Origin of the sequence: Neisseria animalis, assembly GCF_900636515.1 — a bacterium.
In the GTDB taxonomy this organism is placed as follows: Bacteria; Pseudomonadota; Gammaproteobacteria; order Burkholderiales; family Neisseriaceae; genus Neisseria; species Neisseria animalis.
Genome location: NZ_LR134287.1, coordinates 1,152,439 through 1,210,109 on the forward strand (window position 1 = coordinate 1,152,439; position 57,671 = coordinate 1,210,109).

Sequence of the window (57,671 nt, forward strand, 5' to 3'; positions counted from 1 at the left end):
GTCGAGATGGCGGGCGATGACTTTGTTGCTGTGCCCGGCGGCGAGGTAGCCTAAGATTTCCAATTCGCGCGGGGTCAGGGCGGAGAGCGCGCGGTCGGTACGCGGTGCGGCGGGCGAAATCAGCGATTGCACGAGGCGTGAGGTCATTTCGGGGGAAAAGACGTTGTCTCCGTCTACGGCTTTGCGGATGCTGTCGAGCAGGAAGTCGGCATTGATGTTTTTCAGCAAAAAGCCGCGCGCGCCCAAACGCATACATTCGGTCAGATCGTCGCTGTCTTCCGATACGGTCAGCATGACGACGTTTTGTTGCGGATTGGTGTTGAGGATTTGTGCCAGCGCTTCCCGCCCGTTCATGGCGGGCATATCGAGGTCGAGCAGGACGATGTCGGGTTGGAGCTGTTCGGTCAGTTTGACGCCGGAAAAGCCGTCTGCGGCTTCGCCGATGACTTCAAAGTCGTCTTGGCGCGAAAGCAGGGCTTTGATGCCGCTGCGGAAAAGGGTATGGTCGTCGATTAAGATGATTTTGATGCTCATGCTGCGTTTCTTTCGGATTGCGGCAAACGTAGGGTAACGGTTGTGCCTTGTTGCGGTCGGGATTCTACGGTCAGGGTGGCGCGGATTCGGCGTGCGCGCTCCTGCATAATGCCCAGTCCGACATGCTCGCCGGATAAAATATTCAGACGGCTTGTGTCGAAACCGATGCCGTCGTCGCGTATGGTCAGGACAAAATCCCGTTCGTTGGTAATGCTGATGTGTACATGGCTTGCGTGGGCGTGTTTGCGGATGTTGGACAGGCTTTCCTGCAGGATAAAGACTGCTTGGAGCTGCTCGTCGTTGTTGAGCGCGACAGTGTCGTCCGTCCATGAGGTTTCAACGGCAATCTGGGTTTGCTGTTTGAAACGTGCCAGCAGTGCGGCCACGGCTTCGGGAAAGTCTTTATTGCTGATTTTGGTACGGAAGTTTAACAGAAGCTCGCGGACATCGTCATAGCATTCTTGTACGCCGTCTTTGATAAAACGGATATTTTCTTCAACCTGTTCTTTTTGGCCGGCACGAAACGCACTCTCCAGCATTTGAACTTGGAGGTTGAGAAAGGTCAGCGTTTGCGCGATGCTGTCGTGCAGACCTTGGGCAATCAGGTTGCGTTCCTGCAATACGGCAAGCAGACGGCTTTCTTGGGAGAAGCGGTGGTTGGCAACGGATACGCCGAGCTGGCTGCTTAAGGCGTGCAGCAATTTCCGGTCGTCATCGGTAAGGGTTATGCCGTCTGCAAAATACAGGGTAAGTTCTCCTAATTGTTCTTCTTGGTAAACAATCGGGAAAGTATCGCTGCAGGGGAAATCGGGAGCGGCGTTTTCAGGCAAATTGAATGAGGCGGTCAAGCCGGTACGGCCGCGTTCGGCGTGCAGCAGGCGGACGCAGCCGGCGGAAGCGGAAACGGCAGGAACGGTGCGGGCCAAAAACTCTTCGGCGGCTTGTTTGGGCTGGCGGATTTGGTGCAGGTCGCGCGTGGTTTGGTAAAGCAGGGCCAAGTCCCGGTTTTGACGCGCCAGATCGGCGGTTTGGCGGGCAACTTGTCCTTCCAAGTCGGTGTAGAGTGTTTTCAGGCGGCTGCTCATTTGGTTAAACCCGTGGCTGACTTGGGCAAATTCGCGAATATGGTCGGTTGGGATAGCCACGCCGAAGCCACCGCGTCTGATGGTTTGTACGCCTTCGCGCAGTGTTTCGAGCGGACGGATAATCCACGCATAGTGCAGCATAATCATCGAGCCTGCCGCCAACAATATCATGAAAACCAATGCCATTTGGAAACGCCGCAGCCACAGTGAGTTTTTCTCGCTGGCGTGCTCGAGGGCTTGGATAAACAATTCCAAATTGCCGGTAAAGCGGTACAGGTCGATTTGGCTGGGCAATTCGCGGTTCAACAGCGAGGGGCGGATGTTGTTTTGCCAATCGATAAGCAGCATGGATTGGATTAAATCGTAGGAGAGCGGCGTATGCGAGGGAATCAGCGGGTGAACCAAATCGCTTTTGTTGATGGCGGCCAGTGTCTGCTCGAATTCTAAAATCTGGCGGTTGATTTGCGGGCCGGAAGCATCGTGGCTGACCGTATAGGTCAGCCGGTAGGTTTGTGTCCGCAGGCTGCCGGCATCATTGATGGCAGCGGCTGCATTTTCCAAACGCCAAGACAAAAGCAGCGTCAAGACCACGGAAAACAGGGCGGAGCCGACCCACAGCAGGGTCAGCAGCTTGAGCCGGGCGGAAAGGCTGAGGGATTGGCGGTTTTGGATCATGCGTTGTCTTTCTGGCAGACGCTTCGGTTTGGAAACGGTAAAAGCCGTCTGCAAACAGACGGAAAAATAGGGAAATACGGGAATTGTAAAAGCCGAGGCGGAGAGCTGTAAACATGGCGTGCAGATTTTATCGCAACGATGGGAGAACGGTGCAGCAAGAGTATTCGGGTTTGCGCTCCGGAGGGGTGGTTGCCGTCTTCGGAATAATTCGGGCTGTGTAAAAAAATGTGTTTTTGTTGTGGAAAGCGGGCGGAATTAGTGTAAAATCTCGTTAGATAAAATTCATTTTAAATGAAACTTAAATTGGATTTTGCAGACGGCATGAATGGCGGAAAAGATGGGCAACGCTGCCGGTTGAGCGCATCAGGCCGTCTGCAAAAAGGCGGTAAGATATGGAACAGAATGCAATGAAAATTTACGCCTTGATACTTTCGGGCGGGCAGGGCAAGCGGGTTGGCGGTACGGATAAAGGACTGCTGCCCCTGCGCGGCAAACCCTTAATCGATCATGTTATCGGGCGTATCAGGCAGCAGGTAGACCACATTGCCATCAGCGCAAACCGTAATTTGGAAGCCTATGCCGAGCGCAGCCCGCATGTTTTCGCCGATGCGCGGCAATGGCAGCACTTGGGGCCGCTGGCGGCGTTGTGTACCGCTGCCAATGATTTGCAACTGGCTAAGGCGGATTGGCTGCTGATTGTATCGTGCGATATGCCGGAACTGCCGCCCGATTTGGTGGCACGTTTTTTGGAAATGGCACGCCGCACGCCGCTGTGTAATGCGTTTTATGTGGAAACGCCCGTGCGCCCGCAATACAGCATCATGTTTATCCGTCCGCAGATTTTGCAGAGTGCCATTCCCTATCTCTATTCGGGTATGCGGACTTTGCGCGGCTGGTTGCAGCAGCAGCGCGCCCGCGTGGTACATTTCGATTCGGACGGAGATTTTGTCAACTACAATACGCCGGAAGAATTGCAACAAAGCGAATAGGGCGTACTTTTTAACCGCACAACTCGTCGAGCGCCGGCATACCGATGTCAACCACACCGCCTCCACCGTCTGCCGTAAATTCATCATAAGGGGTGAAGTGTTTGATGGTTTGGGTGCAGGGTAAAAGAGGCATTTTTAGGCGAAAAGGCCGTCTGCAAAATGCGGGATATTGATATGTTGACGATTTCCCGCAACGGGTTTATCGTTAGCAAAAAAGCCGTCTGAATATGCAGACGGCTTTTTCTTGCGTTTAAGGCGGGAATACACAGTTTACAACCGCATCAAGGTAAGAAATAACCAAACCAACAGCTTTCATCGGTTTCAAATCAAAAAAAGTACGGCAGATTCCCTATTCCGATTTCTCATGAATCCGCTATGCTTGGGAAACGGCATGGCTGTCAGATTGACGAATGAATCAGGCGGTTTCTCAGCCAGCGGGCGGCCGGAGCAATTTCACCGGCCAACATACCGGCTTCACCGATGCCGTTGTCGCGCAGGAGGTCCGCCGCCGCGCCGTGCAGCCATACGCCGGCTTGTGCGGCTTGCAGAAGGGGTATGCCTTGTGCCAGCAGGCTGCCGATTATGCCGCTTAACACGTCTCCGCTGCCAGCCGTTGCCAAGCCTGCATTGCCGCTGGTGTTGGTGTAAAGGGGCTGCTCGGGCGCGGCAACCAAGCTGCGGCTGCCTTTGAGTACGGTTACGGCATTGAAGGTATGGCTGATGGTTTGAACGGCGTGTTCGCGGCCGGATTGCACTGCTTCGGTGGAAATGCCCAACAAACGTGCGGCTTCGGACGGATGGGGGGTTAAGATCAGTTTGCCGTGTTCCGCTGCCTGTTGTCGGATTGCAGACGGCTTGGCCAGCAAAGTAAGCGCGTCGGCATCCAGCAGCAGCGGTTTGCCTCGGGCAGCGGTCAATAGGGCAGACAGTAAATGTTCGGTCTGAGTGTCCAAACCCAAGCCGCAGCCGACGACATAGGCATCAATGTCGTTGCGCCGTATCAAGGTTTCGGCGGTGGCCAGCATTACTTCGGGGCGTTCGGGAATCACGGCAAACGGCAATTGCGGCTGGTTGAATGCCGCCCATGTTTTGCCGCAGCCGGTGTACATTGCCGCCGTAGCAGCCAATACGACGGCTCCGCTCATGCCTGATGTGCCGCCGATAACTGCCAGTGTGCCGAATGTTCCTTTGTGGCTTTCTTCTTGGCGCGGTTTGAACACGTCGGGAAACTGTAAGGCCGTCTGCAAATGGCGGCTTTCGCTGTTTGGACAATAAGATGGAGAAAAGAAGGTCATGGCGCGGCCGGAAAATTTGTTAGAATATGTCTGATTTCAAACATATTATAAGAAAGTACGCGATAATGAAACAGAAAATCAAGGTGTGGGATTTGCCTACGCGGCTTTTCCATTGGCTGTTGGCGGTTGCGGTGGTGTTTATGTGGTACAGCGCGCAGGCGGGCGGCAATCTGCTGGTGTGGCACTTGCGGTGCGGAGTGTTGGTGCTGGCCTTGCTGGTGTTCCGTATTTGCTGGGGTGTGTGGGGCAGCGATACGGCAAGGTTTGCGAATTTTGTACGCGGGCCGAAACAAATGCTGCGTTATCTCAAAGGCGGGCTTTCGGAAAACGAGCAGCCCGGACACAATCCTGTCGGCGCATTGATGGTGTTGGCATTATTGGTGGCGGTGGCGGTGCAGGTAACGACCGGCCTGTTTGCGTCCGATGAGAATACTTTTACCAATAACGGCTATTTGAACGGCTGGGTCAGCGCAGATACGGGTTCGGCATTGCGTACAATCCATATCGGTTTTTTCAATCTGTTGGCGGCATTGGCGGCGGTACACGTTGTAACGATTCTGATTTATAAGTTTGTGAAAAAACACAATCTGATTACGCCGATGCTGACCGGTTATAAAGAATTGGAAGGCAAGCTGCCGGTATTGCGTTTTGCCGGAGCAGGGAAGTTTGCGCTGGCGTTTACATTGGCTGCCGCGGCCGCATGGTTGGTGGCAAATGCGGCATGATGATGTAGGATAACGGAATAAGGCCGTCTGCAAAATTGAATTTGCAGACGGCCTTTTGCGATGGAATGGATGCGGAAGGCAGATGTTTTGAGCGGATTAGAGTTTGATTATAGTCGAATAAAATAAGAATGAGACAAGGCAGCGAAGCCGCAGACAGTACACATAGTACGGCAAGGCAAAGCAACGCTGTATCATTCTTATTTTAAATGACTATAAAGTTTTATAGTCATTTCATGCAACAAAATACGGCATTGCTGCTTGGCCGTATGGCGCATGTTCCGGTTACTTGTCGTACTGCAGGCCGAAGTGGGCGTAGGCGCGTTCGGTAGCCGTTCTGCCGCGCGGGGTGCGTTGCAGGAATCCTTGTTGGATCAGATACGGCTCGATAACGTCTTCAATCGTATCGGTCGATTCGCCGATGGCGGCGGCAATGTTTTCCAAACCTACCGGCCCGCCGCTGAATTTATATAAAACCGCTTCTAAAAATTTTCTGTCCATCACGTCCAAGCCCTGATGATCGACATCCAGCATACTCAGGGCGGCATCGGCGGTTGGGGCATCAATCATGCCGCCGTTTTTGACTTCGGCATAATCGCGCACCCGACGCAGCAGGCGGTTGGCGATACGGGGCGTACCGCGGCTGCGTTTGGCCACTTCCATTGCGCCTTCTTCACCCATTTCCAACTGCAAAAGTTGTGCGGAGCGGCTGACAATGGTGGCCAAATCGCGGTTTTCGTAAAACTCCAAGCGGGAAACGATGCCGAAACGGTCGCGTAAGGGGTTGGTCAGCATACCGGCGCGGGTGGTAGCGCCGATAAGGGTAAACGGCGGCAGATCGATTTTAACCGAACGGGCGGCAGGACCTTCGCCGATCATGATGTCGAGCTGGTAGTCTTCCATTGCCGGATAGAGGATTTCTTCGACAACGGGGCTTAGGCGGTGGATTTCATCGATAAATAACACATCGTGCGGTTCGAGATTGGTCAGCAATGCCGCCAAATCGCCGGCGCGTTCCAATACAGGACCGCTGGTTTGGCGCAGGTTGACACCCAGCTCGCGCGAGATGATGTGCGCCAGCGTGGTTTTACCTAAACCGGGCGGGCCGAAAAGCAGGGTGTGGTCGAGTGCTTCGCCCCGCTTTTTGGCGGCTTGGATAAAAATGGCCAATTGTTCTTTGGCTTTGCGCTGCCCGATATAGTCTTCCAGCGTTTTCGGACGTAGGGCGCGCTCTAAAAGTTCTTCTTGGCTGGAGATGTTTTGTGCGCTGATGATGCGTTGCGGTTGCGGTGCAGTCAGGTTGTCGGTTTGTAACATGGTTCGCGGTTTCTCTGAAAATGCAGACGGCTTTCGGGCGGATAAATCAGCTCAGCTTCTCTGTTCGCGCCATTGCAGATAATCGCGCAGCGGCGGCATGGGAGGATTGATGCAGTGCGGGCAGACGCCGGTTACGTCTTCATCGTCGCTGTCGATATGGAAAGCATCGGGATCGAAGCGCGCCTGCTGTAAAACGGTTTGGGCGAGGGCTTGTTCCTGAACAACGTCAAATCCGAAGCGTTGCAGGATTTCTTCCAACAGCCGGATTTCTCCGCTGCTGAAATCTTTGCTGTGGCGGATAATCATGTCGCGATAGTCGGAATGGCTGATTTTTTGCTGTAACAGTGCGGTCAGGTTGCTCATGAGTCAGGATATGCCGTCTGAAAAACGCTATTATAGCGGAAAGCAGCGTAATATCGGAGAGCGATAGGCCGAAAACAGGATAGACAATTTCTGTATAGTCGGCTATCGTTATATTATTTATATCGTAACAACCGACAGGGGAAAACATGACGTTCCGTATTGAACACGACCTGCTGGGCGAGCGTAAAATTCCTGCAGACGTTTACTGGGGAATCCATACCTTGCGAGCAGTGGAAAATTTTAATATTTCTACACAAAAAATTGCCGATGTGCCGCTGTTTGTCCGCAGCATGGTAATGGTTAAGAAAGCGACCGCGCAAGCCAATGCGGAATTGGGTGCAGTGCCGTCTGCAATTGCCGCCGCCATCGAACAAGCCTGCGACGAGGTATTGCTCAAAGGCCGCTGTTTGGATCAGTTTCCTTCTGATGTTTATCAGGGCGGCGCCGGTACATCGGTAAATATGAACACTAATGAAGTGATTGCAAACTTGGCCTTGGAAATTCTGGGTCATGAGAAAGGGCGTTACGACATCGTAAACCCGATGGATCATGTCAATGCCAGCCAGTCTACCAATGACGCTTATCCTACCGGCTTCCGTTTGGCGGTATATTACAGCATTGGAGAAATGCTCGACAAACTGCGTGTGCTGCGCGATGCCTTCGCCGCCAAAGCAGAAGAGTTTAAAGATATTTTGAAAATGGGGCGTACCCAGCTTCAGGATGCTGTGCCGATGACGGCAGGGCAGGAGTTTTTATCGTTCCAAGTATTATTGGACGAAGAAATCCTCAATCTCGACCGTACCCGTGCTTTATTGTTGGAAGTCAACTTGGGGGCAACCGCCATCGGTACCGGCGTCAACACGCCGAAAGGTTATGCAGCTTTGGTGGTTGAGAAACTGGCAGCCGTCAGCGGCTTGCCGTGTACGCTCACGCCCAACCTGATTGAAGCCACTTCCGACTGCGGTGCTTATGTGATGGTACATGGTGCATTGAAACGCACCGCCGTCAAACTCTCGAAAATCTGTAACGACTTGCGCTTGCTTTCCTCCGGCCCGCGAGCCGGCTTGAAAGAAATCAACTTGCCGGAAATGCAGGCAGGCTCATCAATCATGCCGGCCAAAGTCAACCCCGTGATTCCCGAAGTTGTCAACCAAGTCTGCTTTAAAGTAATCGGCAATGATACAGCCATTACTTTTGCCGCAGAGGCAGGACAGCTCCAACTGAATGTGATGGAACCCGTTATCGCCCAATGTATGTTTGAGACCATTTCGCTGTTGGGTAACGCCAGCGTTAATTTGGCGGAAAAATGCGTCAGCGGGATTACGGTAAACCGGGAAATCTGCGAGCGTTATGTATTCAACTCCATCGGTTTGGTGACTTATCTCAATCCGTATATCGGCCATCACAATGGCGATGTTGTCGGAAAAATCTGCGCCGAAACCGGAAAAGGCGTGCGGGAAGTGGTCTTGGAGCGCGGTCTGTTGAGCGAAGAAGAGCTGGACCGTATTCTGTCGCCGGAAAATCTGATGAATCCGCACGCTTAAAGTTAAGATAAAGTGAGGTATGGTTATATTTCACTTTATCTTAAAAAAGAACGTGCTGTGGCGAGGGAGCTGCAAAGCGTTTGTTGGGTTTCATTGTCTTTTTTCTGAACTCATCAAAAGCCAAAACAGAATTTCTCTTAAATTGAAGTTATAGTCGAATAAAATAAGAATGAGACAAGGCAGCGAAGCCGCAGACAGTACACATAGTACGGCAAGGCAAAGTAACGCTGTATCATTCTTATTTTAAATGACTATAAAAGACCAAGATAACGCAAAGATATAGGAAGGCCGTCTGTAAAAAGTTAATTTACAGACGGCCTTTTAATGAATAATGCTTACAGTTTTTTGTTGCAAACTGTTATGACATTATTTCTTTTTCTTTTGCGGCGGCAGGTCGGTACATACGCCCAAAGCCACTTCCGCAGCCATACCAATGGATTCACCCAAGGTCGGGTGCGGATGGATGGTGCGGCCGATGTCCTCGGCATCACAACCCATTTCAATCGCCAAACAGATTTCACCGATCATGTCGCCACCATTCGGACCGACGATACCGCCGCCGATGATTCTGCCGCTTTCGGCATCAAAAATCAGCTTGGTAAAGCCGTTGTCGCAGCCATTGGCAATCGCACGGCCGGAAGCTGCCCACGGGAAGGTAGCTTTGGTGATTTTAATGCCGTCTGCTTTTGCAGAGGTTTCGGTTACGCCGACCCATGCTACTTCAGGTGAAGTAAAGGCTACACCCGGAATGACGCGCGCATCGAAGTAGGCTTTGTGGCCTGCACAGTTTTCGGCGGCAACGTGGCCTTCGTGTACGGCTTTGTGCGCCAACATCGGTTGGCCGACGATGTCGCCGATGGCGTAAATGTGCGGCACGTTGGTACGCATTTGCTTGTCGACTTCGATGAAACCGCGTTCGGTAACGGCGACACCGGCTTTTTCTGCACCGATGAGTTTGCCGTTTGGCGCACGTCCGGCAGCCACCAGCACGCAATCATAGCGTTGCGGTTCGGCAGGTGCGTTTTCGCCTTCAAACGTTACATAGATACCGTCTTCGCGTGCTTCTACGGCTACGGTTTTGGTGTTGGTCATGATGCGGTCGAAGCGGTGTTCGTTGGCTTTCTGCCATACTTTCACCAAGTCGCGGTCTGCACCCTGCATCAGGCCGTCCATCATTTCCACTACTTCCAGACGGGTGCCCAAAGTGCTGTAAACCGTACCCATTTCGAGGCCGATGATGCCGCCGCCGATAATCAGCATATTGCCCGGTACTTCTTTCAGTGCCAATGCGCCGGTAGAGTCGATGATGCGCGGGTCTTGCGGGATAAACGGCAGGTTCATCACGCGGCTGCCCGCGGCGATAATGGCGTTTTTAAATTGGATGGTGCGTTTTTCGCCGGTTTCTACCAGCGGTGCATCGTATTCGCCGGTTTCGGTCAGGGCGACTTCGATATGGTGCGCGCCGACAAATTGGCCGTTACCGCGGATGACATCTACTTTGCGTGCTTTGGCCATGCCGTTCAAACCGCCGGTCAGGCGGCCGACAACGTTGTTTTTGTAGGTACGCAACATATCGATGTCCAGTTCCGGCTCTTGGTATTTGATACCGTTGGCGGCAAGATGGCGCACTTCGTCGATTACGTTGGCGTTGTGCAGCAGTGCTTTGGACGGAATGCAGCCTACGTTCAGGCATACGCCGCCCAAGGTGGAGAAGCGTTCCACGATGGCAACTTTCAAACCTTCGTCGGCTGCGGCGAAGGCAGCGGAATAACCGCCCGGTCCGCCGCCCAATACCACTACGTCGTATTCCGCATCGGCGTTACCGCTGAATGCAGCGGCTTGCGGTGCGGCTGCGACTGCTTTCGGGGCTTCTTGTGCCGGAGCGGCGGCAGGCGCGGCTTCGGCTTTTGGCTCCTCTGCGGCAGAGGCGGATTCAACTACCAGAATCACGCCGCCTTCGGAGATTTTGTCGCCGACTTTAACTTTCACTTCTTTCACCACGCCTGCGGCTTCGGCAGGTACGTCCATGGTGGCTTTGTCGGTTTCCAAAGTAATCAGGGTGTCGTCAACGGAGATGGTGTCGCCCGCTTTGACTTCTACGGCGATGATGTCCACATTTTCATGGCCGCCGATGTCGGGCACTTTCAATTCGATTAAGCTCATTTTGCATCTTTCTTTGATTATTCCGTTTCAGACGGCCTGAAGCTCATAAAGGCCGTCTGAAAAATCCGTGTTACCGTATAGGGATTGGTTTTGCAGGGAATGCGGCTCCGTCAGGCTGTTTTGCCGGCAAAATGACGGGATTTTTCACATTGCATCAAACATCCTTCCCGTTTATGTTCAGACGGCCTGAACGGATATTAATATTCAAAGGCCGTCTGAAAACCATTACAGGGTAATACGGCGGAAGTCTTTCAACAGGTTGGCCAAGAACACGGTGAAGCGCATACCTGCCGCACCGTCGATTACGCGGTGGTCGAACGACAGGCTCAGCGGACACATCAGGCGCGGCTCGAACTCTTTGCCGTTCCATACCGGTTTCATTTGTGATTTGCACACGCCCAAAATGGCGACTTCCGGTGCGTTCACAATCGGGGTAAAACCGGTACCGCCGATGCCGCCCAAGCTGGAGATGGTAAAGCATGCGCCTTGCATTTCCTGCGGTTTGAGCTTGCCTTCGCGGGCTTTTTTCGACAATTCGGTCAATTCTTGGCTGATTTGTTTCAGGCCTTTTTGATCCACATCTTTAATCACCGGTACCACCAAACCGTTCGGCGTATCGGCGGCAAAACCGATGTTGAAGTAGTTTTTCAATACCAGATTGTCGCCGTCCAGAGAGGCGTTGAATTCCGGGAAAGCTTTCAGCGCGGAAACCGAGGCTTTGATGATGAATGCCAACGGCGAGAGTTTCACACCTTCGCGCTCCCACTCTTTATTGAGTTGTTTGCGGAATTCTTCCAGCTCGGTCATGTCGGCATCTTCATTGACGGTAACGTGCGGGATGACTACCCAGTTGCGCGACAGGTTTTGGCCGGAAATTTTCTTGATGCGGCTCAGTTCTTTTACTTCTACCGAACCGAATTTGCTGAAGTCCACTTTCGGCCACGGCAGCAGATCCAAGCCGCCGCCGAGGGATGCGGTAGCGGCAGCCGGTGCGGCTTTGCCCGCACCGCCCTGCATGGCGGCTTTGACGAAGGCTTTAATGTCGTCGCCCATAATCCGGCCTTTCAGGCCGGTACCGGTTACCAAGCCCAAATCGACACCCAATTCGCGCGCCAGTTTGCGTGCGGAAGGGCCGGCGTGGGCTTTGACGAAGGAAGCTTCGTTAATAGGGGTGTTGCCGAATGCGGCAGCCGGTGCGGCCGGTGCAGCGGCTTGTGCGGGTGCGGCAGCGGGAGCCGGTGCGGCTGCTTTAGGTGCTTCGGCAGCAGGAGCAGGAGCGGCGGCAGGTGCGCCGGCTGCTTCTACTTCGATAATGGCAGAGCCTTCGGATACTTTGTCGCCGACTTTAATCAAAACGGCTTTCACTACGCCGGCTGCGGTAGAAGGCACGTCCATAGTGGCTTTGTCGGTTTCCAAAGTAATCAGGGTGTCGTCAACGGCGACGGTATCGCCGGCTTTGACTTCTACCGCAATCACGTCCACATCGCTGTGGCCGCCGATGTCGGGTACGGTCACGGTTACGGTACCTGCTGCGGCGGCAGGCGCGGCAGCCGGAGCGGGTGCGCTTTCGACAGGGGCAGGTGCCGGTGAGGCTTCCTGAGCCGGGGCAGCAGGTGCTTCGGCAGCAGCACCGGTTTCCACCAGTAGAATCACGCCGCCTTCGGAAATTTTGTCGCCGACTTTGACTTTGACTTCTTTTACCACACCTGCTGCATCGGCAGGAACGTCCATGGTGGCTTTGTCGGTTTCCAGGGTAATCAGGGTGTCGTCAACCGCAATGGTGTCGCCGGCTTTGACTTCTACGGCGATGATGTCTACATTTTCATGACCGCCGATATCGGGTACTTTGATTTCTACGATACTCATTGAGAGTTTCCTTTTATGCTTCTTGTCTTCGGCTGAAGGTTATCCGATTTTCAGCCGTCGTATTGGTTTCTGCGGCAAAGCTGCCGCGTTCCGCTTAAACAATACACCGTTTCAGACGGCCTCTGTCTGAGAGGCCGTCTGAAAACTGCGGTTAGCGTTTCCAGCTTGGGGCAGTGTCGGTTTGGATGCCGTATTTTTCGATGGCTTGTTTAACGGTTTCTTTGCTGACTTTGCCTTGGTCTGCCAATGCGCTCAGCGCGGCGACGGCTACGCTGTAACGGTCGACTTCGAAGAAGCGGCGCAGGTTGGCGCGGCTGTCGGAACGGCCGAAACCGTCGGTACCCAAAACGTGGTAGTCGTTCGGGATATAGGCGCGGATGCGGTCGGCAAAGCTGCGGATGTAGTCGGTAGCGGCAACAACAGGACCTTCGTGTCCTTGCAGCTGGGCAGTTACAAACGGCAGTTTGTTTTCTTCCAGCGGATGCAGGCGGTTGTAGCGTTCTGCTTCGATTGCATCGCGGTGCAGCAGGTTGAACGACGGGCAAGACCAGATGTCGGCTTCAACACCGAAATCGTTTTTCAGCAACTCCGCACCTTTGATGACTTCGTTCAAAATCACGCCGGAACCCATCAGTTGGACTTTCTTGTCGGATTTGCCGCCTTCTTGCAGCAGGTACATGCCTTTCAGAATTTCCTGTTCGATGCCTTTGCGTTGCGGCATGGCAGGGTGGGCATAGTTTTCGTTCATCAGGGTCAGGTAGTAGAACACGTCTTCATTTTCGACGTACATGCGGCGCAGGCCGTCCTGAATGATGACTGCCAATTCGTATTGGAAAGTCGGATCGTAAGATACGCAGTTCGGAATCAGGTCGGCTTGGATTTGGCTGTGGCCGTCTTCGTGTTGCAGACCTTCGCCGTTCAAGGTTGTACGGCCGGCAGTACCGCCCAGCAGGAAACCGCGTGCGTGCATATCGCCGGCCGCCCATGCCAAGTCGCCCACGCGTTGGAAACCGAACATCGAATAGTAGATGTAGAACGGAATCATGGCGTAGCGGTTGTTGGCGTAAGAAGTGGCCGCTGCAATCCAGTCTGCCATCGCACCCGGTTCGTTAATGCCTTCCTGCAGGATTTGACCGTCAACCGATTCTTTATAGAACATCAGTTGGTCTTTGTCTTGCGGGGTATACTGTTGGCCTTTCGGGTTCCAGATGCCGTATTGGCGGAACATGCCTTCCATGCCGAAGGTACGGCTTTCATCAGGAACAATCGGTACGATGCGTTTGCCGATTTGTTTGTCTTTCAGCAAGGCAGACAAGATGCGCACAAATGCCATGGTGGTGGAAAATTCGCGGTCGCCGCTGGATTGCAGCTGTGCATCGAATGTTTCCAAAGCAGGAACCGGCAAGGCTTCGTTGTTCGGATTGCGCTGCGGCAGATAACCGCCCAATGCGTTGCGGCGTTCGCGCAGGTATTTCATTTCCTCGCTGTCTTCGGGGAAGCGGTAATACGGCAGGTCGCCGCTTTCGATTTGTTCGTCGCTTACCGGAATATCAAAACGGGTGCGGAATTGTTTCAGCGATTTCACGTCCATTTTTTTCGCTTGATGTGCGACGTTTTGACCTTCGCCGGAAGCGCCCATGCCGTAGCCTTTGATGGTTTTCGCCAAGATGACGGTCGGACGGCCGCCGGCATTGTTTACCGCTTCGTAGTATGCCGCATACACTTTGTGCGGATCGTGTCCGCCGCGGTTCAATGCCCATACTTCTTCGTCAGACATATTGGCGATGAGTGCTTTCAATTCGGGCGTATTGAAGAAGTGTTCGCGGACATAAGAACCGTCTTTGGATTTGTAAGTCTGGTAGTCGCCGTCCAATACTTCTTCCATGCGTTTTTTCAGCGCATTGGTCGTGTCGCGTGCCAGCAGGGCATCCCATTTGCTGCCCCAAATCACTTTCAACACGTTCCAGCCGGCACCGCGGAAGTTGCCTTCCAGCTCTTGGATGATTTTGCCGTTGCCGCGCACGGGGCCGTCCAAGCGTTGCAGGTTACAGTTGATGACGAAAATCAGGTTGTCCAAGCCTTCGCGTGCGGCCAGTGCGATTGCGCCTTGGGATTCCGGCTCGTCCATTTCGCCGTCGCCGCAGAATACCCATACTTTGCGGCCTTTGGTTTTGCTCAAGCCGCGCGAATCCAAGTATTTCAGGAAACGGGCTTGGTAAATCGCCATCAGCGGGCCCAAGCCCATGGATACGGTCGGGAATTGCCAAAAATCGGGCAGCAGGTGGGGGTGGGGATAAGAAGGCAGGCCGTTACCTTCCGCTTCTTGGCGGAAGTTGTCCAACTGTTCTTCGGTCAGGCGGCCTTCAACAAACGCGCGCGCATAAATGCCGGGAGCCGCGTGGCCTTGGAAGAATACCATATCGCCCTCTTCGCCTTCGCCTTTGGCTTTCCAGAAATGATTGAAACCGACATCATACAAAGTGGCTGCCGATTGGAAGGAAGCAATGTGTCCGCCCAACTCCAAGTCTTTCTTGCCCGCACGCAGCACCATTGCCGCCGCATTCCAGCGGATTGCGGAACGGATGCGGTGTTCCAGCTCGTGGTTGCCCGGAGATTTTTGCTCTTTGCCTACCGGAATGGTATTGAGATAAGCGGTGGTAGCGTCGAACGGCATGTGAACGCCGCGGCGGCGTGTGTATTTCACCAGTTGTTCCAACAGGAAATGTGCACGGCTTTCGCCTTCAGCTTCCAATACGGAGCTCAGTGCGTCCAGCCATTCCTGTGTTTCAATCGGGTCAACATCGTGCGGTTGTGTGGACATCATTACTATCCTTTATGTTGAGTGTATCAGACTTGGTCTTGCGACCGCTTCGTTTGTTTTCGTTTCTGAGTGAAGTTGAAAAGAAAACGTAAAACTAAAATAATTGAGGAGCTATCTTTGATTTCAAAGATTTGACGTTGTGATGTTTTAACTCGAAACACACGCCAAGCCTAAAATATTTCGCTTTGCTGCAAATCGTATCAGGTATTGGCTTGGCTGGCAAATTGTCTAGATGATTTTCCGTTTTGCAGACGGCCTTGAGGCTGTTTGGTGTCTTGTTATTTATTTTTTCGAAACAAAAGGAATAAAAAAAGAAAATAATAATGTAAATAGTATATTAAAAAGAAAATAGAAGGTTTGAAAATGATTTGATGGTGTAGAAGAGCAAAGAAATGAATGGAAATGTTAAAAGTCCGTACGGCTTTTAGAGCGGTACGGACTTTTGCAGACGGCCTTTTACTTACAAAGCAGCCAATACGGCATCACCCATTTCCGAACAAGAAACAAGTTGCGTGCCTTCTTCATAAATATCGCCGGTGCGGAAGCCTTGTTGCAATACTTTTTGCACAGCCGCTTCAATCTGTTGGGCGCGTGTTTCATCGTTGAGGCTATAGCGCACCAACATAGCCAGCGAAAGAATGGTTGCCAACGGATTAGCCTTGTTCTGGCCGGCGATGTCGGGCGCGGAGCCGTGTGAAGGTTCGTAGAGGCCTTTGCCGTTTTCATCTAAAGAGGCGGAGGGCAGCATACCGATGGAGCCGGTGAGCATGGAAGCCTGATCGCTCAAAATATCGCCGAAGATGTTGCCGGTAGCGATTACGTCGAATTGTTTCGGTGCGCGCACAAGCTGCATGGCGGCGTTATCGACATACATATGGCTCAGTTCCACATCCGGATATTCTTTGGCAATATCATCGAAGATTTCGCGCCACAGTTCGGTGGTTTCCAAAACGTTGGCTTTGCCGACGGAGCAGACTTTTTTATTGCGCTTTTGTGCGGCTTGGAAGGCAACATGGGCAATGCGCTTGATTTCGCTTTCACTGTATTTCATGGTATTGAAGCCTTCGCGCTCGCCGTTTTCCAGCACCCGGATACCGCGCGGCTCGCCGAAATAAATATCTCCGGTCAGCTCGCGCACAATCAGTATGTCTAAGCCGGCCACGACTTCGGGCTTCAGCGTAGAGGCATTGGCCAGCTCTTTATAGAGAATAGCCGGACGCAAATTGGCAAATAAATTCAAATCTTTGCGAATGGCCAGCAAGCCGCGCTCGGGACGCAGCGGGCGCTCGAGATTGTCGTATTGCGGGCCGCCGACCGCACCGAGCAAGACCGCGTCGGCTTTGCGGCAGAGGTTTTGCGTAAATTTGGGGTAGGGGGAGCCGAATTCGTCGTAGGCTTCCCCGCCCAAAGGCGCGTATTCGTATGTGACATCCAAGCCTTGTTCGATCAGTTTGTCCAGCACGCGCACGGCTTCGCGCACGATTTCGGGACCGATGCCGTCTCCGCGCAAAATAGCGATTTGTTGGGTCATTGCGGTTTCCTTAATGATGGGAAAATGGAAAAAGAGAGGAATATTCAGGCAGTTTTTGCAGCAATTATGCCGTCTGCAAATCGGTGTTTTTTTTGCAGACGGCATTACCAATCAGGCATGAAACAGCCAAGGCTGGGCGGCTTTGCGTTTTGCTTCAAACGCTTTGATTTCGTCGGCGTGTTGCAGGGTCAGACCGATTTCGTCAAGGCCGTTTAAGAGGCAGTGTTTGCGGTGTTCGGTAATGTCGAAACGGAACACTTCGCCGCCCGGGGTGGTCAGGTTTTGTTTTTCCAAGTCGATGGAAAGTTGATAGCCTTCGTTGGCTTCGACTTCTTGGAAAAGCTGCCCGACTTGTTCTTCGCTTAATACAATCGGCAGCAGGCCGTTTTTGTAGCAGTTGTTGAAGAAGATGTCGGCAAAACTCGGGGCGATGACGGCGCGGAAGCCGTAGTCGTCGAGTGCCCACGGTGCGTGTTCGCGTGAGGAGCCGCAGCCGAAGTTTTTTCGCGTCAGCAGGATTTGCGCGCCCTGATAGCGGGGCTGGTTGAGTGAGAAATCGGGATTGAGCGGACGTTGGCTGTTGTCCATGCCCGGTTCGCCATGATCCAAATAACGCCATTCGTCGAAGGCGTTGGGGCCGAAGCCGCTGCGTTTGATGGATTTGAGAAACTGTTTGGGAATGATGGCATCGGTGTCGACGTTGGCGCGGTCGAGCGGGGCAACAATGGCGGTAAGTTGGGTAAAGGCTTTCATGTGTATTCCAATAATCGGAAGTCGGAGGCGGGTAATCGGGCTGCTCCTGATTCAGACAGACGATTTTGCAGACGGCTTATTTGCCTGTTACGGCTTCTTTGGTCTTGTCCCAGCCGTGTTTGGTTGCGGCTTTGGTTTTATCCCATGCGTTTTCAGTAGCACTGGTGGTCTTGTCCCACGCATTTTCGGTTGCGTCAGCGGTTTTTTCTGCACCACGTTTGACGGCGTTTTTGGTTTTATCCCATGCGTTTTCGGTGGCGTTGCCGGCTTTTTCCATGCCGCGTTCGGTTGCCTGCAGGGCGTTACGGCTGTCTTGTTTTGCACCGTGCCATGTGTTGCTGCAGGCGGTAATGCTTAAGGTCAATGCAGTGGCGAATAAGAGGGAAGTTATTTTTTTCATCTTCAAACTCCTTGTGTCGGTATGGGACAGGCTGAACTGATACCTGCCTGCTTTGAGTGAGTTTATACAAGGCTGCGCACGTCGGTAAAGCGGCCGGTTACGGCGGCGGCGGCGGCCATTGCGGGGCTGACGAGATGGGTACGCCCGCCGTTGCCTTGGCGGCCTTCGAAGTTGCGGTTGGAGGTGGAGGCGCACCGTTCTTGCGGGGCAAGACGGTCGGCGTTCATGGCGAGGCACATCGAGCAGCCCGGTTCGCGCCATTCGAAACCGGCTTCGATAAAGATTTTGTCCAAACCTTCTTGCTCGGCCTGTTCCTTCACCAAGCCCGAACCGGGTACCACCAATACGCGGTTTACATTGGCGGCTTTCAGACGGCCTTTGGCCACGGCGGCGGCTTCGCGCAAATCTTCGATGCGGCTGTTGGTGCAGGAGCCGATGAACACCACGTCAACGGGGATTTCGTTCAGCGGCGTGCCGGCGGTCAGTCCCATATATTCGAGCGCGCGTTCCATGCCGCCGCGTTTGACCGGATCGGCCTCGTCGGCGGGGTCGGGCACTTTGCCGTCTACGCCGAGCACCATTTCGGGCGAGGTGCCCCACGTTACCTGCGGCTCGATGTCGGCCGCGTCGAATTCGAATGTTTTATCGAAGGCTGCGCCTTCGTCGGAAACCAGCGTGCGCCAGTAAGCCGCGGCTTTTTCCCAATCTTCGCCTTTGGGGGCGAGCGGTTTGCCTTTTACATAATCAATCGTGGTTTGATCCACCGCAACCAGGCCGCTGCGCGCGCCCGCTTCGATGGCCATGTTGCACAAAGTCATGCGGCCTTCCATGGAAAGGCTTCGGATTGCTTCGCCGCCGAACTCGATGGCATAGCCCGTGCCGCCGGCGGTGCCGATTCGGCCGATGATGTACAGTGCCACGTCTTTGGCGGTCACGCCCGTTTTCAGACGGCCGTTCACTTTAATCAGCATGGATTTGGATTTTTTGGCGGTGATGCATTGGGTGGCCATGGTGTGTTCCACTTCGGAAGTGCCGATGCCGTGCGCCAATGCGCCGAATGCGCCGTGGGTGGAAGTGTGCGAGTCGCCGCAAACCACGGTCATGCCGGGCAGGGTGGCACCTTGTTCCGGCCCCATCACATGGACAATGCCTTGGCCTTTGTCTTTAAACGGGAAATACGCCAGCGCGCCGAATGCTTTGATATTGCTGTCTAAAGTGTCCACCTGCAGCTTGGAAATCGGATCTTGGATGCCTTTGTCCCAATCGTTGGTGGGCGTGTTGTGGTCGGCGGTGGAAACCACGCTGTCGATGCGCCACAGCTTGCGGCCTGCCATTTTCAAGCCCTCGAAGGCTTGCGGGCTGGTGACTTCGTGCACCAGATGGCGGTCGATATACAGCAATACGGTGCCGTCTTCTTCTTCGCGGACGATGTGGCTGTTCCAAAGTTTGTCGTAAAGGGTCTGTGCGCTCATGATGGTTCTTTGCATTGGCAGTAGTTGGTTTGATGGCAGAATATTAGACGCATTAAAACTTTCTTGCAACAGATTTTGTCTAATTTTTTTAATTTCTTATATTGTTGACAATATTCTATAAAATTTTAGACATTTTGTATAATTTTTTAAACCTTTCCTTTTTTGCGCCGGTGCAAAAAGAAACTTGCCGACTCTTGAAAAAAGGCACTATTATTCACATATGTCCGAGAATTGCCCAACAAACAGAGGTTAGCAGTATGAAACTACCGGTTATCGCCAGCGAGCATTTGGCGCAGCTCCAATCATTTGAAGCGAAAATCCTAGCCAACCACACCAAAATCGAAAACTGGTTCCGTTTGCAATGGAGCCTGCACCGGCCGCCGTTTTACGGTTCGGTCGATATCCGCAATGCAGGTTATAAAATCTCTTCTATTGATATGAATCTGTTTCCGGGCGGCTTCAACAATCTGAATCCGAACTTTATCCCGCTGGCGGCGGTGGCGGCGCAAGATGCGGTGCAGCGTGCCTGCGAAGCGGCGAAATCAGTGCTGATTATTCCCGAAAACCATACCCGCAATACCTTTTATCTGCAAAACGTCTATGCGCTGGCTGAAATTTTACGCTCTGCAGGTTATGAAGTGCGCTTGGGCAGCTTGAATCCCGAAGTCACCGAGCCGGCCGAATTGCAGACGGCCTTGGGCAATACTATTTTGCTCGAGCCCTTGCTGCGCACCCGTGGGCGCGTCCATCTGGCCGACGGCTTCTCACCTTGCGTAGTCTTGCTGAACAACGACTTGTCGGCAGGTGTTCCGGAAATTTTAAAAGGCATTGAGCAAACCGTATTGCCGCCGCTGCACGGCGGTTGGACATCCCGCCGCAAGACGGCACACTTTGCCGCATACGACCAAGTGGCCGCCGATTTTGCCAAGTTAATCGACATCGACGAATGGGACATCAATCCTTACTTTGAAAAAATCAGCGGCTTGGATTTCCAAGAGCGCGAGGGCGAAGACGCATTGGCGGAAGCCGTAGAGCGCGTATTGGCGAAAATCCGGGCCAAATACGACGAAAAAGGCATCACCGACAAGCCGTTTGTGATTGTCAAGGCTGATGCGGGTACTTACGGCATGGGTGTGATGAGCGTGAAATCCGCCGACGAAGTGCGCGGACTCAACCGCAAAAACCGCAACAAAATGGCCAAAGTCAAAGAAGGCTTGGAAGTGACCGAAGTCATTGTCCAAGAAGGTATTTATACATACGAAACCTTAAACGGCGCAGTGTCCGAACCGGTTGTGTATATGATGGACCGGTTTGTCATCGGAGGCTTTTTCCGCGTACACGAAGGCCGAGGCGCGGATGAAAACCTGAATGCAGGCGGCATGGTGTTTGTGCCGCTTTCCAACAGCATTCCGACCGGCAACGGTGACGATTCGGAAGAGGCTCCCGAAGCCTGCAAACGCGTGTTCGAGCAATGGGATTCGCTCGGTATGCCCCGTTCCGGCAAAGACTGCGACATCGACAACGAACACAACCGGCTGTATGTGTACGGCGTAATGGCGCGCCTGTCGCTCTTGGCGGCGGCAATCGAATTGGAGCAAACCGCGCCGCAATCTTGAAATCAAACCGGTTTTAATCAAAGCCGACCGGCAAGGCCGTCTGAAAATTCCAAACAGATTTTCAGACGGCCTTCGGCGTATGGGGGAGGTAACGCAAATACAACCCGAATGCGCGTATTTATGATAAAATCAGCACAATTTTTTGCTATTCAGAAATACGGAAAATCATGACCGACGCAACTGTCCGAAACGACCATAAATTCGCACTCGAAACCCTGCCCGTCAGCCTTGAAGACGAAATGCGCAAATCCTATCTGGATTATGCGATGAGTGTGATTGTCGGCCGCGCGCTGCCCGATGTGCGCGACGGCCTCAAGCCCGTGCACCGCCGCGTACTGTATGCCATGCACGAGCTGAAAAACAACTGGAATTCCGCCTACAAAAAATCCGCCCGTATCGTCGGCGATGTGATCGGTAAATACCACCCCCACGGCGACTCCGCCGTTTACGACACCATCGTGCGCATGGCGCAGGATTTCTCCATGCGCTATATGCTGGTCGACGGCCAGGGCAACTTCGGTTCGGTTGACGGCGACGGCGCGGCGGCCATGCGTTACACCGAAATCCGGATGGCGAAAATCGCCCATGAAATGCTGGCCGACATTGAAGAAGAAACCGTCAACTTCGGCCCCAACTACGACGGCAGCGAGCATGAGCCGCTGGTATTGCCGACCCGTTTCCCCGCCTTGCTGATCAACGGCTCCTCCGGTATCGCCGTGGGCATGGCGACCAACATCCCGCCGCACAACCTGACCGATACCGTCAATGCCTGCCTTCAGCTTCTGGATGAGCCGGACACCGACATCGATGCGCTGATCAACACCATCAAAGCCCCCGATTTTCCGACCGGAGCCACCATCTATGGTATGAGCGGCGTGCGCGAAGGCTACAAAACCGGCCGCGGCCGCGTGGTGATGCGCGGCAAAACCCATATCGAAACCATCGGTAAAAACGGCGAACGCGAAGCCATCATCATCGACGAAATCCCCTATCAGGTAAACAAAGCCAAACTGGTGGAAAAAATCGGCGAGCTGGTGCGCGAAAAAGTGCTGGAAGGCATTGCCGACTTGCGCGACGAATCCGACAAATCGGGGATGCGCGTGGTCATCGAGCTCAAGCGCAACGAAAACGCCGAAGTGGTGCTCAACCAACTCTATAAAATGACCCAGCTGCAAGACAGCTTCGGCATCAACATGGTGGCACTGGTCGACGGCCAGCCGCGCCTGCTGAACCTCAAGCAGATTTTGGCCGAATTTTTGCGCCACCGCCGCGAAGTCGTCACCCGCCGCACGCTCTACCGCCTGAAAAAAGCACGCCACGAAGGCCATATTGCCGAGGGTAAAGCCGTTGCGTTGTCCAACATCGATGAAATGATCCGGCTTATTAAAGAATCCGCCGACGCGCCGGAAGCCAAAGGAAAGCTGTTGGCACGACCGTGGCAGTCCGGTCTGGTGGGCGAAATGCTCTCGCGCACCGATTTGGATATGCAGATGGCGCGCCCCGAAGGTCTGCCGCAGGGTTTGGGTTTGCAGGGAAGCGGTTATTTCCTGAGCGAAATCCAAGCCGATGCGATTTTACGCATGAGCCTGCGTAACCTGACCGGCCTCGACCAAGATACCATCGTCAACGATTACAAAACCATCATGGCGCAGATTATTGATTTCTTGGACATTCTCGCCAAGCCGGAGCGTATTACCACCATTATCCGCGAGGAATTGGAAGAAACCAAAAGCGCGTTCGGCGACGAACGCCGCAGCGAAATCAACCCGTTTGGCGGCGATATTGCCGATGAAGACCTGATTCCGCAACGCGAGATGGTGGTCACGCTGACGCACGGCGGTTACATCAAAACCCAGCCGACCACCGACTACCAGGCGCAACGTCGCGGCGGGCGCGGCAAACAGGCAGCGGCAACCAAAGACGAAGACTTTATCGAAACACTCTTTGTCGCCAATACCCATGATTATCTGATGTGTTTCACCAACTTCGGCAAATGCCATTGGATTAAGGTTTACAAATTGCCGGAAGGCGGGCGCAACAGCCGCGGTCGTCCGATTAACAACGTTATCCAACTCGAAGAAGGCGAAAAAGTCAGCGCGATTTTAGCGGTGCGCGAGTTCCCGGAAGACCAATATGTCTTCTTTGCCACGGCACACGGCATGGTGAAAAAAGTACAGCTTTCCGCCTTTAAAAACGTACGCGCGCAAGGCATTAAAGCCATCGCACTCAAAGAAGGCGACTATTTGGTCGGCGCGGCGCAAACGGGCGGTGCCGACGACATCATGCTGTTCTCCAACCTCGGCAAAGCCATCCGCTTCAACGAATACTGGGAAAAATCCGGCAGCGACGAAGCCGAAGACGCCGAAACTGAAAATGACGAAGAACTTTCAGACGGCCTGTCTGAAAACGAAGACGACAACAGTGAAGCCGTCGTCATCAGCGGCAAACACGGCGTGCGTCCGAGCGGGCGCGGCAGCGGCGGCCTGCGCGGTATGCGTCTGCCTGCCGACGGTAAAATCGTCAGCCTGATTACCTTTGCACCGGAATGCGAACAAAGCAACCTTCAAGTGCTCACCGCCACCGCCAACGGCTACGGCAAGCGCACTCCGATTGCGGATTACAGCCGTAAAAACAAAGGCGGCCAAGGCAATATCGCCATCAACACAGGCGAACGCAACGGCGATTTGGTCGCGGCAACGCTGGTAAGCGAAAGCGATGATTTGATGCTGATTACCAGCGGCGGCGTATTAATCCGCACCAAAGTCGAACAAATCCGCGAAACCGGCCGCGCCGCCGCAGGTGTGCGCCTGATTAATCTGGACGAAGGCGAAACGCTGGTCAGCTTGGAGCGGGTAGCGGAAGAACCTGACGAAGAAAATGCAGAGGAAAATATGATGGAAAATTCGGAATATACGGAATCTGCAAATAGTTCGGAAAATGTTTTATCCGAAGAAAGCGGTGAGGCGTAAGCTCAATATCCGATGAAAAGGCCGTCTGCAAAATTCATATATGGATTTGCAGACGGCCTTTGTTTATTATGTTGGTCGCGGCAACGCTGGTGAGCGAAAGTGGCGATTTGATGCTGATTACCAGCGGCGGCGTATTAATCCGCACCAAAGTCGAGCAAATCCGCGAAACCGGCCGCGCCGCCGCAGGTGTGCGCCTGATTAATCTGGACGAAGGCGAAACGCTGGTCAGCTTGGAGCGGGTGGCGGAAGAGCCCGACGAAGAAAATGCAGAGGAAAATATGATGGAAAATTCGGAATATACGGAATCTGCAAATAGTTCGGAAAATGTTTTATCCGAAGAAAACGGTGAAGCGTAAGCTCAATATCCGATGAAAAGGCCGTCTGCAAAATTCATATATGGATTTGCAGACGGCCTTTGTTTATTATGATTGTTTGGATTGATGGTCAAATAACCCGGAATGAGACAAGGTGTGGCAACGCCGTGTTATTCCGTGCTAATTAATCATAAACATAGTCTTTTAAAATAAGAATGATACTGCGTTGCTTTGCCTTGTCGTACTATCTGTACTGTCTGCGGCTTCGCTGCCTTGTCTCATTCTCATTTTATTCGACTATAAAAATGAAGCGGACAGGCCGTGCGCGTATGATGGACGTACCGGCCGTTGTATCGAACCAAACAGAACGATGATTTTTATGCAGTGGTATCAGAGTAGAGCGATACGATGGTTTCTGCTGCCTTAACGCAGCTTTCTACATCAGCAACCAATGCAATGCGGACATAGCCTTCTCCCGGGTTGCCGCTTGCGGTCATACGGGCGAGGAAGCGGCCGGGTAAAACTTGAATGGCGGCCTGCTGCCATAATTTTTTGGCAAAGGCCAAATCATCGCCGTCGGGTATTTTTAACCAGATATAGAATGAAGCATCAGGTGTTTTAACGTCAAACTTCTGCCGGAGAATCGGGATAACTTTGTCGAATTTTTCCTGATACAAGTGGCGGTTTTCAATCACATGGGGTTCATCGTTCCAAGCTGCGATGCTGGCGCGTTGCACGGGAATACTCATGGCGCTGCCGTGGTAGGTGCGGTAAAGCAGGAAGTTTTTTAGCAGTTCCGCATCTCCGGCAACAAAGCCGGAGCGCAAACCGGGAACATTGGAGCGCTTCGACAGGCTGGTAAACATCACTAAGCCTTTGTTGCTGCGGCCCAGTTCGGCAGCGGCTTGCAGACAGCCGATGGGTTTGTTGCCGTCGAAATAAATTTCGGAATAGCATTCATCAGAAGCGATCACAAAGCCATAGCGGTCTTGCAGGGCGAAAATCTCCTGCCAGTCTTCCCGTTTCAATACACTACCGCTTGGGTTGTTGGGTGAGCAGAGAATAACGATTTTGGTGCGCTTCCAAATATCTTCGCTGATACTGCGCCAATCGGGGTTGAATGCCGGAGCAGGGCAGTTGGCAAAATGGATTTCACCGCCACCAAGCAAGGTTGCTCCTTCATAGATTTGATAAAACGGATTGGGGCTGATGACAACGGGTTTGCTGCCGTCTGTAACAGGGTCCAGTACGGTTTGGATAAAGGAAAACAGGGCCTCCCGACTGCCTAAAACCGGGAGGATTTCGGTATTCGGGCAGATTTTCAGGCCGTCATACCGACGGCAAATCCAGTCGGCACAGGCTTGGCGCAATTCGGGCAGTCCTGCAGTCAGGGGGTAGGCGGAAAGTTCGGCAAGTGAAGAGGCCAAGGCCTCGGTAACGACTTTCGGCGTAGCGTGTTTGGGTTCGCCGATGTGCAGGGGAACGGGCGTTATGCCTTCAGGTGCATCAAGTCCCTGCATGGCTTCGCGCAGACGTGCAAACGGATAGGGTTGCAGTTGTTCGAGTAAAGAGTTCATAAAGCGGTATCCAAGCGGAAAATCAACGGTATCTTAGCATTTTTTCAGACGGCTTTGTTGGCAAATTATATAAGCATCGAAAATGCAGACGGCATTTTGGAAAAGGCCGTCTGCAAAATAGCGTTTGCGTGAGGTTGTTGCGGCCTCCGTATGCTGTGCAAATCCCGTATCAACGGCATTTTGCTGCTGGATTTTCCAATATTCGGCATGGTATAATTCGGCGTATCTTGCACAAACTGGAAAGCCCGAGCATCATGCGTATCGTAGAAAAAGCCTATACTTTTGACGACGTTTTACTGGTTCCTGCACATTCAACCGTGCTGCCGCGCGACGTCACGCTTCAAACCAAACTCACCCGCGAAATTTCGCTCAACGCCCCTTTACTTTCCGCTGCAATGGATACTGTAACCGAAGCGCGCTTGGCCATTTCCATGGCTCAGGAAGGCGGCATCGGCATCATCCATAAAAACATGCCTCCCGAATTGCAGGCGCGTGCCGTTTCCAAGGTAAAACGCCACGAAAGCGGTGTGGTAAAAGATCCCGTTACCGTTGCGCCGGATGTTTTGATTGGTGATTTGTTGAAGATGCGTGCCGAGCGCAAGCGCAAAATGTCGGGCTTGCCGGTAGTGGAAAACGGTAAGGTGGTGGGCATTGTAACCAACCGTGATTTGCGTTTTGAAAGCCGTCTGGATCTGCCGGTTTCGGCGATTATGACACCCCGCGAGCGTTTGGTTACCGTTGCCGAAGGTACCAGTATCGATGAGGCGCGGGAATTGATGCACCGGCACAAAGTCGAACGTGTATTGGTTTTGAATGCCAAAGACGAGTTGAAAGGCTTGATTACGGTAAAAGATATTATCAAAACCACCGAATTTCCGAATGCCAATAAAGATTCGGAAGGCCGTCTGCGCGTCGGTGCGGCAGTCGGTACCGGCGGCGATACCGAGGAGCGCGTGCGCGCGCTGGTTGAAGCCGGTGTGGATGTCATCGTGGTGGATACTGCACACGGCCACAGCCAAGGCGTACTCGACCGCGTGAAATGGGTCAAACAAAACTTCCCGCAAGTTCAGGTTATCGGCGGTAATATTGCAACCGCCAAAGCAGCCTTGGATTTGGTGGCTGCCGGTGCGGATGCCGTAAAAGTAGGTATCGGTCCGGGTTCGATTTGTACCACCCGTATCGTGGCAGGCGTGGGTGTGCCCCAACTGACTGCGATTCATAATGTTGCCGAAGCCTTGAAAGGTACCGGCGTGCCCCTGATTGCCGACGGCGGCATCCGTTTCTCAGGCGATATTGCCAAAGCCTTGGCCGCCGGCGCATATTGCGTGATGCTGGGCGGAATGTTTGCGGGCACGGAAGAAGCACCGGGCGAAATCGAGCTGTACCAAGGCCGCTCTTATAAATCTTACCGCGGCATGGGTTCGTTGGGTGCGATGAGCCAAGGTTCTGCCGACCGTTATTTCCAAGACAAGACGGACAGTACCGATAAATATGTGCCGGAGGGCATCGAAGGCCGCGTACCGTTTAAAGGTCCGATTATCAACATTATCCATCAGTTGCTTGGCGGCCTGCGTTCCAGCATGGGCTATTTGGGTTGTGCCAGCATTTCGGAAATGCACGAAAAAGCCGAGTTTGTGGAAATTACCTCTGCCGGTATGAGTGAATCCCACGTTCATGATGTGCAGATTACCAAAGAAGCACCTAATTACCACCGTTGATATGAGTAAGGCCGTCTGCAAATCCGGAAAAGGGTTTCAGACGGCCTGCTGATGTACTGAACATTTCAGGTTCGGAATTTATTCAGATGGTCTGAATGAGGCCGGCAAACCGGTTTTTATAGTCATTTGACGCAGAATGATACGGCGTTGCCGCGCCTTTCCGCACCACCTGTATTGCCTGCGGCTTTGCCGCCTTGTTTCATTCTGTGTTATTCGGCTGTATCATAGCCGGTAATTTTATTTTTCCCTTTCTTTGGAGAGTTTTCATGAGCGCAATCGTTGATATTTTTGCCCGCGAAATTTTGGACTCACGCGGTAATCCGACCGTTGAGTGTGACGTATTGTTGGAATCGGGCGTGATGGGGCGTGCAGCCGTGCCGAGCGGTGCATCAACCGGCCAAAAAGAGGCTTTGGAGCTTCGCGACGGCGATAAAGGCCGCTATTTGGGTAAAGGTGTCTTGACTGCGGTGGAACATGTAAACAATGAAATCGCCCAAGCATTAATCGGCGTAGATGCCAGCGAACAGTCTTATATCGACCAAATCATGATTGAATTGGACGGTACCGACAACAAAGGCCGCTTGGGTGCGAATGCGACTCTGGCGGTTTCCATGGCGGTTGCCCGTGCGGCAGCCGAAGATGCGGGTCTGCCGCTCTACCGTTATTTGGGCGGCGCAGGCCCGATGGCATTGCCGGTGCCGATGATGAATGTCATCAATGGCGGCGAACATGCCAACAATACTTTGAATATTCAAGAATTCATGATTATGCCCGTGGACGCGAAATCATTCCGTGAAGCTTTGCGTTGCGGTGCCGAAGTGTTCCACGCGCTGAAAAAACTGTGTGATGCCAAAGGTTTCCCGACTACCGTCGGCGACGAAGGCGGTTTCGCACCTAACCTGAATACCCATAAAGAAGCTTTGGAGCTGATTTCCGAAGCCGTTAAAGCAGCGGGTTACGTTCCGGGCGAAGACGTATTGTTTGCTCTGGACTGTGCTTCCAGCGAATTCTATAAAGACGGCAAATACCACTTGGAAGCCGAAGGTGTGGCTTTGAGCAGTGCCGAGTTTGCCGATTATCTGGCCGGTTTGGTTGCCGAATTCCCGATTATCTCCATCGAAGACGGTATGGACGAAAACGACTGGGAAGGTTGGAAACTGCTGACTGAAAAACTGGGCGGCAAAGTCCAATTGGTCGGCGATGATTTGTTTGTGACCAATCCGAAAATCTTGGCAGAAGGCATTGAAAAAGGCGTGGCCAATGCCTTGCTGGTGAAAGTAAACCAAATTGGTACCTTGAGCGAAACCCTGAAAGCAGTGGAACTGGCCAAACGCAACCGTTATACCAGCGTAATGAGCCACCGTTCGGGCGAAACCGAAGACAGCACCATCGCCGATTTGGCCGTTGCCACCAACTGCATGCAGATTAAAACCGGTTCGTTGAGCCGTTCCGACCGTATGGCGAAATACAACCAACTGCTGCGTATCGAAGAAGAACTCGCCGAAGCCGCATACTACCCGGGTAAAGCCGCGTTTTATCAGTTAGGCAAATAATCAGCCGCAGCCAAGGCGGCAGAAAACAGAGTAAAGGGCGCGGACAAACCGTCCGCGTTCCTTTTTATGGTTTGAAGAGTTGTGCAACTTTCGGAATATTCCACCGGCCAATGCAGAGTAATAAAGTATGAAGTGGGTAACTGTTGTTTTATCGATTGCTATCGTGTATTTCCAATATAGCCTTTGGTTTGGTAAAGGCAGTGTAGGGCATACGAAAGAATTGCAAGAGCAACTCATATTGCAGACCGAAAAAAACCAAACGCTTGTTTTGCGAAATAATTTTCTGGCGGCAGAAGTAAACGACTTGGCAAACGGGCAAGAGGCCATTTCAGAAATTGCCCGGGTGGAATTAGGTTATGTTCAAGAAGGCGAGACGTATTACCGCTTTGTCGAACATAAGCGTTGATGATAAAAAGTCGTCTGCGGCGTATTTGCAGACGGCTTTTTTACCGATTCGGTTTCAAAATGGCAGTATAAAAACGGAAGCCGTTATATTTTAATATGGTCAATACCTTATCTGCCATACAATATATGCAGCAGGTATGAAAACAGGCGGAAATACCGTGTCAGACAAATCACAGCCTTTCGATCTCGATATTTTTCTCCGAAACCTCCCCGCATTGCCGGGCGTGTACCGCATGTTTGATTCGGATAACAATGTGTTATACGTTGGAAAAGCCGTTAATCTCAAGAGACGGGTATCGAGTTATTTTCAGAAAAACGATCTTTCGCCACGTATCCGTTTAATGCTGAAACAGGTGCACCACATCGAAACCACCATTACCCGCAGTGAAGCCGAAGCCTTGATTTTGGAAAATAATTTCATCAAAGCATTGGCTCCGAAATACAATATTCTGTTTCGAGACGATAAAAGCTATCCTTATCTGATGCTTTCAGGGCATGAATTTCCGCAAATGGCCTATTATCGTGGCGCACTTAAAAAACCGAACCAATATTTCGGTCCTTATCCCAATGGCTATGCCGTGCGTGACAGCATTCAGATTCTGCAGAGGGTATTCAAGTTGCGGACCTGTGAAGACAGTGTATTCGAACATCGCGACCGTGCTTGTTTGCTGTATCAGATTAAGCGGTGTTCCGGCCCTTGTGTCGGTCATATTTCCGCCGAGGATTACCGGGCCAATGTTGCTGAAGCCGCAACGTTTCTCAATGGCAAAACCGATGAGCTGATTCAGATTTTGCACCATAAAATGAATCAGGCGGCCGCCGCACTGCAATTTGAAGAAGCGGCGCGTTTCCGGGATCAGATACAGGCTTTGGGTCTGATGCAGAGCCAGCAGTTTATCGACAGTAAAAATCCCAACAATCCCAATGATATAGACTTACTCGCCCTTGCCGTTGCAGACGGCCTTGTCTGCGTTCATTGGGTCAGCATACGCGGTGGGCGGCACGTCGGCGACAAAAGTTTCTTTCCCGATGTCAAAGACGATCCCGAGCCAAACGGGCAGGATTATGCGGAAGCCTTTGTGGCACAACATTATCTCGGCAAAACGAAACCCGATGTCATCATCAGCAATTTCAGCATACCCGAAGCCATTCAGACGGCATTGAACAGCGAACACGGCAAACAGATTCAATTTGTGCATAAAACCATCGGGGAGCGCAAAGTATGGTTGAAAATGGCGGAGCAAAACGCCCGTGTCGCGATTGAGCAGCGGCATCAGCAGCAGAGCAGCCAGCAACACCGCATCAATGAATTGGCACGGATTCTCAATATGGATTCAGACAGCCTCAACCGCTTGGAATGTTTCGACATCAGCCATACCCAAGGCGAGGCCACCATTGCCAGTTGCGTGGTTTATGACGAACAAAATATCCAACCTTCGCAATACCGCCGCTACAATATTACCACTGCCAAAGCAGGGGACGACTATGCCGCCATGCGTGAAGTATTGCGGCGGCGGTACGGTAAAATGCAGGAGGCCGAGGCAAATGGCGAAACAGTAAAATGGCCGGATGTTGTATTGATTGACGGTGGCAAAGGGCAAATCGGAGTAGCCGTCGATGTTTGGGAAGAACTCGGATTGCACATCCCCTTGGTCGGAATTGCCAAAGGTCCCGAGCGCAAGGCAGGATTGGAAGAATTGATTCTTCCGTTTAGCGGAGAGACCTTCCGTCTGCCGCCGCACAGCCCCGCATTGCATCTTTTGCAAACCGTGCGCGATGAGTCCCACCGTTTCGCCATTACCGGACACCGTAAAAAGCGCGATAAATCCCGTGTAACCTCATCTCTTAACGATATTGAAGGCATCGGTCCCAAGCGCAAAAAAGCCCTGTTTACCCGTTTTGGTGGTTTGCGCGGCCTCATGGCGGCAAGTAAAGAAGATTTGGCGCAGGTTGAAGGCATCAGCACGGCATTGGCAGAAAAAATTTATGACTACTTGCATTGATATACCGCTTCAAATACAACCAAGGATATTATAGTCATTTAAAATAAGAATGATACAGCGTTGCTTTGCCTTGCCGTACTATGTGTACTGTCTGCGGCTTCGCTGCCTTGTCTCATTCTTATTTTATTCGACTATAAAGTAAGCAAAAGGCCGTCTGCAAATTAAAATGCAGACGGCCTTAAGCGTATTGGGTTATATGATTTTTACAGAAAATCCTGCCATGCGGCCAAGCCGAGACAAACAGACAAGGTTCATCACAACGCAGGCAGAAAAGATTGATGATGACCTGCATGGATATATTGTTTCAAATCCTGTTCAGAGTATGAAAAAAGCACAAGGCCGTCTGCAAATCAAAATGCAGACGGCCTTAAGCGTATTGGTTATATGATTTTTACATAAAATCCTGCCGCGCGGCCAAACCGAGATAAGTAGGCAAGATTCATCACAACTCATAGATAGCCGTTTCATACAAAATGATACAGTGTGGCCGTACCTTGTTTAAAGACGAGAGATTGTTTAAGCAGTAGCTTATCCTTATAGTCTGCGCTGTACCGCTTTGTTTGTTTTGCCTTATTCGATATAAAAACAATAAAAAAAGCAGCCATTTAACCGGCTGCTTTTCAAATTTTTGGTCGGAGTGAAAGGATTCGAACCTTCGACCCCTTGCACCCCATGCAAGTGCGCTACCAGACTGCGCCACACTCCGACTCAGAAAAAGGCATTATACTTGTTTTATTTGGCAGTTGGCTAGGGGTTTTGAGAAGGATTTTGGGAAGACGGATTTAGTATTTTGTTTTATTTATATAAAATGTAAAAATTCGGTAATGGGGATTTGGGCGTAAAAATACGGAAATATAGTCGAATAAAATAAGAATGAGACAAGGCAGCAAAGCCGCAGACAGTACACATAGTACGGCAAGGCAAAGCAACGCTGTATCATTCTTATTTTAAATGACTATAACGGTACTGCCGTTTGATAATTGATTGATGGTGAAAAACGGAAGCTGCGGCGGCGTGATATTGCCGTTTGCAGACGGCCTGTGCTGCGATGGCTAATGTAAAAATACGGCGGGTACGGGATTACCTTTTATATATTCGCTTATTTTCCTGTTATAATAGCCAGTTATTTTTAGAAAGCCGAAACAGTTTTACCATGAAAGCAATCCGCAATATCGCCATCATCGCCCACGTCGACCACGGCAAAACCACATTAGTAGACCAACTTTTACGCCAATCCGGCACCTTCCGCGACAACCAGCAGGTTGACGAGCGCGTGATGGACAGCGGCGACATCGAAAAAGAGCGCGGCATTACCATTCTTGCCAAAAACACCGCCATCGAATACGAAGGCTACCACATCAACATCGTCGATACGCCGGGACACGCCGACTTCGGCGGCGAGGTAGAGCGCGTATTGGGCATGGTTGACTGCGTTGTCCTGCTGGTTGATGCCCAAGAAGGCCCGATGCCGCAAACCCGTTTCGTTACCAAAAAAGCACTGGCTTTGGGTTTGAAACCGATTGTGGTCATCAATAAAATCGACAAACCGAGCGCGCGTCCGAGCTGGGTAATCGACCAAACATTCGAACTGTTCGACAACCTGGGTGCAACCGATGAACAACTGGACTTCCCGATTGTGTACGCTTCCGGCTTGAGCGGTTTTGCCCGTTTGGAAGAAAACGGTACGGAAACCGATATGCGCGTTTTGTTTGAAACCATTTTGAAACATACGCCCGCTCCGAGCGGCAGTGCCGACGAAACCCTTCAGCTCCAAATTTCCCAACTTGACTATGACAACTATACCGGCCGCCTCGGTATCGGCCGCATCTTGAACGGCCGTATCCGCCCCGGCCAAACCGTTGCCGTGATGAACCACGAGCAGCAAGTGGCGCAAGGCCGCATCAACCAGCTTTTGGGTTTCAAAGGCTTGGAGCGCGTGCCTTTGGAAGAAGGCGAAGCCGGCGACATCGTGATTATCTCCGGCATTGAAGACATCGGTATCGGCGTAACCATTACCGACAAAGACAACCCCAAAGGTTTGCCGATGCTGAGCGTGGACGAGCCGACGCTGACCATGGACTTCATGGTCAACACCAGCCCGCTGGCCGGTACCGAAGGCAAGTTTGTGACTTCGCGCCAAATCCGCGACCGCCTGAATAAAGAATTGCTGACCAACGTTGCCCTGCGCGTGGAAGACACCGAAGATGCCGACGTATTCCGCGTATCCGGCCGCGGCGAACTGCACCTGACCATTCTGCTGGAAAACATGCGCCGCGAAGGTTTTGAGCTGGCCGTTGCCAAACCGCGCGTGGTGTACCGCGAAATCAACGGTCAAAAATGCGAGCCGTATGAGAACCTGACTGTCGATGTGCCCGACGACAACCAAGGCGCAGTGATGGAAGAACTCGGCCGCCGCCGTGGCGAATTGACCAATATGGAAAGCGACGGCAACGGCCGCACCCGTTTGGAATACCACATTCCCGCACGCGGCCTGATCGGTTTCCAAGGCGAATTTATGACCATGACCCGCGGTACCGGCCTGATGAGCCACGTTTTCGACGATTACGCCCCGGTCAAACCGGATATGCCCGGCCGCCACAACGGCGTATTGGTTTCCCAAGAACAAGGCGAAGCAGTGGCTTACGCATTGTGGAACTTGGAAGACCGCGGCCGCATGTTTGTATCGCCGGGCGACAAAATCTACGAAGGCATGATTATCGGTATTCACAGCCGCGACAATGATTTGGTGGTGAACCCGCTGAAAGGCAAAAAGCTCACCAACGTACGCGCCAGCGGTACCGATGAAGCTGTGCGCCTGACCACGCCGATTAAGCTGACTTTGGAAGGCGCGGTAGAGTTTATCGATGATGATGAATTGGTAGAGATTACTCCGCAATCCATTCGTCTGCGTAAACGCTACCTGAGCGAGCTGGAACGCCGCCGCCACTTCAAGAAAGACTGAAACGGATAACGTGATTGGTTTGAAATAAAGCAAAGGCCGTCTGCAAAAGCCATGATTGGGCATTTTACAGACGGCTTTTTTGCATTTTTCGGTTTAATCCTTTTGTTTACACAAACACTATTTAAGTAGGCATGAATGTTGTTGCTATTTCAAGAAAGACTAAATCGGATAACGTGATTGTTTTGAAATAAAGCAAAGGCCGTCTACAAAAGCCATGATTGGGCATTTTACAGACGGCTTTTTTGCATTTTTCGGTTTAATCCTTTTGTTTACACAAACACTATTTAAGTAGGCATGAATGTTGTTGCTATTTCAAGAAAGACTAAATCGGATAACGTGATTGTTTTGAAATAAAGCAAAGGCCGTCTACAAAAGCCATGATTGGGCATTTTACAGACGGCTTTTTTGTGTTTTTCGGTTTAATCCTTTTGTTTGCACAAACACTATTTAAGTAGGCATGAATGTTGTTGCTATTTCAAGAAAGACTAAAACGGATAACTTGATTGGTTTGAAGCCAAGCAAAGGCCGTCTGTAAAAACCATGATGGGGCATTTTGCAGACGGCTTTTTGCGTTTGGCGGTTTAATCCCAGCCTTGCAGATTGCGCTTCACTAAATCTGCCAGAGCTTCAACCCATACGGGGCTGTCGTTCAGGCAGGGGATATAGTGGAACTGCGTACCGCCGGCTTCATGGAACTGCTCGCGTCCGGCCAGTGCGATTTCTTCCATGGTTTCCAAGCAGTCTGCCATAAATCCGGGGCAGAATACGTCCAGTTTTTCTACGCCTTTTTTCGGCAATTCGTCAAATAAGGCTTGTGTGCTCGGGCCTACCCATTTTGCTTTGCCAAATTGGCTTTGGAACGAGACGACATATTCGCTTTCAGAAAGCCCCAGCGCATCGGCCAGCAGTTTGGCGGTATGGCGGCATTCTTCAGGGTAGGGATCGCCGTCGTCGCTGCTTTTTTGCGGAATACCGTGGAAACTCAACATCAGTTTGTCACCGCGCCCGTGTTGCGCCCAATATGCTTCGATGTGTTGCTTCATGGCTCCGATGTAGCCTGCATCGTCGTAAAAACGTGCAATGGTTCGCAGCCCCATTTGGTTGCGCTGTTTCAGCAGTTGGGCAAATATTTTATCCAAAGCGGCTCCGGTGCTGGAGGCTGCATATTGGGGATAGAGCGGTACAACCAGCAGTCTGCCGACACCTTGTGCTTTCAAATCGGACAAGACATCTGCAATGCCGGGATTGCCGTACGTCATGGCATGGCGCACGATGATTTCGGGGAATTTGGCGGATAATGCCGCGGTTTGCCGTTCGGTATAAACGGCCAGCGGTGAGCCTTCGTCAAACCAGACTTTTTCGTAGCCGTGCGCCGATTTTTTCGGGCGCAGCGTCAGCACCAAGCCCCGCAATACCGGCTGCCACAACCATTTCGGCAGTTCTACCACACGGTGGTCGGACAGAAAGTCGCGCAGATAGGGTTTGACTGCTTCGGCGGTCGGAGCATCGGGCGTGCCTAAGTTGAGCAGCAGAACGGCGGTTCGGTTTTGTTGGTTGTAGGAAAGGGGCGGTTCGGGCAGAAAGTATGACATGACGGGGAATTTTGTTTGCTGAAAAGTTAACTGAGCTTATTGTAGCAATGAATGAGCCGTCTGGGTATGGCGGCAGGTATTTTTCAGACGGCATGATGTCCTCAATAGGCATCGGGAATGTGTTTGAAATACAGCATCACCAGATACCAAATCAGGGTTGCCGCCGCCGCGCCCAGCATGACCCACGCGCTGATTTGCATCACTTCGCGAAGGGCGCGTTTTTGCTTGCGGCTGAACAGGCGGTTGATAATCAGCGCGATAAAGGCAAACAATAAGAAAATTCGGAACAGGCGGCCTATCATGGGAAAGGTATCGGTATTGATGCCGTCTGCCAAACAGGGCAGGCGGCGGGGTAAACAGGAAAACGCATTTTGCAGACGGCCTTTATCCTTATGCGGGCGGCAATGCCGTGCAAAACATATTTCGAACCGCTATAATACCTTTTTTGCCGTCCGTCTTGTAAGCAATTTGGGAAAATCATGAATAAAAAGGGCTCGGTAGGGATAGTTGTCCCGGAAAAAATTCCGTTTGAAACGCCGTTGGTTTTGGAAAACGGCCAGACTTTGCCGCGTTTCGACTTGATGATTGAAACTTACGGTACGCTCAATGCCGATAAAAGCAATGCGGTATTGGTTTGCCATGCCTTGTCGGGTCATCACCATGTAGCAGGGTATCATTCCCCGCAAGAGAAACACCCGGGCTGGTGGGACAGCATGGTCGGGCCGGGTAAGCCGATTGATACGGACCGCTTTTTTGTTGTTGGTTTGAACAATTTGGGTGGTTGCCACGGCAGTACCGGCCCCTTGGCGGAAAACCCCGAGACCGGCAGGGATTACGGCGCGGATTTTCCCGTGGTTACCGTCAAAGACTGGGTACGTTCCCAAGCAATGCTGGCGGACTATTTGGGCGTAACACAATGGGCGGCAGTTGTCGGCGGCAGCTTGGGCGGCATGCAGGCTTTGCAATGGACGATTGATTTCCCCGAACGCGTGCGCCATGCCTTGGTCATCGCTTCTGCTCCCAAACTGTCGGCACAAAATATCGCATTTAATGATGTGGCGCGGCAGGCGATTCTTACCGATCCGGATTTTGACGGCGGACATTATGCCAAAGAAAGCAAGATTCCGACGCGCGGTTTGCGGATTGCCCGCATGATGGGTCACATCACTTATCTTGCCGAAGACGGTTTGGGCGAGAAATTCGGTCGGGATTTGCGCTCGGACGGCTATCAGTACGGCTACGGCGTGGAATTTGAAATCGAATCCTACCTGCGCTACCAAGGTGATAAGTTTGCCGGACGTTTTGATGCAAACACTTATCTTCTGATGACCAAAGCACTGGATTATTTCGATCCGGCAGCGGAATACGGCCATAATCTGCAAAAAGCCTTAAAACACGTTCAGGCGAAGTTTTTCGTGGCCAGTTTCAGCACCGACTGGCGTTTTTCGCCCGAACGCTCGAAAGAATTGGTTAAAGCATTGATTGCGGCCCGCAAACCGGTGCAGTACATCGAAGTACAGTCCAACCACGGGCATGATGCGTTTTTGATGGAAGACGAGCCGTATATCCGGGCAGTGGCGGCATATATGAATAATGTTTACGAGGACGCGCAATCATGAAGTTACGCGATGATTTGCAACTGATTTATGATTGGATTCCGGCAGGCAGCCGCGTGTTGGATTTGGGCTGCGGCGATGGCGAACTGCTTTCGGCTTTGGTAACGAGCAAGCAATGCAGCGGTTACGGCATTGAAATCAAAACCGACAGCGTGGTGGCTGCCATTGCGCGCGGAGTCAATGTGATACAGGCCGATTTGGAGCGCGGTTTGGAAGAATTTGGCGACAATACTTTTGATGTGATTGTATTGAGCCAGACCATACAGTCGATGCAGAATACCGAAAGCATTTTGCGCGGCCTGATGCGTGTGGCAAAAGAAGCGATTGTCAGCTTTCCGAACTTCGGCTATTGGCACAACCGCTTGCAAATCGCATTGGGCGGGCGTATGCCGGTATCCGAACGTATGCCGTATCATTGGTATAATACGCCGAATATCCATCTCTGCACGCTTAAAGATTTTGAGTTGCTGTGCGGCAAAAACGACATCCGCGTATTGGAACGGGCGGTAATGACCGGCAGTAAACGGGTGGAAAAACTGCCGAACCTGTTGGGCAGTTTGGCATTCTACCGCGTCGGTTGAATATCCGCCGAATACGGGAAAGGTTTGTACGCCATCTTTCGGGCAATATAGTCATTTAAAATAAGAATGATACAGCGTTGCTTTGCCTTGCCGTACTATGTGTACTGTCTGCGGCTTCGCTGCCTTGTCTCATTCTTATTTTATTCGACTATAAAAGGCCGTCTGCATTTTGCAGACGGCCTTTGGTTTGCAACATTGGGCATCAACTGTTTACGGGGCGGAAGCTGCAGACTCCGGCAGGATTTCTTCCCCTTCGTTAAGATCGAAAGCCGGTTCCGGTTCACTTTCCAAAACCTTGCCGTTCAACGTCAGCTTGTTGTTTTTCAAAATCATACGGGTTTGTACATTACCGCCGTTCAGCGTCAGGTATTGGTCGCGTGCCATCGATTGAATGGTGCTGTCCACCATCAGACGCAAAGTTTCGTTGATGTCTTCAATTGCGGCTTCTCCCGCTGCCTCATCTTCGGGATTGACGCTGAAAATACTGCGCGCCTGATTGACGGCAAGCTGCTCCAAAAGTTTTTGCGGCACACTCATGGTCAAATCGGCATCGGTTTTTTGCAGCATATCGGCAAGATGGTTCAAATCTTTCTGCTTCAAACCCTCAAACGCCAAGCGGCCGCTGACATTGACCGAGCCTTGCGGCATGGTAAAGGCGAAAGTTTTGATGTTGATAACGGGATTGTTGGTAAACAAACCGGAGGCTTGGTTTTTGGCCGTATGGAGCAGCTCGTTTTGAATCTGCTCTTCGCTCATTTGGCGGTCGGCGATTTCGGCAAGTTTGTTTTTCAAGGCCAGCAAGCCCGGCGCATCAAGATGTTCGGCAGCGATATGAATATCCAAAGGACCATATTGCTCGTCGCCGTATACCAGTTTGTCAAAGCGGAAGCGGCCTTCGCTGTTGATGAAGTTGCCTTGTTCTCCGGTATCCGTAGAGAAATCCAGCTTGCGGACTTCGATAACGGAAGGCGCAATCGTGCCGGTCGGATTGATGAACGCGCCGATTTGCAGATTGGTCACCAGATTCACCAATTCGTTTAAGCGGACGCTGTAATCGATATTCTCTTTCCATTGCAGGCGGAACGTATCCAGCGTGGTGGTGCTTTTTCCCAGCGACAAGCGGTTTGCGCCGTCTGCAGTTTCCGATTGGTAGCGCAGGTTTTCCAGCAATACATCGCCTTTGTCGGCCAGCTTCACTTGCAGGGAAGGCATGGCGTAATCGTGCCGGTAAGCAGAAAAACCGTTTTGATAGGCGGTTGTACCGTTCAGACCCTGCCAAACCAGCCGGATGCCCGAAAGCTCCTCATAATCAAACGCCGGAACGGACAATTTCATCTCGCCGCTGCCGTTGAAATAAACGGTATTGCTCATGCTCAACGGCGTTTCATTGCCGAAGAAGCGAGCCAATACTTTGGCGGTTTCGGGGTGGTAGCGAAACTCGGTTTCCACATGCGCGCGCGAACCGAAGCCGCCCGCAAACGGGCCGTGGGTAATGTGGTTGACAATGGTAAGCGGCTCTTGCAGCACCGTTTTCAGGTTGTCGGGCAGATATTTCTGGGTATTTTGAAGCAGAGTCGGTTTCAAGCGGACAACAGTTGTTTCGGTCGAGCCGAACCAGCCGCGATCGTATTGGTGCGATTCGACCGTTAAAAAGCCGGATTCCTGCAAAAGCTGCTGCTGGCGGGTCAGGCTTTGTTCGGCTTTGATGCCGAGATAATAGGGCGTACCGAGCGCGGCAGCGGCAACAACGGCGGCTGCCGGAATCAGAAACTTTTTCATTGCTTCAAATGAGAACAGGTATAAAGCAGCAAGCATAGCATTTTTTACTGTATTTGTCTTTGAAGGGGCTGCGGAGGCCGTCTGCAAATGGATATTTATGTTAGAATATCTCTGTGGTTTATCAGGAGGATGGCGATGGATTTGCACAATATCCGCGAAGATTACAGCAAGCGCGAATTGTCGGAGGCAGAATGCGATGCCAGCCCGATTGTGCAGTTTGAGCAATGGTTGGACGAAGCCATCCGCTCGCAAGTCAACGAGCCGACGGCGGTAAACGTGGCGGCGGTAGACGGAGCAGGGCGGCCGAACAACCGCGTGGTGTTGCTGAAGGAAGTCAATCCGCAGGGCTTTGTGTTTTTTACCAACTACCAAAGCCGAAAAGGCCGCTCGTTTGAAGCCAACCCCTTTGCCGCAATGACGTTTTTCTGGCCGGAGCTGGAGCGGCAGGTGCGCATCGAGGGGCGGATTGAAAAACTCGATGCCGCCGCTTCCGACGAATATTTCGAGAGCCGCCCTTATACCAGCCGCATCGGCGCGTGGGCGAGTGCGCAAAGCGAAGTATTGTCGGGCAAAGCCGCGCTGGTGGCCAAAGCCGCCGCCGTCGGCGCACGCCATCCGCTGCATGTGCCGCGTCCGCCGCATTGGGGCGGCTATATCGTGATTCCCGACCGCGTGGAGTTTTGGCAGGGGCGGCCGAGCCGCCTGCATGACCGTATCCAATATCGTTTGGAAAACGGCGTGTGGATAAAAAAGCGTTTGTCGCCTTAAAAAATTTCGCCGAGAATCAATAAAATAGGGTAGAATCCCGAACCGTTACCGGAGGCCGTCTGAATATTTCGGATTTTCAGACGGCTTTGTGATTTATTAGAGTGAAGCTTGCAAAAAGTGAAAATATTCAGCGGTGTCATTCCCGCGCAGGCGGGAATCTACTGTTGAAGTGTGCTAACCTGTTTTAAAACAATATGTTATTTGATTTTTGAAGCGGATTCCCGCCTGCGCGGGAATGACGGTTGAGCGTTTGAATATTTTTAATTTCTGCAACAGTCTTCACACAAAACCGCCTGCCGCAACCGCCGCAGAAGAACCGTTTTCCCGCGGGGAAAACGCGTTAGGAGATGAAATATGGCCAAACAACCTTCCAGCAAACGCGAGTGGCGCGACGGTGCCGCCGCTTCCCCGAAAAAAAACGCTGCCAAGCGCGGCGGCAGCTTCAAGGGCAAAAGCAAACCCCGGGCAACCGGTGCGGAGCATACGGAGCAGCCGCGCCGCAAGTTTGCAGACGGCCTGAATAAAGGCAGGCCGGAAAGTGTGCAAAACGAGCGCGCGCCGAAGCAGCGTGCTTCCAAAGCCAAAAAACTGGTGGTGCGCAACCCCAACCAAAAAATCATGGAGCGCGCCCGCGATTTGAAGGAACGCCGCAGCGATTTGTCGCGCTTCGAGCCGGAGCGTTTGCAGAAAGTTTTGGCGGCTTCCGGTGTGGGTTCGCGCCGTGAGATGGAAGAATGGATTACCAACGGCTGGGTAACGGTCAACGGGCAGGTGGCGCAGTTGGGCGACAAAGTAACGCCGGACGACCATGTAACCGTGAAAGGCAGCATCATCAAGCTCAAATGGGCCGACCGTCTGCCGCGCATCATTCTGTATTACAAACAGGAGGGCGAAATTGTTTCGCGCGACGATCCGCAGGGCCGCGTCAGCATTTTCGACCGTCTGCCGCAGGCCGCCAGCAGCCGTTGGGTTGCCATCGGCCGTCTCGACATCAATACCAGCGGTTTGCTGATTCTGACCACTTCGGGCGAATTGGTACAGCGTTTCGCACATCCGAGTTTTGAGGTGGAACGCGAATACGCCGTGCGCGTGCTGGGCGAATTAAGCACCGAGCAGATGCGTGTTTTGACCGAAGAGGGCGTGATGCTGGAAGACGGTTTGGCGAAAGTCGAGCGGATTTACGAGCAGGGCGGCGAGGGTGCCAACAAGTGGTACAACGTGGTCATCAAAGAAGGCCGCAACCGCGAAGTGCGCCGGATTTTTGAAAGCCAAGGCTTGACCGTAAGCCGCTTGGTACGCGTCGGCTTCGGCCCCATCGGTTTGCCCAACCGCCTCAAGCGCGGCCAATTCTACGAACTGAACCCGGCAGAAGTGGCGAATATCGTGAAATGGGCGGACATGGGTCTGCCGGGCGAACGCCGCCGCAAGGGATAATCATCGGATTGGATAAGGCGGTACGTTTCCCTATCGCCGAATCGCACAGAGTGAGACAAGTCTGCACCGCCGCAAACAGTACGGGGTGGCAGGCTTGTTGCTTTGGCGGTTGTTAAGCCCTTTTTTCGGGTATGGAGAAACAGCGCCGTGTCATTTTGTGTGAAATGACGGTATAGTCGAATAAAATAAGAATGAGACAAGGCAGCGAAGCCGCAGACAGTACACATAGTACGGCAAGGCAAAGCAACGCTGTATCATTCTTATTTTAAATGACTATAAAAAGGCCGTCTGCAAACAGCAATGCGAATCATAGATTTCAACTTGCTGTTTTGCAGACGGCCTTTGTTTTGCCCGATATTCAGCGGGTATTCAGGCGGTCGAATATTCCGCCGTCGGCAAAGAAGTTTGTCATGATTTCCGGCCAACTGCCCAGCGTTTCGTTGGGGCGGAAGGTATTGAGTTTGGGAAAATCCGTGCGGTGCCGTGCCAGAATTTCAGCGTTGCCCGGGCGGAAGTACATCTTGGCTGCAAGCTCCTGTGCGGGGTCGCTCCATAAATATTGCAGGTATGCGCGGGCGGCTTCGCGGGTTCCTTTCTTGGCTGTTACGCTTTCGACCACGGCAACGGGGCTTTCTGCTTCGGCGGTATAGCTGGGATAGACGATTTCAAATTGGTCGGGCAGCAGATTTCGGCTGATGAAGTTTGCTTCGTTTTCCAAGGTTACCAGCACATCGCCGATTTCGCGTTGGGTAAAGCTGGTGCTGGCGGCGCGGCTGCCGTTTTCAAACATGGGTACGTTGGCCAGAACTTTGCGGGTAAAAGTTTCGGCTTCGGTTTGGCTGCCGTAGGTTTTCAGCGCGTAACCGTACAGGCTGAGAAAGGCATAGCGTCCGTTGCCGCTGGTTTTCGGATTGGCAAAAACGACTTTCACGTCGGAATCGGCCAATACATGCCAATCGGTAATGTCTTTCGGATTGCCTTTGCGTACCAGAAAGACGGTTGCGCTGCTAAACGGTACGGCCTGATTGGGCAGGCTGTCCGCCCAGTCGGAAGCAACCAAGCCGCGTTGTGCCAGCGTGTCGATGTCGGAGGTTTGGTTCATGGTCACGACATCGGCGGGCAGACCGTTGGCAACAGACATCGCCTGTTTGCTGGATCCGCCGTGTGATTGTTGGATATGGAGGTCGATATCGGGGCGGATTTTTTTAAATTCGCGGACAAACAGCGGATTGTATTCTTTGTAGAAATCGCGGGAAACATCGTAGGAGACGTTTAGGATTTTCATGTATTCGCCGGCATCGGCAGTGGCCTGCGTGCGCGAACAAGCGGCGGCAAGGGTAAGTGCGGCAGCAAATCCTAATGCCCAGCAGAGGGTTTTGCTCATGTGTTTCGTCCTGAAAATAGCTGTGCTGACAGGACGCTACTTTAGCGGTGCGGGCGGAGAAAGGGAAAGAATGCGTGATTGTATGAAAAGGATTTTTGGTTATATGGGCAAACGGTGCTGCTGTTAATTCTGCCGTTAACATAGCCGTTTGCCATCATAAGGATAGGCGTGGCTGCTTTATCCCGTTCCGAGTCGTGAGAATATGATAAAAAGGCCGTCTGCAAAACAAGGGTATTTTGCAGACGGCCTGAAAGCAGGCAATCAATTTTTGCCGCAGCAGGCTTTGTATTTTTTGCCGCTGCCGCAAGGGCAGGGATCGTTGCGGCCGGTTTTGGCACCTTCGCGGCGCACGGTTTGCGGTTTGTTGCGTACTGCCTGCCAGTACAGGGCAATGTCGAGCAGGACGTGCGGCAGTTCGGACTCAAGCTGGGTAAGCTCTTTGTCGCTCAGTTGGAGAATGGCTTCGCCGTTTTCTTCATCGTCATAAATGCCGCCCAATGCCATCACCGGATAGAACAAGTCTTCAAACTCTTCTGATGCGGCCGCTTCAAACCAGTCGGTCGGAACGGTATCCAGCGCGTAAAGATAGGCATTGCACCAAGTATAGAAATCGGGATTGCCCGCGTCGTCTTCGTAGAGCAGCAGTTCGGGCAGGGTTTTGGCTGCGAGTGCATTGCGTATGTCTTCAATCATCGCTTGGACCAATTGTTTGACTTCGTTGCGGGCGGCTTCGTCAAACAAATCTTCATCGCCCAACACTTCGGACAGCCAGTCGGTTGCGTCAACCGGATCGGGGCCGCTGGACAAGGCAAGCATGAAGCCCTGCACTTCGTCGCAACGCATGGTGCTGCCGGTTTCCGATTGGGAATCTAATAGGGCGGCAAGACGTTGGTATGCGGGATTGTCGAAAGCCGGAGAAGTCATGGTGTGTTCCTTTTGGTAGGGAAAACGGCAAAATGCCGTCTGTAAAACAGTATTTAAGCGAGCCGTTGGCGCATTTGTTCAAACAGGCATACGGTTGCCGCCATGGCAACATTCAATGATTCGGTTTGCCCGGGCATGGGGATTTTGACGGTGTGGCTGACCGCCGCCAATATCTCCTCGCTCACACCGCAGCCTTCGTTGCCGAACACCCACGCGGAAGGGGCGCTCAAATCCAAATCGTAGAGGCTGAAATTATGCTGTTCTGATAAAGCGGTTGCGCGTATGGGGTGCGGATAGGCGGCAAACCATGTCGGAAGGTCGGTGCGGGTATGCACTTCCAGCAGAAAGTGCGCGCCCATTCCTGCCCGTAAGACTTTGGGCGACCAGACATCGGCACAATCTTTGCTGCAAATCAGTTGTGTGATACCCGCGGCGGCGGCACTGCGGATAACCGTGCCGACATTGCCGGGATCTTGTACGCGGTCGAGTACCACGCAATCTCCGTTGCGGGGCAGATTGGGGGAGCGGGGAATCGTAATCAGCGTCATCACATCGTCCGCATCGCTCAGGCTGGTAATTTTTGCCAATGCGCCATCGCCAATCAGCGTGATTTTGTCATCAGGCAGCGCATTAAGGGCCGTCTGCAATTCGGCATTTTGCAGCTGCGCCTGCGGCAGGTAAACTTGAAGCGGCATCAAACCTGCCTGCAGATAGCTTTTGAGCAGGTGGATACCTTCCAATACCGTTTGCCCGTGTTCGCGGCGGCTGCGTGCGGAGGTCAGCAGCTTGGAGAGATGTTTGAGCTGCTCGTTGTGTGCGGACGTAATTGATTTCATGGCAGCATTATAGCTGCTTTCAGACGGCATAAACAGGGCTTTTTCCCTTGTTTCGGCTGCTCTTTAGTATTAACATTCAGGTTTGCCTAATTATCAGGAAAATTTGTCATGAGCGACATTCAAGCCATTACGCCGGCAGCGAAAGCGGCTATCCTTGCCGAGGCGCTGCCCTATATCCGCCGTTTTTCCGGTTCGACCATCGTTGTCAAATACGGCGGCAACGCCATGACCGAACCTGAATTGAAAGAAGGTTTCGCCAAAGACATCGTGCTGCTGAAGCTGGTCGGCATCAATCCTGTGATTGTGCACGGCGGCGGCCCGCAGATTAACGACATGCTCAACAAAGTCGGCAAAGAGGGCACGTTTGTACAAGGTATGCGCGTAACCGACAGCGAAACTATGGATATTGTGGAAATGGTATTGGGCGGCCATGTCAACAAAGAAATCGTGTCGATGATCAACACCCACGGCGGCAAAGCAGTAGGCGTAACCGGCCGCGACGGCCATTTTATCAAGGCGAAAAAACTCTATATCAACACGCCGGAGCGCAACGGCGTGGACATCGGCCAAGTCGGCGTGGTGGAAAGCATCGATACTTCGCTGGTTCAAGGCTTGATTGACAACGGCCAAATTCCTGTGGTTGCACCCATCGGCGTAGGCCGCAACGGTGAAGCGTTCAACATCAATGCAGACTTGGTGGCAGGCAGGCTGGCGGAAGAGTTAAACGCCGAGAAGCTGCTGATGATGACCAACATCACCGGCGTGATGGATAAAGAGGGCAATCTGCTCACCAATCTGACACCGCGCCGCATCGACGACTTGATTGCCGACGGTACGCTCTACGGCGGCATGCTGCCGAAAATCAGTTCGGCGGTGGAGGCGGCAGTCAACGGCGTAAAAGCCACGCACATCATCGACGGGCGCGTACCGAATGCGCTTTTGTTGGAAATCTTTACCGATTCCGGTATCGGCTCGATGATTTTGGGCAGAGAGCTCTCCTGAATTTGAAACGGCATATTTTGCAGACGGCATTGCCGTCTGCAAATCATCTTAATCATCATCAAATACTGTTATGCACATCATACATACGATTCAAGCATTGCGCGAATGGCGCAAAACCGCAGGCAGCGTGGCATTTGTTCCGACCATGGGCAATCTGCACGAAGGGCATTTGGCATTGGTGCGGGAAGCAAAAAAACACGCTGATAATGTTGTTGTCAGCATTTTCGTCAACCGCCTGCAATTCGGGCAGGGCGAAGATTTCGACCAATACCCGCGCACCCTGCAGCAGGATGCCGACAAACTGGCCGATGAAGGCGTGGCCGTTGTGTTCGCGCCTGACGAGAAAGAGCTGTATCCGAATGTCGAGCAACGCTACAATGTCGAGCCGCCGTATTTGCAAAACGAATTATGCGGCAAATTCCGGCCGGGCCATTTTCGGGGTGTGGCCACTGTTGTCAGCAAACTGTTTAATATCGTTGCGCCCGATGCCGCCTGTTTCGGCAAAAAAGATTACCAGCAGCTTGCCATTATTAAAGGCTTGGTGGAAGACTTGAATTTCAATATCAAGATTATTCCTGTCGATACCGGCCGTGCGGCAGACGGCTTGGCACTTTCCAGCCGCAACCAATATTTGAGCGACAGCGAGCGTGCCGAAGCGCCGCGCCTCTATCGGGAGCTGCAAAAAGCCGCCGCCTCCATCAGCGCAGGCAGTACCGATTATGCCGGTATCGAAGAACAAGCGGCAGCAGCGTTGGTTGCCGCCGGCTGGTCGGTGGATTATTTTGAAATCCGACACGCTGAAAATCTGGCGGTTGCCCGACAAGGCGATAAAAAACTGGTGATTTTGGCTGCCGCGCGTTTGGGCAAAACACGGTTGATTGACAATTTGGAAGTGTCGACGGTGTAAGGCAGGCAGCTTGCCACAATCCAAAACAAGCGCGATACGGCGTGGCTTCGGCATAATCTCTGCACGCTTTTACAAGCCGTTTCAGTTTGGATTGAAACAGGGAAACCAACGCCGTATCAAACCGAATTGAAACGGTGGTCTCGTTTTCCGTTGCCTGATTCATCATAAAAGGCCGTCTGCAAAATGGATACCTTCAGTAACAATACTGTGTATCCATTTTACAGACGGCCTTTTATAGTCATTTAAAATAAGAATGATACAGCGTTGCTTTGCCTTGCCGTACTATGTGTACTGTCTGCGGCTTCGCTGCCTTGTCTCATTCTTATTTTATTCGACTATATATGTAGAACGCGGCAAACAGTGTAACGCGGGGTGCCGCCGGCGTACCGATCGCCCGTTTGCTTAGCCATCTTCTTAACCGTAACGGCGTTGGAAATCCGCCATAAAGTCGATTAAGGCTTCTACACCTTCCAAAGGCATGGCATTGTAAATGCTGGCGCGCATGCCGCCGATGGATTTGTAGCCTTTTAGCAAACGCAGGCCGCACAGCTCCGCTTCTTGTATGAATTTTTTGTCCAAATCCGCGTTGGCAGTTTTGAAAATCACATTCATCTTCGAGCGCGCGCCGTCTGCAATTGGATTTTGGTAAAAACCGCCGCTGCCATCAATGGCTTGGTACAGCTTTTGCGCTTTCAACTGATTGACGGCTTCAATTTTTTTCACACCGCCTTGGGTTTGCAGCCAGCGGAATACCAAACCCGACATATAAATCGGATAAGTTGCGGGCGTGTTGTACATACCGTCTTTATCGATATGCGTTTGATAATTGAACACAGCAGGAATATTCTTAGGGCAGCGTGCCAGCAAATCTTCCCGAATAATCACCACCGTTACGCCGGCCGGCCCGATGTTTTTCTGTGCGCCGGCATAAATCAGACCAAAATCCGCCACATTGATTTCGCGCGATAAAATCTCGCTCGACATATCGCAAACCAGCGGCGGCATGCCGTCTGCAAGTTTCGGCATCGTTTGGTATTGTAAGCCGTGTACCGTTTCATTGCTGACAAAATGTACGAAAGCCGAATCTTTATCAATATCCCAACTCTCCACAGCAGGCAGATTGTAATAACCGAACTGCTCGCCGCCGTGTGCCGCCAGATGAATGCGGGCATCAGTCAGCAGCGGCATCTGCTCATATGCCAAACGGCTCCAGTTGCCCGTTACCACCGCATCCGCACGCTTGAAACCGTGCGCCAGATTCATGGCAACCATATTGAATTGGGTAGTCGCGCCGCCTTGTAAAAAAAGCACTTTATAGTTGTTAGGAATAGCCAGCAGTTGGCGCAAATCCTGTTTGGCATGATACAGAATGCTCATGAACATATCCGAACGGTGGCTCATCTCAACAACGGAAAAGCCAGTACCGTTGTAGTCCAGCATTTCTTGCTGTGCAGTACGCAATACGGATTCCGGCAATACGGCAGGACCGGCGGAGAAATTGTAAATCGGGCGGACAGACATGGGCTGCTTTCATGATTCTGATGGAAAAGAATGTTTCCGATTGTAGAGCGCGGGTGGGTTTTCTGCAAGTCTTTGGGTTTGGCGCATTTCAAATTACCACTGGGATAGATTGGGTTTGACACTTTAAATGCGGGTAAGGGGATTGGAAAGGACGGAAAAATCTGCAAACCAACTTCTCAGGGTAGTTTTGATGTGTTCCAACGCAGCATTTTTAGAAGCCGGAATATGGTTGTGGCTGACTAAAAATATCCGCCGCCACGGTGTAGAGCCGTACAACGGTCGGCACATCAGCCCGTATTGCTGCATGAGCATTCGGCAGAGACTGGTGGGTACAAACATCCAGCCGTCGTGTTCTAACAGGGGAAGGGCGGTATTGAGGGAGTCGCAGCGGATGCCGCTGAGGCCGTCTGCAAAAATGCCTTGCCGCCACAAATGGTAATGCCAGCCCCATTCAATATAGATTTCCTGCCTACCATCAAGCATTTCCGGAGTAAGAGGAGTTGAGGGAGGCGGAAGTGAGCGCCCTGCGACCCAAATGTCTTCTTTCAGCAATTCTTCAAGCTGTATATGGGTTTCTTTATGGGTAACGTCGGTAATCAGCCCTAAATCAAGTCTGCGGTTGGCCACTTGGCTGACAATTTCCCTGCTGTGTAAGTTGCATATATCGAGTTTGCAATAGCCGCTGCGGGCGATGGTTTGATACAGGGGAGGCAGAATGTGCAGATTCAGACTTTCAATAGCACCGATGTGTACGGTAACGTGGTTTTCTTCTTGTTTGAACTGTTTGATTTCTTCAGACAGGGTAAGCCAGTTGACGGCGATTTTCAGAAATTTCTCTCCCTGTACGGTCAGTCGGGCTTCTTTGCTGCCGGGTTCTCTGTGGATTAATACGCTGCCTAAAGCATCTTCCAATTGTTTGAGGCGGTAGCTGACGGTGGATTGGGTAATGTTGAGCTGTTCGGCCGCCCGGGTCAGGCTTTTGGTTACGGCGATGGCGATAAATGCTTCTAAAAAGGCGTGTTTCACGGCATTTCCTCTATTGTCCGCAATTATTCAAATTTTGAATATTCTATATGTAAACTTTCCGTTTTTCCATTAAAAACCATACATCTATAATGAATTTAACCGCATCGGGCGGTTTGTTTTCATATAGAGGAGATGATGATGTTTACACCGTCTTTATCGGCAGAAATCCGCAGCCGCTTTGCTTTTGTCGAGCATGATCCTGATTACGGATCCCGTTTGTTTTTCGATAATTCGGGCGGTTCACTGCGTTTGAAAGAAGCCGTCAGAGTAAAGGAAACAATAGACTTGCTTCCGGATTGCTCGGAAAGGCAGCACCGTAGAGCCGTGGATTTTCAGGAATGGATTGAACGGGGAACCCAAGATATTTTGCAAGTCATGTTTGGCACAAAAAGAGGCGCATTGATGGTGGAGCAGAGTGCTTCACAGGCGATGTTTCAGATTGTTGCCGCCATTATGGAACATATCGGTGGTGGTAATGCGGTTACAACCAATGTCGAACACCCGTCTGCTTATGATGCAGTCAAGTTTTATTGTCAGAAAAACGGTTGCGAATTCCGTGTTGCTCAGGTCGGGAGAGATGGTTTCGTTACCCCTGAGGCTGTAGCGGAGCAAGTAGATGGGCAAACGGTTTTGGTGAGCGTGATCGCTTCGTCTAATATTTCAGGAAACATTATGGATTTGGCCGGCATTATCCGTGCGGTCAAAGAAAAAAATCCGCAAGCTTATATCATTACGGATGCCGTACAGCATATGCCGCATGGCACTTTAGATGTAGAAGCATTGGGATTGGACGCCGCAAATTTCGCACCGTATAAATTTTTTGGCAGCAGAGGTGTAGGATTTGCCTATCTTTCCCCCAGACTGGCGACACTGCCTCATCACAAACTGCTGGACAAACCTGCTGATTTTTGGATTTTAGGTACGCCCACCCCTGCGTTATTTGCTTCGTTTTCCGCAGTTATCGACTATGTGTGTTGGCTGGGAAAACAGTGCGGCGGTCATGGCGGACGGCGTGAACTGTATTTGGAGGGTATGCACGCAATCGAGCAACAGGAACGTTTTTTGCTGCACCGCTTATTGGAAGGAGGCGGGGAAGTTCCCGGCTTGCGCCACCAGCCCAAGGTAAAAGTGTATGCAGACAGTCCGGATTTATCCCGTAGGGATTTGATTGTTGCTATGGGGATTGACGGTTGGGATTTTGAAGCACTACGCCAAGCCTACGATCAAGCGGGTGTTGTGGTGTATGAAAGGGTGAACAGCAGTATTTATTCCCGCCGTATTGTTGAAGCATTGGGGCTGACCGGTGCTTTGCGTGTTTCTCCCCTGCATTGCCATACGGCAGCGGATATTGACCGTTTTTTAACCATTACGGCCGAATTGGCAAGCTAATTCTATAAAAATATCAAGAATAAAGGAGAAAATGATGAAACAATTCAGTTTATCGACCAAAGTTGCCATTGGTTTTGTCATCGGTATTGTGTTGGGTCTGATATTTAAAGAAGATATTCTCATCATTAAACCGATAGGAACGATTTTTCTTACGCTCATCAAAATGATTGTTGTGCCGCTGGTGTTTTTCTCCATCGCTTCAAGCGTTGCCGGTATCGACAATATCCAACGCTTACGGCGCATCGGTACCCAAACCTTATTGTATTATGTGCTGACTACCTTAATCGCAGGCTGTATCGGGTTGTTTGTTGCGCATCTGCTCAAACCCGGCGCAGGGATTGATATTGCCGCATTACCTATATCTGCTCAAACAATGGAAAGTAAGGAAATTCCCGGTATCGGGCAGACGCTTGTCGGAATGTTTCCTGCCAATCCGTTTCAATCTTTGGTAGAAGGGAATTTGGTGCAGGTGATTGTGTTTTCTCTGTTTTTAGGAATTTCCGTTGTGTTGTTGGGAGAAAAAGCGCAGTTGGTCAAAAATCTGATGAATACCGGCACGGAGGTAATGTATAAAATGACTTCTTTGGTCATGGCATTTTCTCCTTACGGGGTGGCCGCACTTATTGCCTGCTCTATTGGAGAGTACGGCATACAGATTTTTGGTCCGCTCGCCCGTTTTATTTTGACCGATTATTTGGGGTTGCTTGCCGTAATCTTGTCGATGTATCTGCTGATGCTCAAGTTTATTGCCAAAGTGCCTGTGGGAATGTTTTTCAAGAAAATATTGCCGATTTGGGCGGTAACCGCCAGCACCACCAGCAGTTCCGGTACTTTGCCGGTAACAACGGAAATTGTTGAAAAGAAAATGGGCGTGCATAACGAGTTGGCGCAATTTACCCTGCCTGTAGGGGCGACTATGAATATGAACGGGGCGGTCGTGTATTATGCTGCTGCAGTTATTTTCGTTTCTCAAATTTACGGCGTGGAGTTGGATCTGACTTCGCAAATAATCCTGATTCTGTTAACTGCTTTAGTCTCCATCGGCTCGCCCGGCATTCCCGGAGGAGGCATAGTGATGACGGTTATGCTGCTTTCAACCATGGGATTGCCGCTGGAAATTATGGGCTTGATTGCAGGCATGTACCGTATTCTCGATATGGGGCATACTACCTTAAATGTAACCGGCGATGTGGTCAGCACGCTGTGTATTGCCCGTAAAGAAAACATGCTGGATCAGGAAATATTCAAAAGCTGATTGAGATTTTTTCAATGTTTTGTTGTTGATGAACAATAACGATGATTGATTTTATCGGTTGAGTATATTTTTTTAAGGTGTTTTGACTAAAAAGGCCGTCTGCAAAATATGGTTTTTGCAGACGGCCTTTTTCATGCCTGATTATTTTTGCGGTTTGATTTCAAATAATTCAGGGTGTTTTTTGACATATTCTGTTGCAACAAATCCGCCGCCGATGATGACGGCCAGAATAACGGCCATGATGGCCATTGCCCAAACAAATTTATCCATAGCTGGCTTTCATGATGCCGTCTGCAAATGTGGGATTCGGTCTTATTTGCAGACGGCTTTGCGCGGGCTTAGTCTTTACGCTCGATTTGGCTGACATCGCGAACTGCGCCTTTGTCGGCGGAGGTCGCCATCAGTCCGTAGGCGCGCAGGGCTTGGGAAACGTAGCGGTCGCGGTTTTCAGGCTGCCAGGCTTTGCTGCCGCGGCTTTCCATTTCGGCGCGGCGTGCGGCCAATTCTTCGTCGGACACCGCCAGATTGATGCTGCGGTTGGGGATGTCGATTTCGATGGTATCGCCTTCGCGCACCAAACCGATGGCGCCGCCCTCGGCCGCCTCGGGGGAAACGTGGCCGATGCTCAGGCCGGAGGTGCCACCGGAGAAGCGTCCGTCGGTCAGCAGGGCGCAGGCTTTGCCCAAACCTTTTGATTTCAAATAGGAAGTCGGATACAGCATTTCCTGCATGCCGGGGCCGCCTTTGGGGCCTTCGTAACGGATGATGACGATGTCGCCTGCCGTGATTTCGTTGGCGAGAATGCCTTCCACGGCGGCATCCTGGCTTTCAAACACGCGGGCGCGGCCGGTGAATTTGAGGATGCTGTCGTCCACACCGGCGGTTTTCACCACGCAGCCGCGCTCGGCGATGTTGCCGAACAATACCGCCAGACCGCCGTCTTGCGAGTAGGCGTGTTCCACGCTGCGGATACAGCCTTTTTCCCTGTCCAAGTCCAGCGTTTTCCACATGCGGTTTTGCGAGAAGGCTTCGGTGGTGCGCACGCCGCCGGGCGCGGCTTTGAAACGCTCGATGGCGGCGGTGTTTTCGGGATTGGTTACGTCCCATTGTTTGATGGCTTCGCCCAAAGTCGGCGCGTGGATGGTGGAAACATCGGTATGCAGTTTGCCTGCTTTTTCCAATTCGCGCAGGATGGCGAAAATGCCGCCCGCACGGTGCACGTCTTCCATGTAGTAGTCGTGGTTGTTGGGCGCGGTTTTGCAGATGCAGGGCACGACGCGGCTCAAGCGGTCGATGTCGGCCATTTTGAAATCCACGCCCGCTTCGTTGGCTACGGCCAGAAGGTGCAGGATGGTGTTGGTGCTGCCGCCCATGGCGATGTCCATGGTCATGGCGTTTTCAAAGGCTTTTTTGGTGGCGATGCTGCGCGGCAAAACGCTTTCGTCGTTTTGCTCGTAATAGCGGCGGGTAATCTCCACAATCAGACGGCCTGCTTCCAAAAACAAATCTTTGCGTCCCGCATGAGTGGCGAGATAAGAGCCGTTGCCCGGCAGAGACAGACCCAGTGCTTCGGTGAGGCAGTTCATGGAATTGGCGGTGAACATGCCGGAGCAGGAGCCGCAAGTGGGGCAGGCGTTTTGCTCGACTTCTTGGATTTGCGCGTCGGAAACGTTGTCGTCCGCCGCCTCAATCATCGCATCAATCAAATCCAAACGGCGTTCGTCGGCAATATTGATGGCACCGATCACCTTCCCTGCCTCCATCGGGCCGCCGGAAACGAAAATGGTCGGAATATTGAGGCGCATGGCGGCCATCAGCATTCCGGGGGTGATTTTGTCGCAGTTGGAAATGCACACCAGCGCGTCGGCGCAGTGGGCGTTGACCATGTATTCGATGGAATCCGCAATCAAATCTCGGCTGGGCAGCGAATACAGCATGCCGCTGTGTCCCATGGCGATGCCGTCGTCCACCGCGATGGTGTTGAATTCTTTGGCAATCGCGCCGGCCTTTTCGATTTCGCGCGCCACAAGCTGACCCATATCGTGCAGGTGGACATGGCCGGGCACGAATTGGGTGAACGAGTTGGCGATGGCGATAATCGGTTTGCCGAAATCGGCATCGGCCACGCCGGTGGCGCGCCACAAGGCGCGCGCGCCCGCCATGTTGCGGCCGTGGGTGGAGGTTTTGGAGCGGTAGTCCGGCATTTGAAAGTCCTTTTAATGTTTGCGGACGGTTAAAATCAGAAACTCGCAATGTTGATGTGAACCGGCCGTATTGTTGTTCTGTTTGAAAAAGACCGCCGTTTTACAGACGGCATAAAGAGGTAAAATTTTTGCCATTTTATACCAAATTGCGCAGTTGTGGCAGGCAATAAAAGATGTATTTGCTACAACAGTATTTACTTCTCTAAATTAGAGACAGAAAAATACCGTACCTGTGCGGTACGGTATCATTCTGATACAGGACAAAGCCGCAAACAGTAATTCCCGAGAGGGGCAGTAAAGCCGTTTTACTGTTCTTGGTTTTCTTCTTTGACCAAATCGCGTATGTCTTCTTTAATCGACTTGCTGTCAATAACCGAAGCCTTGCCCAACCTTTGATAGCGGCGGCTGTCGGATTCGGTAAAGTTTTGGTCGTCGTCATATTTTTTTTCTTGCAGGGCAATCATTCTCCGGCGGATGATTTTTTCGCGGTGCATATTGCGTTTTTCGCGTACCCACGCCGCAATCAGGATGACCAGCATCAGAATGCCGAGATAACCCAAAACCGGATACATCATGCCGACCAACTCTTTAAAACCCAAAAACGACAAACCGAAACCGATGGCAACCAAAACAATCATATAGGTGCGTTCTTTCGGAATATTGCCGCCCGCAAAGCGTTTTGCCAGCGCGTAATACAGGCTGAACGCGGTATTGAAAATCAGGCCGAAAATAACAACCGCATAGGCAAGCGCAAACATCGGATTGATTTCCTGCGCCAGCGTCAGCATCGGAATATCGGCATGCATTACTTTACCGACATTGGCAAACAATACAAGAGCCGCTACGGCACTGATTAATCCGACCAGCGCACCGCCCAATGCGCCGCCTTTCTGAGCCACGCCGATACGCATAACGGAACCGCCCAATACAAAAGCCATAGAAATACCGGTCATTACGCACAGCGCAAAATAATTTAAAACCGATACGCCGATATTGGGCAGCGCAGTCGGGATACTGCGGCTGACGGTGTCCAGATAATCGAAGTCATAGCTTTTACCGATAAAAGTATAGGCGGCAATCGGTATAATCATGATGATGATGATGGGCGTGAATACACCGATAACTTGGGTAATTTTTTCAAAATTCAAAAAGCTGACACCGATAATCAGCAATGCGCAAACCAACGCCCCCAGCCAAGAAGGAAAGCCGAACTGCTGGTTCAGATTTGCGCCTGCACCGGCAATCATCACAAAACCGATCACGAAGCAGGACGTAATCAGTGCAATGTCCAAAACTTTATTGGCCACCGGGTGCGCGATTTTCGATAACACTTCCGAATGGTCGTTAGACTGGTAATAACAGCCCAACATCATAATCAGGCGGCCGAATACGGTATGCATAACGAACAATACCGCGATACCGGCCATGCCCCATTTTCCGAAACTGACGAAATACTGCATCAGCTCCTGTCCCGACGACAATCCTGCGCCGACGATTACGCCTACATAGGCAAGTGCGATTCTGATGATTTTACCGATCAAAACAAATCCTAGTCTCTTGATTGAAATAGACTATGATTATATCAGTTTTAACAATTATTCGCAAAATGGGTATCAGGCCGTCTGCAAAAACGCTTGGAAACAGATTTGCAGACGGCCTTACACGCTCCGGCAGCTAAAGGACCGGCGCAAAACCATATTGATGAAAAACCGCATTCAAATTATCTGAATGCGGCTTGTTTGAAGCATGGGATTTGCGGCGTTTTCTAGGCAAACGTATGTTCGGCAGCAGGGAAAGTTTTGTCTTTCACCGCGCGGACATAGGCTTCAACCGCCGCTTGAATGCTGCTTTGACCCTGCATAAAGTTTTTCACGAATTTTGCAGTTTTGCCGGGGAATACGCCCAACATATCGTGCATCACCAAAACTTGGCCGTCGCAATCCACACCGGCACCGATGCCGATGGTCGGGCAGCGGACGGTTTCGGTAACCTGCTTGCCCAAAGCCGCCGGTACGCATTCCATCAACACAATCGCCGCACCTGCTTCATCATGTGCGGTTGCATCGTTGATCAGCGCTTGGGCGCTGTCGCCCCTGCCTTGCACCTTATAACCGCCGAAAGCAAACACGGATTGCGGCGTCAAGCCGATATGGGCGCAGACGGGAATGCCGCGAAGTTGGAGAAACTCGGTGGTTTCCGCCATCCAAACGCCGCCTTCGAGTTTGACCATGTGTGCGCCTGCCGCCATCAGTTCTGCCGCCGCAGCGAAAGCCTGTTCTTTACTTTGCTGGTATGTACCGAAGGGCAAATCGGCAACAATCATGGCATTTTTTGCACCGCGGGCCACGCATTCGGTGTGGTAGCACATATCGCGCAGACTGACGGGCAGGGTGGAGGAGCGGCCCTGAACCGTCATGCCCAAGGAGTCTCCGACCAGCAGGACATCCACGCCGGCATCGTCCATCAGCGCGGCAAAGCTGGCTTCGTAGGCGGTCAGCATGGTGATTTTTTCGCCTTCCGCTTTCATTTTCTGCAGGGTGTTGATTGTAATCATGTGGCTTGCCCGTCTGTTTGCAGACGGCCTTTATCAGATTAAAACGCGTTATTATAAGGCTTTGGGGAAGATGTGTACAAAACAAAACCGCCTAATCGCAGGATTAGGCGGTTTGGATTGGTGCCGGCGGCAGGATTCGAACTCGCGACCCCCTGATTACAAGTCAGGTGCTCTACCAACTGAGCTACACCGGCATAGGAAACATTCAAAACATTTCCTGAAAACTGGTGCCGGCGGCAGGATTCGAACTCG

At 52.0% G+C, this 57,671-nt stretch carries 44 protein-coding genes, 3 tRNA genes and 1 pseudogene (2 of these 48 only partly in view); 19 read left to right on the top strand and 29 right to left on the bottom strand.

Features of this window, described 5'->3' with window-relative positions:
- Together EL111_RS05425 and EL111_RS05430 are read right to left on the bottom strand one after the other, a co-directional pair.
- Positions 1–534 carry the 5' portion of a response regulator gene (locus EL111_RS05425; RefSeq protein ID WP_123796018.1) on the bottom strand. It extends 123 nt beyond the left edge of the window, so only the first 534 of its 657 coding nucleotides appear in the window; the start codon lies at positions 532–534; its stop codon lies off the left edge, out of view.
- Positions 531–2,294 (bottom strand): ATP-binding protein, encoded by a 1,764-nt coding sequence (locus EL111_RS05430; RefSeq protein ID WP_123796019.1) that lies wholly within the window; start codon positions 2,292–2,294, stop codon positions 531–533. The genes EL111_RS05425 and EL111_RS05430 overlap by 4 nt, the downstream gene beginning before the upstream one ends.
- A 407-nt stretch (positions 2,295–2,701) precedes the next feature.
- Between EL111_RS05430 and EL111_RS05435 the strand changes: the two genes are divergently transcribed.
- A complete protein-coding gene (locus EL111_RS05435; protein WP_123796039.1) occupies positions 2,702–3,283 on the top strand; it encodes a molybdenum cofactor guanylyltransferase in 582 nt (193 codons plus the stop codon).
- Between the two features lie 10 nt (positions 3,284–3,293).
- Here the strand turns inward: EL111_RS05435 and EL111_RS10780 are convergent, their stop codons facing one another.
- Positions 3,294–3,416 (bottom strand): hypothetical protein, encoded by a 123-nt coding sequence (locus EL111_RS10780; RefSeq protein WP_269471068.1) that lies wholly within the window; start codon positions 3,414–3,416, stop codon positions 3,294–3,296.
- A gap of 265 nt (positions 3,417–3,681) precedes the next feature.
- Complete coding sequence (locus EL111_RS05440; RefSeq protein WP_123796020.1) at positions 3,682–4,578, bottom strand: NAD(P)H-hydrate dehydratase; 897 nt, start codon at positions 4,576–4,578, stop codon at positions 3,682–3,684.
- A gap of 65 nt (positions 4,579–4,643) precedes the next feature.
- Between EL111_RS05440 and EL111_RS05445 the strand changes: the two genes are divergently transcribed.
- Entirely contained in the window at positions 4,644–5,303 is a 660-nt protein-coding gene (locus EL111_RS05445; protein WP_123796021.1) for a cytochrome b/b6 domain-containing protein, read from the top strand.
- A gap of 282 nt (positions 5,304–5,585) precedes the next feature.
- On the opposite strand, the gene ruvB is transcribed toward EL111_RS05445, so the two are convergent.
- Together ruvB and EL111_RS05455 are read right to left on the bottom strand one after the other, a co-directional pair.
- Positions 5,586–6,617 carry a Holliday junction branch migration DNA helicase RuvB gene (gene ruvB / locus EL111_RS05450; protein ID WP_123796022.1) on the bottom strand — a complete coding sequence of 344 codons (1,032 nt, stop codon included), beginning with the start codon at positions 6,615–6,617 and terminating at the stop codon, positions 5,586–5,588.
- 51 nt (positions 6,618–6,668) lie between these two features.
- Positions 6,669–6,980, bottom strand: a complete 312-nt coding sequence (locus EL111_RS05455; protein ID WP_123796023.1) for a hypothetical protein — start codon at positions 6,978–6,980, stop codon at positions 6,669–6,671.
- Between the two features lie 146 nt (positions 6,981–7,126).
- Here EL111_RS05455 and aspA point away from each other — a divergent pair, with 146 nt between their 5' ends.
- The gene (gene aspA / locus EL111_RS05460) at positions 7,127–8,524 is read left to right on the top strand and encodes an aspartate ammonia-lyase (RefSeq protein WP_123796024.1); all 1,398 of its coding nucleotides are present in this window, start codon (positions 7,127–7,129) and stop codon (positions 8,522–8,524) included.
- A 366-nt stretch (positions 8,525–8,890) separates the two neighbouring features.
- Here the strand turns inward: aspA and lpdA are convergent, their stop codons facing one another.
- From lpdA to leuC, 7 genes are all read right to left on the bottom strand, one after another.
- Positions 8,891–10,687: a dihydrolipoyl dehydrogenase gene (gene lpdA / locus EL111_RS05465; protein ID WP_123796025.1), complete on the bottom strand. Its 1,797-nt coding sequence runs from the start codon at positions 10,685–10,687 to the stop codon at positions 8,891–8,893.
- A 225-nt stretch (positions 10,688–10,912) separates the two neighbouring features.
- A complete protein-coding gene (aceF, locus tag EL111_RS05470; RefSeq protein ID WP_123796026.1) occupies positions 10,913–12,553 on the bottom strand; it encodes a dihydrolipoyllysine-residue acetyltransferase in 1,641 nt (546 codons plus the stop codon).
- A gap of 151 nt (positions 12,554–12,704) precedes the next feature.
- Complete coding sequence (aceE, locus tag EL111_RS05475) at positions 12,705–15,374, bottom strand: pyruvate dehydrogenase (acetyl-transferring), homodimeric type (RefSeq protein WP_123796040.1); 2,670 nt, start codon at positions 15,372–15,374, stop codon at positions 12,705–12,707.
- Positions 15,375–15,834: 460 nt separating this feature from the next.
- Positions 15,835–16,905, bottom strand: coding sequence for a 3-isopropylmalate dehydrogenase (gene leuB, locus EL111_RS05480; RefSeq protein WP_123796027.1), 1,071 nt, complete (start codon positions 16,903–16,905; stop codon positions 15,835–15,837).
- A 111-nt stretch (positions 16,906–17,016) separates the two neighbouring features.
- Positions 17,017–17,658 carry a 3-isopropylmalate dehydratase small subunit gene (leuD, locus tag EL111_RS05485; RefSeq protein ID WP_123796028.1) on the bottom strand — a complete coding sequence of 214 codons (642 nt, stop codon included), beginning with the start codon at positions 17,656–17,658 and terminating at the stop codon, positions 17,017–17,019.
- 76 nt (positions 17,659–17,734) lie between these two features.
- Positions 17,735–18,058, bottom strand: coding sequence for a hypothetical protein (locus EL111_RS05490; protein ID WP_123796029.1), 324 nt, complete (start codon positions 18,056–18,058; stop codon positions 17,735–17,737).
- 62 nt (positions 18,059–18,120) lie between these two features.
- Positions 18,121–19,530 carry a 3-isopropylmalate dehydratase large subunit gene (gene leuC / locus EL111_RS05495; protein WP_123796030.1) on the bottom strand — a complete coding sequence of 470 codons (1,410 nt, stop codon included), beginning with the start codon at positions 19,528–19,530 and terminating at the stop codon, positions 18,121–18,123.
- A gap of 257 nt (positions 19,531–19,787) precedes the next feature.
- On the opposite strand from leuC, the gene gshA reads away from it, so the two are divergent.
- From gshA to EL111_RS05510, 3 genes and pseudogenes are all read left to right on the top strand, one after another.
- Positions 19,788–21,146, top strand: a complete 1,359-nt coding sequence (gshA, locus tag EL111_RS05500; RefSeq protein ID WP_123796031.1) for a glutamate--cysteine ligase — start codon at positions 19,788–19,790, stop codon at positions 21,144–21,146.
- A 167-nt stretch (positions 21,147–21,313) separates the two neighbouring features.
- Positions 21,314–24,115, top strand: a complete 2,802-nt coding sequence (gene gyrA, locus EL111_RS05505) for a DNA gyrase subunit A (protein ID WP_123796032.1) — start codon at positions 21,314–21,316, stop codon at positions 24,113–24,115.
- A gap of 71 nt (positions 24,116–24,186) precedes the next feature.
- Positions 24,187–24,471, top strand: a pseudogene (locus tag EL111_RS05510) (DNA gyrase C-terminal beta-propeller domain-containing protein); the annotation flags it as partial.
- 335 nt (positions 24,472–24,806) lie between these two features.
- On the opposite strand, the gene dapC reads toward EL111_RS05510, so the two are convergent.
- Positions 24,807–26,006 carry a succinyldiaminopimelate transaminase gene (gene dapC / locus EL111_RS05515; RefSeq protein ID WP_123796034.1) on the bottom strand — a complete coding sequence of 400 codons (1,200 nt, stop codon included), beginning with the start codon at positions 26,004–26,006 and terminating at the stop codon, positions 24,807–24,809.
- Between the two features lie 254 nt (positions 26,007–26,260).
- Here dapC and guaB point away from each other — a divergent pair, with 254 nt between their 5' ends.
- From guaB to uvrC, 4 genes are all read left to right on the top strand, one after another.
- The gene (guaB, locus tag EL111_RS05520) at positions 26,261–27,724 is read left to right on the top strand and encodes an IMP dehydrogenase (RefSeq protein ID WP_123796041.1); all 1,464 of its coding nucleotides are present in this window, start codon (positions 26,261–26,263) and stop codon (positions 27,722–27,724) included.
- A 266-nt stretch (positions 27,725–27,990) separates the two neighbouring features.
- Positions 27,991–29,277 carry a phosphopyruvate hydratase gene (gene eno, locus EL111_RS05525; protein ID WP_123796035.1) on the top strand — a complete coding sequence of 429 codons (1,287 nt, stop codon included), beginning with the start codon at positions 27,991–27,993 and terminating at the stop codon, positions 29,275–29,277.
- A 127-nt stretch (positions 29,278–29,404) separates the two neighbouring features.
- Positions 29,405–29,683 (top strand): cell division protein FtsB, encoded by a 279-nt coding sequence (gene ftsB / locus EL111_RS05530; RefSeq protein ID WP_123796036.1) that lies wholly within the window; start codon positions 29,405–29,407, stop codon positions 29,681–29,683.
- A 157-nt stretch (positions 29,684–29,840) separates the two neighbouring features.
- On the top strand, positions 29,841–31,685 hold the full coding sequence (gene uvrC / locus EL111_RS05535) for an excinuclease ABC subunit UvrC (protein WP_231998363.1): 1,845 nt from the start codon (positions 29,841–29,843) through the stop codon (positions 31,683–31,685).
- Positions 31,686–32,314: 629 nt separating this feature from the next.
- Here uvrC and EL111_RS05540 read toward each other — a convergent pair.
- Positions 32,315–32,391: transfer RNA gene (locus EL111_RS05540), tRNA-Pro, on the bottom strand.
- A 447-nt stretch (positions 32,392–32,838) separates the two neighbouring features.
- Between EL111_RS05540 and typA the strand changes: the two genes are divergently transcribed.
- Complete coding sequence (gene typA, locus EL111_RS05545) at positions 32,839–34,647, top strand: translational GTPase TypA (protein ID WP_123796038.1); 1,809 nt, start codon at positions 32,839–32,841, stop codon at positions 34,645–34,647.
- A gap of 581 nt (positions 34,648–35,228) precedes the next feature.
- On the opposite strand, the gene hemH is transcribed toward typA, so the two are convergent.
- The gene (hemH, locus tag EL111_RS05550; protein WP_123796142.1) at positions 35,229–36,239 is read right to left on the bottom strand and encodes a ferrochelatase; all 1,011 of its coding nucleotides are present in this window, start codon (positions 36,237–36,239) and stop codon (positions 35,229–35,231) included.
- Positions 36,240–36,340: 101 nt separating this feature from the next.
- Positions 36,341–36,541: a protein MIGRI gene (locus EL111_RS05555; RefSeq protein WP_123796178.1), complete on the bottom strand. Its 201-nt coding sequence runs from the start codon at positions 36,539–36,541 to the stop codon at positions 36,341–36,343.
- Between the two features lie 177 nt (positions 36,542–36,718).
- Here EL111_RS05555 and metX point away from each other — a divergent pair, with 177 nt between their 5' ends.
- Both metX and metW read left to right on the top strand, forming a co-directional pair.
- A complete protein-coding gene (metX, locus tag EL111_RS05560) occupies positions 36,719–37,858 on the top strand; it encodes a homoserine O-succinyltransferase MetX (RefSeq protein WP_123796143.1) in 1,140 nt (379 codons plus the stop codon).
- On the top strand, positions 37,855–38,436 hold the full coding sequence (gene metW, locus EL111_RS05565; RefSeq protein ID WP_123796144.1) for a methionine biosynthesis protein MetW: 582 nt from the start codon (positions 37,855–37,857) through the stop codon (positions 38,434–38,436). Before metX ends, metW begins: the two co-directional genes overlap by 4 nt.
- A 210-nt stretch (positions 38,437–38,646) precedes the next feature.
- Here metW and EL111_RS05570 read toward each other — a convergent pair whose 3' ends face one another.
- Complete coding sequence (locus EL111_RS05570; RefSeq protein ID WP_123796179.1) at positions 38,647–40,215, bottom strand: YdgA family protein; 1,569 nt, start codon at positions 40,213–40,215, stop codon at positions 38,647–38,649.
- Positions 40,216–40,350: 135 nt separating this feature from the next.
- On the opposite strand from EL111_RS05570, the gene pdxH reads away from it, so the two are divergent.
- Positions 40,351–40,983, top strand: coding sequence for a pyridoxamine 5'-phosphate oxidase (pdxH, locus tag EL111_RS05575; RefSeq protein ID WP_123796145.1), 633 nt, complete (start codon positions 40,351–40,353; stop codon positions 40,981–40,983).
- A gap of 354 nt (positions 40,984–41,337) precedes the next feature.
- On the top strand, positions 41,338–42,417 hold the full coding sequence (locus EL111_RS05580) for a pseudouridine synthase (RefSeq protein ID WP_123796146.1): 1,080 nt from the start codon (positions 41,338–41,340) through the stop codon (positions 42,415–42,417).
- 358 nt (positions 42,418–42,775) lie between these two features.
- On the opposite strand, the gene EL111_RS05585 is transcribed toward EL111_RS05580, so the two are convergent.
- The 3 genes from EL111_RS05585 to EL111_RS05595 form a co-directional block, all read right to left on the bottom strand.
- Positions 42,776–43,801, bottom strand: a complete 1,026-nt coding sequence (locus tag EL111_RS05585) for a sulfate ABC transporter substrate-binding protein (protein WP_123796147.1) — start codon at positions 43,799–43,801, stop codon at positions 42,776–42,778.
- A 261-nt stretch (positions 43,802–44,062) separates the two neighbouring features.
- Entirely contained in the window at positions 44,063–44,725 is a 663-nt protein-coding gene (locus EL111_RS05590) for a YecA family protein (RefSeq protein ID WP_123796148.1), read from the bottom strand.
- A gap of 53 nt (positions 44,726–44,778) precedes the next feature.
- Entirely contained in the window at positions 44,779–45,561 is a 783-nt protein-coding gene (locus EL111_RS05595) for a TrmH family RNA methyltransferase (protein ID WP_123796149.1), read from the bottom strand.
- A 108-nt stretch (positions 45,562–45,669) separates the two neighbouring features.
- Here EL111_RS05595 and argB point away from each other — a divergent pair, with 108 nt between their 5' ends.
- Both argB and panC read left to right on the top strand, forming a co-directional pair.
- Positions 45,670–46,563, top strand: coding sequence for an acetylglutamate kinase (gene argB, locus EL111_RS05600; protein ID WP_123796150.1), 894 nt, complete (start codon positions 45,670–45,672; stop codon positions 46,561–46,563).
- A 70-nt stretch (positions 46,564–46,633) separates the two neighbouring features.
- The gene (panC, locus tag EL111_RS05605) at positions 46,634–47,470 is read left to right on the top strand and encodes a pantoate--beta-alanine ligase (RefSeq protein WP_123796151.1); all 837 of its coding nucleotides are present in this window, start codon (positions 46,634–46,636) and stop codon (positions 47,468–47,470) included.
- Positions 47,471–47,884: 414 nt separating this feature from the next.
- On the opposite strand, the gene serC is transcribed toward panC, so the two are convergent.
- A complete protein-coding gene (gene serC / locus EL111_RS05610) occupies positions 47,885–48,991 on the bottom strand; it encodes a phosphoserine transaminase (RefSeq protein ID WP_123796152.1) in 1,107 nt (368 codons plus the stop codon).
- 123 nt (positions 48,992–49,114) lie between these two features.
- A complete protein-coding gene (locus tag EL111_RS05615; RefSeq protein ID WP_123796153.1) occupies positions 49,115–50,017 on the bottom strand; it encodes a LysR family transcriptional regulator in 903 nt (300 codons plus the stop codon).
- A gap of 132 nt (positions 50,018–50,149) precedes the next feature.
- Between EL111_RS05615 and EL111_RS05620 the strand changes: the two genes are divergently transcribed.
- Positions 50,150–51,406 carry an aminotransferase class V-fold PLP-dependent enzyme gene (locus tag EL111_RS05620; RefSeq protein ID WP_123796154.1) on the top strand — a complete coding sequence of 419 codons (1,257 nt, stop codon included), beginning with the start codon at positions 50,150–50,152 and terminating at the stop codon, positions 51,404–51,406.
- Positions 51,407–51,437: 31 nt separating this feature from the next.
- Positions 51,438–52,661, top strand: a complete 1,224-nt coding sequence (locus tag EL111_RS05625) for a dicarboxylate/amino acid:cation symporter (RefSeq protein WP_197717744.1) — start codon at positions 51,438–51,440, stop codon at positions 52,659–52,661.
- Between the two features lie 141 nt (positions 52,662–52,802).
- On the opposite strand, the gene EL111_RS10785 is transcribed toward EL111_RS05625, so the two are convergent.
- The 6 genes from EL111_RS10785 to EL111_RS05650 all read right to left on the bottom strand — a co-directional run.
- Positions 52,803–52,931 carry a hypothetical protein gene (locus EL111_RS10785; protein ID WP_269471069.1) on the bottom strand — a complete coding sequence of 43 codons (129 nt, stop codon included), beginning with the start codon at positions 52,929–52,931 and terminating at the stop codon, positions 52,803–52,805.
- Between the two features lie 68 nt (positions 52,932–52,999).
- Positions 53,000–54,865 carry a dihydroxy-acid dehydratase gene (gene ilvD / locus EL111_RS05630; protein WP_123796155.1) on the bottom strand — a complete coding sequence of 622 codons (1,866 nt, stop codon included), beginning with the start codon at positions 54,863–54,865 and terminating at the stop codon, positions 53,000–53,002.
- Positions 54,866–55,170: 305 nt separating this feature from the next.
- The gene (locus tag EL111_RS05635; RefSeq protein WP_123796156.1) at positions 55,171–56,406 is read right to left on the bottom strand and encodes a YkvI family membrane protein; all 1,236 of its coding nucleotides are present in this window, start codon (positions 56,404–56,406) and stop codon (positions 55,171–55,173) included.
- Positions 56,407–56,630: 224 nt separating this feature from the next.
- The gene (gene panB / locus EL111_RS05640; protein WP_123796157.1) at positions 56,631–57,419 is read right to left on the bottom strand and encodes a 3-methyl-2-oxobutanoate hydroxymethyltransferase; all 789 of its coding nucleotides are present in this window, start codon (positions 57,417–57,419) and stop codon (positions 56,631–56,633) included.
- A gap of 118 nt (positions 57,420–57,537) precedes the next feature.
- Positions 57,538–57,613: transfer RNA gene (locus EL111_RS05645), tRNA-Thr, on the bottom strand.
- 31 nt (positions 57,614–57,644) lie between these two features.
- Positions 57,645–57,671, bottom strand: a tRNA-Thr gene (locus EL111_RS05650); it runs 49 nt beyond the window's last position.

Bases quoted from the DNA above. Each gene is read 5' to 3' on its own strand.
- EL111_RS05430 (WP_123796019.1), bottom strand. From the start codon at position 2,294: ATGATCCAAAACCGCCAATCCCTCAGCCTTTCCGCCCGGCTCAAGCTG.
- EL111_RS05435 (WP_123796039.1), top strand. From the start codon at position 2,702: ATGAAAATTTACGCCTTGATACTTTCGGGCGGGCAGGGCAAGCGGGTT.
- EL111_RS10780 (WP_269471068.1), bottom strand. From the start codon at position 3,416: ATGCCTCTTTTACCCTGCACCCAAACCATCAAACACTTCACCCCTTAT.
- EL111_RS05440 (WP_123796020.1), bottom strand. From the start codon at position 4,578: ATGACCTTCTTTTCTCCATCTTATTGTCCAAACAGCGAAAGCCGCCAT.
- EL111_RS05445 (WP_123796021.1), top strand. From the start codon at position 4,644: ATGAAACAGAAAATCAAGGTGTGGGATTTGCCTACGCGGCTTTTCCAT.
- ruvB (WP_123796022.1), bottom strand. From the start codon at position 6,617: ATGTTACAAACCGACAACCTGACTGCACCGCAACCGCAACGCATCATC.
- EL111_RS05455 (WP_123796023.1), bottom strand. From the start codon at position 6,980: ATGAGCAACCTGACCGCACTGTTACAGCAAAAAATCAGCCATTCCGAC.
- aspA (WP_123796024.1), top strand. From the start codon at position 7,127: ATGACGTTCCGTATTGAACACGACCTGCTGGGCGAGCGTAAAATTCCT.
- lpdA (WP_123796025.1), bottom strand. From the start codon at position 10,687: ATGAGCTTAATCGAATTGAAAGTGCCCGACATCGGCGGCCATGAAAAT.
- aceF (WP_123796026.1), bottom strand. From the start codon at position 12,553: ATGAGTATCGTAGAAATCAAAGTACCCGATATCGGCGGTCATGAAAAT.
- aceE (WP_123796040.1), bottom strand. From the start codon at position 15,374: ATGTCCACACAACCGCACGATGTTGACCCGATTGAAACACAGGAATGG.
- leuB (WP_123796027.1), bottom strand. From the start codon at position 16,905: ATGACCCAACAAATCGCTATTTTGCGCGGAGACGGCATCGGTCCCGAA.
- leuD (WP_123796028.1), bottom strand. From the start codon at position 17,658: ATGAAAGCCTTTACCCAACTTACCGCCATTGTTGCCCCGCTCGACCGC.
- EL111_RS05490 (WP_123796029.1), bottom strand. From the start codon at position 18,058: ATGAAAAAAATAACTTCCCTCTTATTCGCCACTGCATTGACCTTAAGC.
- leuC (WP_123796030.1), bottom strand. From the start codon at position 19,530: ATGAGCGCACAGACCCTTTACGACAAACTTTGGAACAGCCACATCGTC.
- gshA (WP_123796031.1), top strand. From the start codon at position 19,788: ATGAAACTACCGGTTATCGCCAGCGAGCATTTGGCGCAGCTCCAATCA.
- gyrA (WP_123796032.1), top strand. From the start codon at position 21,314: ATGACCGACGCAACTGTCCGAAACGACCATAAATTCGCACTCGAAACC.
- dapC (WP_123796034.1), bottom strand. From the start codon at position 26,006: ATGAACTCTTTACTCGAACAACTGCAACCCTATCCGTTTGCACGTCTG.
- guaB (WP_123796041.1), top strand. From the start codon at position 26,261: ATGCGTATCGTAGAAAAAGCCTATACTTTTGACGACGTTTTACTGGTT.
- eno (WP_123796035.1), top strand. From the start codon at position 27,991: ATGAGCGCAATCGTTGATATTTTTGCCCGCGAAATTTTGGACTCACGC.
- ftsB (WP_123796036.1), top strand. From the start codon at position 29,405: ATGAAGTGGGTAACTGTTGTTTTATCGATTGCTATCGTGTATTTCCAA.
- typA (WP_123796038.1), top strand. From the start codon at position 32,839: ATGAAAGCAATCCGCAATATCGCCATCATCGCCCACGTCGACCACGGC.
- hemH (WP_123796142.1), bottom strand. From the start codon at position 36,239: ATGTCATACTTTCTGCCCGAACCGCCCCTTTCCTACAACCAACAAAAC.
- EL111_RS05555 (WP_123796178.1), bottom strand. From the start codon at position 36,541: ATGATAGGCCGCCTGTTCCGAATTTTCTTATTGTTTGCCTTTATCGCG.
- metX (WP_123796143.1), top strand. From the start codon at position 36,719: ATGAATAAAAAGGGCTCGGTAGGGATAGTTGTCCCGGAAAAAATTCCG.
- metW (WP_123796144.1), top strand. From the start codon at position 37,855: ATGAAGTTACGCGATGATTTGCAACTGATTTATGATTGGATTCCGGCA.
- EL111_RS05570 (WP_123796179.1), bottom strand. From the start codon at position 40,215: ATGAAAAAGTTTCTGATTCCGGCAGCCGCCGTTGTTGCCGCTGCCGCG.
- pdxH (WP_123796145.1), top strand. From the start codon at position 40,351: ATGGATTTGCACAATATCCGCGAAGATTACAGCAAGCGCGAATTGTCG.
- EL111_RS05580 (WP_123796146.1), top strand. From the start codon at position 41,338: ATGGCCAAACAACCTTCCAGCAAACGCGAGTGGCGCGACGGTGCCGCC.
- EL111_RS05585 (WP_123796147.1), bottom strand. From the start codon at position 43,801: ATGAGCAAAACCCTCTGCTGGGCATTAGGATTTGCTGCCGCACTTACC.
- EL111_RS05590 (WP_123796148.1), bottom strand. From the start codon at position 44,725: ATGACTTCTCCGGCTTTCGACAATCCCGCATACCAACGTCTTGCCGCC.
- EL111_RS05595 (WP_123796149.1), bottom strand. From the start codon at position 45,561: ATGAAATCAATTACGTCCGCACACAACGAGCAGCTCAAACATCTCTCC.
- argB (WP_123796150.1), top strand. From the start codon at position 45,670: ATGAGCGACATTCAAGCCATTACGCCGGCAGCGAAAGCGGCTATCCTT.
- panC (WP_123796151.1), top strand. From the start codon at position 46,634: ATGCACATCATACATACGATTCAAGCATTGCGCGAATGGCGCAAAACC.
- serC (WP_123796152.1), bottom strand. From the start codon at position 48,991: ATGTCTGTCCGCCCGATTTACAATTTCTCCGCCGGTCCTGCCGTATTG.
- EL111_RS05620 (WP_123796154.1), top strand. From the start codon at position 50,150: ATGATGATGTTTACACCGTCTTTATCGGCAGAAATCCGCAGCCGCTTT.
- EL111_RS05625 (WP_197717744.1), top strand. From the start codon at position 51,438: ATGATGAAACAATTCAGTTTATCGACCAAAGTTGCCATTGGTTTTGTC.
- EL111_RS10785 (WP_269471069.1), bottom strand. From the start codon at position 52,931: ATGGATAAATTTGTTTGGGCAATGGCCATCATGGCCGTTATTCTGGCC.
- ilvD (WP_123796155.1), bottom strand. From the start codon at position 54,865: ATGCCGGACTACCGCTCCAAAACCTCCACCCACGGCCGCAACATGGCG.
- panB (WP_123796157.1), bottom strand. From the start codon at position 57,419: ATGATTACAATCAACACCCTGCAGAAAATGAAAGCGGAAGGCGAAAAA.